The organism is Pseudomonas sp. Seg1 (assembly GCF_018326005.1).
In the GTDB taxonomy this organism is placed as follows: Bacteria; Pseudomonadota; Gammaproteobacteria; order Pseudomonadales; family Pseudomonadaceae; genus Aquipseudomonas.
Genome location: NZ_AP021903.1, coordinates 2,820,037 through 2,877,707, shown reverse-complemented (window position 1 = coordinate 2,877,707; position 57,671 = coordinate 2,820,037). Strand labels below are relative to the sequence as shown.

Genomic DNA, 57,671 nt, shown 5'->3' with positions numbered 1-57,671 from the left:
CGCGTTCGGCGCCGATATCGAACTGTTCGCGCTGATCTGGCTTGCCCCGGGTGATTTCGGAAGCGGCGCGGTTGTAACCACGAAAGTGCGCAGAGTTGATCATGCCGACGGCGGTTTTTTCACTGTCGGGCAAGGCGAAGAATTGCCGGGCGTGGTCCTGCACTTGCTTGAGCAAGCCGCTGTCGATGCCGTGGCCGGTCAGGTAAAAAAAACCGACGTCGCGAGCGGCGTGGCGCAGGTTTTCCAGAAGTTCATAACGCTGTTGCGCTGTGCCTTCGAACTGCGAAAGGTCGAGCGTCGGTAATGCGGTGATGTCGAGGGTATGCGGCATGATTCACTCCCGTGTGAACCAAACCAGAAGAGCCTTTGATCGATTCAGCGTGCGCCGTCATGGCAATCGGGGGTCTATCGGTTTGATGCTTTGATTCGTTGATGAATCAAAACTAAACGATATATAAAACGCCAGACAAATACCTTTTTTGCATTAGCTTAGGTCGGATTTCTTTTGGTTTTTTGGTGTTTGTCAGCCTTGTGGAGTGTCAGGTAGATCGCTGCCCCCTCACCCCAGCCCTCTCCCCCAAGGGGGCGAGGGGAAAGGGAGCCGATCTCTATTGGTTTCAAAAGTCAGGCTCGACTCGACTGTTCAGGTCGGCGTAGCTCGCAAGGTCAACTCGATCAGTCCCCTCTCTCCCAAGGGGCCGAGGGGGAAAAGGAGCTGATCTTCATCGCTTGCGAAACCGCGGTCGACGCGATGTTGCAGCTTGGTGCACTTCGCTATACCAACCCGGTCAGTCCCCTCTCCCTCGGGAGAGGGCTAGGGTGAGGGGTGCAGGCGGCGCGGTATCAAGCTTGCTGCATGCTCGAGTGGCAAAACGGGCAATTGGACCTGAGTTTGGCGGGATGTGATCGCACACTTTCAAGATCTTCAGACGTGTGCGGCAGAAAACCTGAAACGAAAAGACATACTCACCGGCATATTGTCCTTGTGGCACGTCACCGCTACCCCTTATAAGAGCAACTTTTTCAGCCTCGAAACAAAAGGATACGAAAGCATGAGCGACGCCTGGAACGAAGGGTATTTCACCGACGAAGGCTACACCTACAGCTACAGCCGGGAAATCAATCCTGTCTTCCAGCGCTACTGCTTGTTGTTGCGCGGCTTTGCCACTCTGGAATCCACGCAGGCCTATCACTGCGAGTTGGGCTTTGGCCAAGGCGTTTCGATCAATATCCATGCCGCAGCCAACCCGGGTTCCTGGGTCGGCACCGATTTCACACCCTCACAGGCCGCCCACGCCAGCACCCTCGCCAGCGACTGGAACAGCGACGCGCGACTGTATGACGACAGTTTCGAGCAACTGCTCGCCCGCGATGATCTGCCGCAATTCGACAGCATCAGCCTGCATGGCATCTGGACCTGGGTGAGTCGCGACAACCAGAAACTGATCGTCGAGTTTGCCCGTCGCCATCTCAAACCGGGCGGGATGCTGTACGTCAGCTACAACTGCTTCCCCGGCTGGTCGCCTGCGGCGCCGCTGCGCAATCTGTTCAGCCTGCACGACCGCTTTTCCAAGTCTGCTTCTGCAGGCCCCGATCAACGCATCGATGCCGCCCTGCAATTTTCCGAAGCACTGCTGGCCGCCAACCCCAACTACGCCAGCAGCGTGCCGAACCTCGACGCAAAACTGCAGAGCATCAAAGGGCAGAATCGTCAGTACATCGCCCATGAGTATTTCAATCGCAGCTGGGACTGCATGTATTTCACCGACGTCGTCGATGCCATGGCCCCGGCCAAACTCGACTATGTCACCACCGCCGTGCCGCTGGACTCGGTCGACCCGCTCAACCTCAGGGCCGATGGCATGGACTTCCTGGAAGGGATCGAGCATCCGATCATGCGTGAGCAGGCGCGCGACTATTTCGTCAATCAGAGTTTCCGTCGTGATCTCTACGTGCGCGGCGCTACCCGGCTGTCCGCTGCCGAACAGCGCCAAGGCTTGTTCAACACTCGTTTCATCCTGCTGCAAGCCGCAGAAAGCGTCCCTCAACATGTCCGCGGCCCTGCGGGCGAAGCCTCGCTGCAGAGCGAAATCTACGGCCCGGTACTGCTGGCGCTGGCAGCCAACGACTACGCACCGAAAACCTTGCGCCAGTTGGCTGCTGCGGCATCCGCGCTGCCTTATGACGACGTATTGCAGGCCCTCAACGTTTTGATCGGTATGAGTGCCGTGGCACCGTGCCAAAGCGTGGCGGCGGAAAACCAGGTGCGGGCGCGATGCAACGATCTCAACTTGCTGCTGTGCTCGCGCTCGTTGTTGAGCGACAAGATCCAGGTGCTGGCAAGCCCGGTCACCGGTGGCGGCGTCACCGTCAGCCGCTTCGAGCAACTTTTCCTCATTTCGATCAAGCAAGGTCAAACGCACCCGGCTGAATGGGCGCAACTGGCGTGGGCGATCGTCGGCGAACAAGGCGAAGTCCTCGTCAAAGATGGCAAGCCGCTGATGACCGCCGAAGAAAACATCGCTGAGTTCACTGCGCGTGCTCACGTGTTTGCCGAGAAATCACTGGTGATTCTCAAGGCGTTGGGTATTGCTTGATTCGGTGACAAGACGGGTGACGCTCGCTCGCCGTCACCCGGCTTGTTACCGCGAGCGCCTATTGCCTTCGGCTTTTAGCCACTCAGAGGCGACAAAGCCGTGCCCGCACAGGTCGCAGTAAAAACCGTCGACCAGTTGCTCAAGTGGCGGGGCTTTCAGGTACTCGGGCTTGCACTCATCGACGGCGAGTTGATCGAGGCGTTGATAGCCTGCTTTCTCCTCACCGTTGAAACGTTTTGCGGGGCTGGCTGCACCGATCAGAACGGCTTTAGGCCTCACCTGTTCGGCGGATTTACAGCGAGGACAGGCTTGCATGGTCTTATCGGTCACGACATTTGATTACTCGAAACGACAGCAGCGCCCGCAAATGCGCTATCCATTGCAGCCCGGTCGTAATCCAGCAGCCAGGCATTGTGCCGGTGATAAAGATCACTTAGCAGCGCCTTGTTGGGCCCGACAACATCCATCCCTCGATCGTCGTACGGGAAAACCATGACGCGATCTGTCAGATTGAAGAGGTACACGGCGCAGTGCAGTGTGGGCTCAATCGCGGCAAAATCTCTGGCCAATGCACACCAGAGAAAAGTCTGCAGTTGGGCCGCAGGCACCGTGAAAGCGATGTTGAGCCAATACTCGGGCTGGTTTTCGTCGAACCAATCCTCTGAATCAATCGGCTCATCCCAAAGCGAGCGCGTTGCAGGTATGTCAATGCCCAGTGTTCGTAGCGTTTGCAACGAAGGCCGATGGGCGAACCGGTTGCTCCCGGAGTGAGTGCGCAAACAGACAACGAGTTCGGAGTGACCGGTGAACACATCGCCACAGACGGCCTCTGCCTTGCGCAGGGCCATTAGAAACCTTTCAATCATCCCGCCCGATTCAGCGAGTTCGAAACGCAATCCCTGCGCAACGGAATAAAACAACGGTCGCGCAAAGGCCTTGCCTGAAAAAATTCGCTCTATTTCATGCTGCAGATTCAATGGGGCTCTTCCTGATCGCTCATGCACCGGGGCCTGACTGACCCGTTTCTGCCGTAACCCTGTATCGGCGCCTCCCCAACCAACTCAAGCCGCTCTGGAAAACCACATTGCTCGTCCCCAGTCATTTGCACTTGGCCAACACCACCTGACACGTACCCGGCGTGCCCCCGGAGCGCCCGGCATACCGCATGCAGTTGGCCATGGATTTTTGCCGGGCCATGTTCAAGCTGGAACCCCAGGCGAGACCACCCTCCCCGACCGTCGGCAGCGCTTTTGCGTAGCAACTGTCGCCGACGCCCGAGGGTGGATAGTGTTTGCGGTTTGAACAGCCAGAGGTCAGCGTCAGGCTGACGGCGATCAGGGTAGGCAGGAGCCATAGCGAGCGTCGGCCTGGTCGTGTTCCGATCATCGCAGTTCTCCGGTCAAAGCAAGAGGGTTGTGACGTACTGAGTCTAGCCGGTATGAGCGGCGCTCACCCTGCTACCGTTGGTCGAAAACCCCTCCACACCTGTCAGATCTGACAGGTGCGCATTCCGCCAATCCCACGTTCAATCACTCTGTCGCCCCACCATCGACCGGAGCCCGCCACCATGACCACGCCCCAACATCCGCTAGCCCTCAAACCGCTGTACTTTCCTGCGCTGGTCACCCTGAATCCTGCCGAGCATTACAGCGGTGGCATTCCCATCCGGGCGGTGGAGGACGATCTGCAAGGCATCATTCCCGCCTGGTTCAACATGAGCATTGGCGACAAGGCCGAGGTGTTCTGGGGCAATGCCAATTCGGCAATCTGGAGCAAGACCCTCGATCTCGATATCGAGCTCAACAAGGACCTGTCGTTCACCATTCCCAAGGCCCACGTGCTCGACGGCGAGGCCAAGCCAGTGTTCTACCGGATCACCTACAAGAACCAGACGTCGGAAGATTCCAAACCCGAACTGATCCTGCTGGTCAAGCTCACGCGGCCCGGCGAATACGATGACATCGCTGGCGATGACGGCCACTCCGATCTGAAATTTTCCCTCGACCATGACGAGGTCGATGAAACCCTGCCGGCCAAAGGCGTGACGATGCGCATCGTGCCTTACCGCAACCTCACCCGCTACGATCGCATCCTCGCCCGCTGGGGCAGTCAGCAGGTCACTCACGTCGTCACGCCGGAACAGGCCCTGGACCCGGTCCGCCATCCGATCGACGTGGTGTTCAGTCGCGCCGTGATCGAGACGGCGGGTGATGGCCCGGAAGTGGCGGTGGCTTATCAGGTCGTCGATCGCTGCGGTAACTATCCGGACGAACGTGCGCCGTGGTCGGCCATTCGCAAAGTGCTGGTGAATCTGGGCGGCAATCGACTGAAGGAGCCCTTGGTGCTGGTCAAAGGCCAGCCGACCAACAGCATCAATCTCGACCAGCTCGGCGATGACGATGTGGTGGTTCTGGTCAATACCCCGGAGGCTGATTTCAAGGTCGGTGACAAGGTGTTCCTGACCTGGACAGGCACCCCGGCGCAAGGCTCGCAGATCATCGTCGGGCCACTTGAATTGCCGGTCGCGGTCGTATCGTTTCCTCTGAAATTTCCCATTCCCAATGCATCGGTCAGGGCCATCGCCAAGGGCAGCGCCTCGGTCGGCTACATCTGTCAGCGCAGCGGTGCAGCCGACCGCCCTTCGAAAAACGCCAGCGTCCCGGTGATTGGTGACATCAGCCAATTGCGCGCTCCCACTGTGGACGAAGCTCCGGGAGGCACCTTGCCGCCGGAGACGCCTTTGGCGACGGTGAACATCCCCTGGTATCCCGGTCGCAACAGCAGCGACCTGATCAATCTGATCTGGCAAGCCCAGGCGCCGGGTGGTAGCACGGTCTATTACGAAGACCCACGTCCGGTCGGCGACATCGCGGAAAACCAGCCCGTCCAACGCAACGTGAGCAATGCCGAAATCCGGCGCTTCAACGGCCTGAACGTCAAGGTCTTTTACGTGGTCACCAACAGCGAAACGGCGCTGCTGAGCGTGCGCGAATCGCTGGTATTTCCGATGCAGGTCGGCGTGCCCTTGCCGACGTTTGACCGACCGGAAGTCGAGGGCGCAGACAATGACGTGCTCGATCCGGACAAAGTGCCGCCGCTCGGCGCCACGCTGGTGGTGCCGTACCTGGGCACCCGCGACAAGGACCGCGTGACCTGGCGCGGCTCGGCCAGCGGCGGCAGCACCAGCGACCACGTCGACCTGATCACCGCCACTGCCGGCAAACCTGTGCGCATCACCGTGGCCAAGCAATACGTGACGGCCAACCTCAACGGCAGGGTGGTCGCCGATTACAGCATTCAGCGGGCGGGAGTGACGCTGGGGAATTCGCATGAGTTGACGTTGCGTATTGGCGCGGCGCTGGATCTGGACGCGCCGAAGATCAAAGAGGCCAATGGCAGCACCAGCCTCAACCCGTTCGCGGCCAAGGACAGCCTGACCGCCATCGTCGACTACACCGGTATGGCGATTGGTGACGACATCATCGTTACCTGGACTGGCACGACGCCGAACGGCTCGGACACCTCCGCGAAAAAAACCGTGACCACGCTGGGACCACAATCGATCACGCTGAAAAACGCGGTCGTGGCCTTCAACCTGGGCAAAGCGGTGACGGTGAGTTACACCGTGACGCGCGGTGGTGCGCCTGTGCCTTCAAAGGTTTTGCCGCTGACGGTGCTGACGATCCCGCATGAACATGCTCAACTGCCCAAGGCAACCATCGATGGCGCGTCCAACGATGATCTCGATGTGACCACCCTGGCCAATGCGTCCACACGCGTGGCTGCCTGGCCTTTGATTGCTGCGAATCAGAAAATCTGGCTGCGCTACAGCGGCACCAAAGCCGATGGATCGGAGTACAAAAAGACGACTTATGAGGGGGAAACGCTACGCGGTAATGGCGTGATCGTAGGGCCTTACCCGGCGACACCAGTGGCCGAGTTGCGCGGTCTCAAGGACAACTCGACACTGGAAATCGAATTCAAGGTGACCTTCGACGGCAGCACCGATGAAGCCAAAGCCGTGACCTTCCCGTCGCGCGTTTACAACGTCAAAGCCGTGCAGGATGTGAAACCGGTGATCAGCACGGTGCAAGACTCCAAGGGTGAAGACATTCCGAATTACGGCGGCACGGTCGATCCCAAGATCAAACTGACCGGCACCGCAGCACCGCTTCAGGAAGTCGAAGTGTTCGACATTGGGACTTCAAAAGGTAAATACACCGCCAATGACGCTGGCATCTGGACCTGCGAAACCACGCTGACCGGCATTGGTTCTCGCACGCTCACTGCCAAGGCGCTGTACGGTACGGGGCAGGTATCGCTAGGCAGAGTCGTCACACTTTCCAATGCCATCAAACCAAGCATCACCTCGGTGAAAGACTCCAAAGGCGTGGAGATCCCCGATAAAGGCACCACGCCCGATACCACCGTCACATTGACCGGCGGCGGCACACCGCGCCTGAAAGTCCAGATCTTTGACGGTGTGACGTCCAAAGGCATCGCGGAGGTGGGTGCCAGTAATGGCAGATGGGAACTTGAGGTGACCGGCCTGAGCTTGGCGGAGCACAGCTTTACCGCCAAGGCGCTGTACGGTTCAGGCCTTGAATCAGACATCAGAGAATTGCAGGTGGTGGCGCAAGTCACACCCAGCATCGACAACGTCACCGATTCCAAAGGCCCGGTCTGGCAAGGAGGCATTACCTTCGACCGCTCCGTTACCGTCACTGGCAAGGCCAGCCCCAACCAGAAAGTCCGCTTGCGCGATGGCACCAATACACTGCATGAACCCACTGCCAATGCCTCCGGCGTTTGGACCCAAGTCGTCAGTGCGTTGACCGTCAGGGCTTACAGCCTCACCGCACTCGCCTTATATGGCGATGGCCCGGTGTCGGCTCCGCCGCGCACGTTCACCGTCGCCCAAGCAGTGACGCCAACCATCACCAACATCACCGACTCCAAAGGCACGGTCGCACCCGGTGGCATTACCTTTGACCGTACCGTCACCGTTACCGGCACGGCCAGCTCCAACCAGAAAGTCCGTTTGCTCGATGGCACCAATTCACTGCATGAACCCACTGCCAACGGCTCCGGCGTATGGACCCAGGTCGTCAGCGGGTTGGCCGTCAAGGCTTACAGCCTCACCGCGCTCGCCTTGTATGGCGATGGCCCGGAGTCGACTCCGCCACGTACTTTCACCGTCGCCCAAGCAGTGACGCCCACCATCACCAACGTCACCGACTCCAAAGGCCCGGTCGTGCAAGGAGGCATTACCTTCGACCGCAATGTCACCGTCACCGGCACGGCCAGCCCCAACCAGAAAGTCCGCTTGCGCGATGGCAACACCACTTTGCATGAACCCACCGCCAACGGCTCCGGCGTATGGACCCAGGTCGTCAGTGCGTTGGCCGTCAAGGCTTACAGCCTCACCGCGCTCGCCTTGTATGGCGATGGCCCGGAGTCGACTCCGCCACGTACTTTCACCGTCGCCCAAGCAGTGACACCCACCATCACCAACGTCACCGACTCCAAAGGCCCGGTCGTGCAAGGAGGCATTACCTTCGACCGCAATGTCACCGTCACCGGCACGGCCAGCCCCAACCAGAAAGTCCGCTTGCGCGATGGCAACAACACTCTGCATGAACCCACCGCCAACGGCTCCGGCGTATGGACCCAGGTCGTCAGTGAGTTGACCGTCAAGGCTTACAGCCTCACCGCGCTCGCCTTGTATGGCGATGGCCCGGAGTCGACTCCGCCACGTACTTTCACCGTCGCCCAAGCAGTGACACCAACCATCACCAACGTCACCGATTCCAAAGGCCTGGTCTTGCAAGGAGGCACTACCTTCGACCGCTCCGTTTCCGTCACTGGCAAGGCCAGCCCCAACCAGAAAGTCCGCTTGCGCGATGGCACCAATACACTGCATGAACCCACTGCCAACAGCTCCGGCGTATGGACCCAGGTCGTCAGTGCATTGACCGTCAGGGCTTACAGCCTCACCGCACTCGCCTTGTATGGCGATGGCCCGGTGTCGACTCCGCCACGTACTTTCACCGTCGCCCAAGCAGTGACGCCAACCATCACCAACATCACCGACTCCAAAGGCACGGTCGCACCCGGTGGCATTACCTTTGACCGTACCGTCACCGTCACCGGCACTGCCAGCCCCAACCAGAAAGTCCGCTTGCTCGATGGCAGCACCGCACTGCACGAACCCACCGCCAATGGCTCCGGCGTATGGACCCATGTCGTTACCGGCCTGAGCGCCGCGACACACAGTTTCAAAGCCAAGGCCTTGTATGGCGCGGGTGCGGAATCGGCCGTCAGGTCACTGACCGTTACCGCCGCCACTGCCCCCACGCTGACGTCGGTCAAGGGCAGCCCGAGCGGGGTTGAAATTCCTAACGGCGGCTTGACCATCGAAACGGCCGTGACCCTGAGCGGGGTCGCAGCAAAAGGTCAGAAAGTCGAAATCTTCGATGGCTCGACCACCAAGGGTCAAGCCACTGCCAATGCAACATCCGGCATCTGGACCTTGACCGTCACCGGCCTGAACGTTGCAGCGCACAGTTTCAAAGCCAAAGCCTTGTATGGCGCGGGTGCGGAATCGGCCGTCAGGACACTGACCGTTACCGCCGCCACTGCACCCACGCTGACGTCGGTCAAAGGCAGTCCAAGCGGGATTGAAATTCCCAACGGCGGCTTGACCATTGAAACCGCCGTGACCCTGAGCGGGGTCGCAGCAAAAGGTCAGAAAGTCGAAATCTTCGATGGCTCGACCACCAAGGGTCAAGCCACTGCCAATGCAACATCCGGCATCTGGACCTTGACCGTCACCGGCCTGAACGTTGCAGCGCACAGTTTCAAAGCCAAAGCCTTGTATGGCGCGGGTGCGGAATCGGCCGTCAGGACACTGACCGTTACCGCCGCCACTGCACCCACGCTGACGTCGGTCAAAGGCAGTCCAAGCGGGATTGAAATTCCTAACGGCGGCTTGACCATCGAAACGGCCGTGACCCTGAGCGGGGTCGCAGCAAAAGGTCAGAAAGTCGAAATCTTCGATGGCTCGACCACCAAGGGTCAAGCCACTGCCGATGCAACATCCGGCATCTGGACCTTGACCGTCACCGGCCTGAACGTTGCGGCGCACAGTTTCAAAGCCAAGGCTTTGTATGGTTCAGGTGCGGAATCGGCCGTCAGGACACTGACTGTCACCGCCGCCACTGCACCCACGCTGACGTCGGTCAAAGGCAGCCCGAGCGGGATTGAAATTCCCAATGGCGGCTTGACCATCGAAACCGCCGTGACCCTGAGCGGCGTCGCCGCCAAAGGTCAGAAAGTCGAAATCTTCGATGGCTCGACCACCAAGGGTCAAGCCACTGCCGATGCAACATCCGGCATCTGGACCTTGACCGTCACCGGCCTGAACGTTGCAGCGCACAGTTTCAAAGCCAAAGCCTTGTATGGCGCGGGTGCGGAATCGGCCGTCAGGACACTGACTGTCACCGCCGCCACTGCACCCACGCTGACGTCGGTCAAAGGCAGTCCAAGCGGGATTGAAATCCCCAATGGCGGCTTGACCATTGAAACCGCCGTGACCCTGAGCGGGGTCGCCGCCAAAGGTCAGAAAGTCGAAATCTTCGATGGCTCGACCACCAAGGGTCAAGCCACTGCCGATGCAACATCCGGCATCTGGACCTTCACCGTCACCGGCCTGAACGTTGCAGCGCACAGTTTCAAAGCCAAAGCCTTGTATGGCGCGGGTGCGGAATCGGCCGTCAGGTCACTGACCGTTACCGCCGCCACTGCCCCGACACTGACCTCGGTCAAAGGCAGCCCGAGCGGCGCTGAAATTCCCAACGCCGGTTTGACCATCGAAACGGCCGTGACCCTGAGCGGCGCCGCCGCCAAGGGTCAGAAAATCAACGTGTTCGACGGCGAAACATTCAAGGGCCAAGTCACCGCCAATGCATCGACCGGTGCCTGGACCTTGGCCGTCACTGGCTTGAACGTGGCCGCGCACAGTTTCAAAGCCAAGGCTTTGTATGGCGCGGGTGCGGAATCCGCCGCCAGAACGCTGACCGTTACCGCCGCCACTGCACCGACACTGACCTCGGTCAAAGGCAGCCCGAGCGGCGCTGAAATTCCCAACGCCGGTTTGACCATCGAAACGGCCGTGACCCTGAGCGGCGCCGCCGCCAAGGGTCAGAAAATCAACGTGTTCGACGGCGAAACATTCAAGGGCCAAGTCACCGCCAATGCATCGACCGGTGCCTGGACCTTGGCCGTCACTGGCTTGAACGTGGCCGCGCACAGTTTCAAAGCCAAGGCTTTGTATGGCGCGGGTGCGGAATCCGCCGCCAGAACGCTGACCGTTACCGCCGCCACTGCACCGACACTGACGTCGGTCAAAGGCAGCCCGAGCGGCGCTGAAATTCCCAACGCCGGTTTGACCATCGAAACGGCCGTGACCCTGAGCGGCGCCGCCGCCAAGGGTCAGAAAATCAACGTGTTCGACGGCGAAACATTCAAGGGCCAAGTCACCGCCAATGCATCGACCGGTGCCTGGACCTTGGCCGTCACTGGCTTGAACGTGGCCGCGCACAGTTTCAAAGCCAAGGCTTTGTATGGCGCGGGTGCGGAATCCGCCGCCAGAACGCTGACCGTTACCGCCGCCACTGCACCGACACTGACGTCGGTCAAAGGCAGCCCGAGCGGCGCTGAAATTCCCAACGCCGGTTTGACCATCGAAACGGCCGTGACCCTGAGCGGCGCCGCCGCCAAGGGTCAGAAAATCAACGTGTTCGACGGCGAAACATTCAAGGGCCAAGTCACCGCCAATGCATCGACCGGTGCCTGGACCTTGGCCGTCACTGGCTTGAACGTGGCCGCGCACAGTTTCAAAGCCAAGGCTTTGTATGGCGCGGGTGCGGAATCCGCCGCCAGAACGCTGACCGTTACCGCCGCCACTGCACCGACACTGACGTCGGTCAAAGGCAGCCCGAGCGGCGCTGAAATTCCCAACGCCGGTTTGACCATCGAAACGGCCGTGACCCTGAGCGGCGCCGCCGCCAAGGGTCAGAAAATCAACGTGTTCGACGGCGAAACATTCAAGGGCCAAGTCACCGCCAATGCATCGACCGGTGCCTGGACCTTGGCCGTCACTGGCTTGACCGTGGCCGCGCACAGTTTCAAAGCCAAGGCTTTGTATGGTTCAGGTGCGGAATCGGCCGTCAGGACACTGACCGTTACCGCCGCCACTGCCCCCACGCTGACGTCGGTCAAGGGCAGCCCGAGCGGGGTTGAAATTCCTAACGGCGGCTCGACCATTGAAACCGCCGTGACCCTGAGCGGGGTCGCAGCAAAAGGTCAGAAAGTCGAAATCTTCGATGGCTCGACCACCAAGGGTCAAACCACTGCCAATGCAACATCCGGTATCTGGACCTTGACCGTCACCGGCCTGAACGTTGCAGCGCACAGTTTCAAAGCCAAAGCCTTGTATGGCGCGGGTGCGGAATCGGCCGTCAGGACACTGACCGTCATTGTTCTACTTAATGATTTTACGGATTTTACTAATTCACAATGGAATGGATGGACAAACATCCATAAATCTTGGGGCGCACAAACTACAGAGGCAGGAAATTCATATTGGCGTAATAATGGTGGCCAGCTCTATCTTGCTGAACACGTAGGCTTAAAAAAGCTATTCAAGTTCAAAAAAGGAAAAACGTATGAGATTAGTTTCGCTTGGAAAAGCGGTACTCCGATGCTTCCTTACGTCCCTATGAACCTGCGTATGTTTGCAGACGATGTGATGATTCAAGACTTTAGAACTAAAAGCCCGACAGACTGGATAGCTTTTTCGGCCCGCTACACATACAACCCAGTTGTAGAAGCAGATGTTTTAATAAGAATCACAAACTGGCATTCATATTCAGGTTACTGCACAGTGCCAGTAAACCTGGATAACTTAAGAGTTAGAGAACTTTAAGCCACGGAAAACAGGCGACTTATGCTCTTTCCACTTAACTAATGATGATTCAAGTAGGAACCAAAACAGAAAAAATGGGGTGGATGGTCACATCCCCCCACATTTCACCGAATTAGCAAATAGATCAAAAAAACCAGCGTTCACAGTTTTACGACAACTATCAGGGTCAGCTTAGTAGATGGCCAAGCTACGTCTATTGACGTTTGGGGAAGACATCTGGAATCGAAGCAATGCTGGCTTGGTGTTTTCGATTGAAACGGTTTGCGATCTTTCGCTTTTAAACGCCAATGTTTAAATTACACGCAAAGACACGTAATCAGGCTACACGACCTTGCGTAATTGCCTACAGCTACGCCAGAATCCGCCGGCTTGTGCGCCTTGGGGACGGGTTCTATTGTGGTGCGGTCGCTGACGAATCAGCGATCGGGTTTAGCAGCCCGGGTTATCTCTAGACGCATAAAGTCCGTTGTCGTTATGGCGGCTTTGCGTGGGGCACTTCGGTGCGCCGGGTTCTAGAGTCCTGGTCTGCTAACCCGCGTACAGCCGCCACCTCCTTCGTTAGCAGCGAACGGTGGCAGCTTCATTACTCTAGAGGCTTCACCGATGATAAAACCAACGCCAAACCCGCCCGAAACCGACCCCACCTCACCCTACGAATCCCTCGATTCGAAAAAGCTCAACGAAGCCGCCGACCGCGCTCTCGATCACTACCTCTGCCCGCCCGGGTCCACGCCACCTCCACGCAAAATCCGTGGGATGTACGCCGTGACTGCGGACAACAAAAACGAAGAACTGCTGACTGATGCCAGTGAAACGCTCGCTTCGGCTAAAACCATTGCCCAGGACGTTGCCAGTCTGTTGCCCCCGTCGCAGCGTCGGGCGCTGCTGGGCATTGCGCAACTGATCATGCTCGGGGAGCTGGCAGTGAATCGGGTGCTGGATAATCAGCAGATGCCGGACTGACACCAGTTCCCTCGCCACAATGATTGTGTAAGAGCTGCCGGAGGCTGCGATCTTTTGATTTTTTGTTTTTAAAAACACGATCAAAAGATCGCAGCCTTCGGCAGCACCTACAGGGATGTAGCCTGACGATACTGCCGAGGTGTAAACCCGGTCGAGGCCTTGAACTGGCGGGTGAAGGCGCTGTGGTCGGTGTAGCCGCATTGCAGCGCAACGTCGGTGATCGGCAGGTCTGTATGCAGCAGTCGGTGGGCGTGTTCCAGGCGTACTTTCTGGATCATTTGCCGGGGCGTCAGGTGGAACACACGTTTGCAGTAACGCTCCAGTTGCGCGACGGAAATACCGGCGATGCGCGTCAGTTCGCCCAGCGTGACGCGGCGGTTGAAATGGTTGCGAATGTGTTCGTCGACCGCCGCCAGTCGCTGGAAGGCCGGATGGGTTTCGCTGGCTGACTGCACATCCACGGAGATACCAGCCAAACCGATGATCTGCCCGTCGCGGTTGTACAGCGGTTGTTTGTGGGTCAGGCACCAACCGGGTTCGCGACTGCCATAAAGATGCAGTTCGAGCTGATCCTCCAGCACAAACCCCTCCTCCAGCACTTTGCGATCCTGCTCGGTGTAGCCCGGCCCCAGTTGCGCCGGGAACACCTGCGCGCTGGTTTTGCCGAGCAGCGGGCGCAAGTCTTTCAAGCCGCAACGCTGCACCAGTGTGCGGTTGGCCAGGACATACCGGGCCTGCACATCCTTGATGAAAATCACCGCGTTGGGGATCACATCGAGCATCGGCAACAGCAGCGCAGCGCTGGCCACCAGCTCTTCAAGGGTCTGCGGACGGTTGCCGTCGCCACCCTGGCAAAGAATCGAAAACGCGTTGTGCATCAAGGATTCTCTCCCCTGTTCGTGGATAGCCCATGCGCCGTTCGCGTGCAGATTGCAGCAACACCACGACCCTGTCGAGCGCCGCAATCCGTCAGCGCAATTGTGCTGAATTCGTCATTGATCCCACCGCAAAACATCAATCGCCACGCTGCCGATGAGTTCAAAGTCTGGCCGTCCGAGTGACACAACTGCCTATCCAATAACTCACAAGAAGGCGATGCCATGTCAGGCCAAGGCAAGTTCAAAAAACAGCTTTCACTGATCGATCTCACGTTTATCGGGCTCGGGGCGATCTTCGGCTCCGGCTGGTTGTTCGCGGCCAGTCACGTGTCCGCCATCGCCGGGCCGGCGGGGATATTTTCCTGGTTGCTGGGCGGTTTCGCCGTGTTGCTACTGGGCATCGTTTACTGCGAACTGGGCGCCGCCCTACCGCGTGCCGGCGGCGTGGTGCGCTACCCGGTTTACTCCCACGGGCCGTTGCTCGGTTACCTGATGGGCTTCATCACCCTGATCGCGTTTTCCAGTCTGGTGGCGATCGAAGTGGTTGCCTCGCGCCAATACGCCGCGGCGTGGTTTCCCGGGCTGACCAAGACCGGCACCGGTGATCCGACACTGCTCGGCTGGCTGGTGCAGTTCGGCCTGCTCTGCCTGTTCTTCGTGCTCAACTACCGCAGCGTGAAGACCTTCGCCAAAGCCAATAATCTGGTGAGCATTTTCAAGTTCATCGTGCCGTTGCTGGTGATCGGTGTGCTGTTCACGTTCTTCAAACCGGAAAACTTCCACGTCCAGGGCTTCGCGCCGTTCGGCTTGTCGGGTGTGGAGATGGCGGTCTCGGCGGGCGGGATCATCTTCGCGTATCTGGGCCTTACGCCGATCATCTCGGTGGCCAGCGAAGTGAAGAATCCACAGCGCACGATTCCCATCGCGCTGATCCTCTCGGTGCTGCTCTCGACCCTGATTTATGTGCTGCTGCAAATGGCTTTTCTCGGTGGCATCCCGACCGAAATGCTCGCCAACGGCTGGGCCGGTGTGAGCAAGGAATTTGCCCTGCCGTATCGCGACATCGCGCTGGCGCTCGGTGTGGGTTGGTTGGCGTATCTGGTGGTCGCCGACGCGGTGATTTCACCGAGCGGCTGCGGCAACATCTACATGAACGCCACGCCTCGGGTGATCTACGGCTGGGCGCAGACCGGCACATTCTTCAAGGTGTTCACCCACATCGATGAGAAGTCCGGCATCCCGCGTCCGGCGCTGTGGCTGACGTTTGCGCTGTCGGTGTTCTGGACCCTGCCCTTCCCGTCGTGGGAAGCGTTGATCAACGTGGTTTCCGCCGCACTGGTGTTGAGCTACGCCGTGGCGCCAGTGTCGGTGGCTGCGTTGCGCCGTAATGCGCCGGACATGCCGCGGCCGTTCCGGGTCAAGTGCATGGGCGTGCTCGGACCGGTGTCGTTCATCATCGCTGCACTGATCGTCTACTGGTCGGGCTGGAGCACCGTGTCGTGGCTGCTCGGCCTGCAAATCCTGATGTTTGTCGTCTACCTGCTGTGCGGTCGTTTTGTACCGACTGCGCACCTGAATCTGGCTCGCCAAGTGCGCTCCTCGGCCTGGCTGATCGCCTTCTACGCGGTGACGATCGTGCTGTCGAAACTCGGCACCTTCGGCGGCCTCGGCATCCTCGCCCACCCGTTCGACACCCTCGTCGTCGCTGCTTGTGCGACGGGCATCTATTACTGGGGCGCCGCGACCGGCGTACCGGCACATCTGCTGCACCTTGAGGATGACGATGAAGAAAGCGAAGTCGCCGCCCCCGCCTCCACCGTGAACGCGCGCCCTGCCGGCGCTTACTGAAATCTTCAAACGAGAGACGTCCATGAAACGAGTACACGTCATCGATTCCCATACCGGCGGCGAACCCACACGTCTGGTGATGAAGGGTTTTCCCGAACTGCCCGGCAGCACCATGGCTGAAAAGCGCGATGCTCTGCGCGATCAGCATGATGCATGGCGTCGCGCCTGCCTGCTGGAACCACGCGGCAACGACGTGCTGGTCGGCGCGCTGTACTGCGAACCGGTGTCGGCTGACGCCACGTGCGGGGTGATTTTTTTCAACAACGCCGGTTACCTCGGCATGTGCGGCCACGGCACCATCGGCCTGATCAATTCGTTACAGCACTTGGGCCAGATCGCCCCAGGCGTGCACAAGATCGACACACCGGTCGGCCCGGTCAGCGCGACGCTGCATGAAGACAGCACCGTGACGCTGGGCAACGTGGCGTCTTATCGCTACCGCAAACAGGTGCCGGTGGACGTGCCAGGATTCGGCCGGGTGTTCGGCGATATCGCTTATGGCGGCAACTGGTTTTTCCTTGTGTCCGAGCATGGCCAGACCCTGACGATGGACAACGTCGAGCACCTCACGGCGTACACCTGGGCGATGCTCAAGGCCCTCGAAGATCAAGGCATATGCGGTGAGGACGGTGCGGTCATCGACCACATCGAACTGTTCGCTGACGACACCAACGCCGACAGCCGCAACTTCGTCATGTGCCCCGGCAAAGCCTACGACCGCTCGCCATGTGGCACCGGCACCAGCGCCAAACTCGCCTGCCTTGCGGCCGACGACAAGCTGCAGCCCGGCGCGCGCTGGGTACAGGCAAGCATCACCGGTAGCCAGTTCGAAGGCCGCTTCGAATGGGAAGGTGAACGCATCCGCCCCTACATCACTGGCCGCGCCTTCATGACCGCCGACAGCACATTGCTGATCGATGAAACAGATCCGTTCGCGTGGGGCATCTGAGCTGCCGCGCCGACTTTCCACCCTTATTTGAACGATGTGCCAAGGAGTTAAAACAATGAGCGACAACATCTTCACCGGCTGCATGCCAGCCCTGATGACCCCGTGCACCGCCCAGCGCAAACCGGACTTCGACGCGCTGGTTGCCAAGGGGCGCGAGCTGATCGATATCGGCATGAGCGCCGTGGTGTATTGCGGGTCCATGGGCGACTGGCCGTTGCTCACCGAAGCCGAGCGTCAGGAAGGCGTGGCGCAGCTGGTGGCGGCGGGGATTGCGACGATTGTCGGGACCGGTGCGGTGAACACCCGCGAAGCGGTTTCCCATGCGACCCACGCGGCGAAAGTCGGCGCGCAGGGTTTGATGGTTATTCCCCGCGTGCTGTCCCGTGGTGCTTCGGCCGCCGCGCAAAAAGCCCACTTCGCCGCGATTCTGCAGGCCGCGCCCGAGTTACCTGCGGTGATCTACAACAGCCCTTACTACGGCTTCGCCACCCGCGCCGATCTGTTTTTCGAGCTGCGCCGCGAGTACCCGAACCTGATCGGCTTCAAGGAGTTTGGTGGCGGCGCCGACCTGCGTTACGCCGCCGAAAACATCACCTCCAAGGATGACGACGTAACCCTGATGGTCGGCGTCGACACGCAAGTGGTGCACGGCTTCGTCAACTGCAACGCCACCGGTGCGATCACCGGGATCGGTAACGCCCTGCCCCGCGAAGTGCTGCAACTGGTGGCCCTGAGCAAGCAAGCGGCCAAGGGCGATGCCAAGGCACGACGTCAGGCGCGGGAACTGGAATCGGCGCTGGCGGTGCTGTCGTCGTTCGACGAAGGCTGCGATCTGGTGCTGTATTACAAGCACCTGATGGTGCTCAACGGGGACAAGGAATACACCCTGCATTTCAATGAAACCGATGCGTTGAGCGACTCACAACGCCGCTATGCAGAGAACCAGTACGCGCTGTTCCGTCACTGGTACGAGAACTGGTCGGCGGAGCAGAACTTCGCCTGATCCCTCGCTGCGTTTTCGTGCCCGCCGACTGTAGCGGCGGGCAATCTTTTCTCATCAGGAATAAACCATGACTCTGACGGGCCACATGCTGATCGGACAGCACACTGTTGCGGGCAATCGCGAAGCCGTTCGGGGGATCAACCCGGCCACGGGGATGACGCTGGAGCCTGCCTATGCCGGCGGTTCGGCCGAACATGTCGAGCGGGCCTGCGCGCTGGCCTGGGCAGCGCTGGACCGCTATCGCGAAACGACGCTGGATGCCCGATCTGAATTTCTGCAACGCATTGCCGTGGAAATCGAAGCCCTTGGCGATGAGCTGATTGACCGTGCCATGGCCGAAACCGGCCTGCCGAGCGCCCGTTTGCTTGGCGAACGTGGCCGCACGTGTCAGCAACTGCGACTGTTTGCCCGCACAATACGGGCCGGTGAATGGCTGGATGTGCGCGTTGATACAGCGCAACCGCAGCGGCAGCCGATGCCGCGCTCGGACCTGCGTCAACGCCAAGTGCCGTTGGGGCCGGTGGCGGTGTTTGGCGCGAGCAATTTCCCCTTGGCGTTCTCGGTGGCGGGTGGCGACACGGCGTCGGCGCTGGCGGCCGGGTGCCCGGTGATCGTCAAGGCCCATGGCGCGCATCCCGGCACCAGTGAACTGGTCGGCCGCGCAGTGGCGCGAGCGGTGCAAGCCTGCGGTCTGCCGGAGGGGGTGTTTTCGTTGTTGTACGGTTCCGGTCGCGAAGTGGGTATCGCGCTGGTCACCGATCCACGCATCAAAGCCGTGGGTTTTACCGGTTCGCGCAGCGGTGGTCTGGCACTGGTTCAAGCCGCACAGGCAAGACCCGAGCCGATTCCGGTGTATGCGGAAATGAGTTCGATCAATCCGGTGTTGCTGTTTCCCGCGGCATTACGCAATCGCGTGCAAGCATTGGCGCAGGGCTTCGTCACTTCACTGACTGTGGGTGCCGGGCAGTTCTGTACCAATCCTGGTCTGGTGATTGCGCATAAGGGGCCCGCGCTGGACAAATTTGTCGCCGCCACTGCCGAACGGCTCCAACAAAGCCCCGCGCAGACGATGCTGACGCCAGGCATCTTCAATGCCTATGAGGCTGGCGTGAATGCCTTGGCCGAGAACCCCCATGCGCAAATTTCGGCTGTGGGTCAGATGAGCACGCAACCCAATCAGTGCCAGGCCCACCTGTTCGTCACCCAAGCCAGCGATTTTCTCGCCGATCAGAACCTCCAGGCCGAAGTTTTTGGCGCGGCGTCGTTGATTGTGCAATGCAGCGATGACGAGGAGATGCGTCAAGTGATCGAACATCTGGAAGGCCAACTGACTGCCACATTGCACCTGGACGACGAAGACCTCGAGCAGGCCCGCGCGCTGCTGCCAGCGCTGGAGCGCAAGGCCGGTCGGTTGCTGGTCAACGGTTGGCCCACCGGTGTCGAAGTGTCTGATGCGATGGTACATGGCGGGCCGTTCCCGGCCACATCCGACGCGCGGTCGACATCTGTTGGCACAGCAGCGATCCACCGATTCTTGCGTCCGGTGTGCTATCAGGATTTCCCCGACAGCTTGTTGCCCTCGGCACTGAAACAGGCCAATCCCCTGCAATTGCGTCGCCTGCTCGATGGGCAAAGGGAAGCGCATGACCAGCCCGAATAACGTCTCGCACGACATCGCCGTGGTCGGCGCCGGCATCATCGGCGTCGCCTGCGCACTGCGTCTTGCCCGCCAAGGCCAGCGTGTGGTGGTCATCGATCAACAGGAACCGGGGCACGGCGCATCGTTCGGCAACGCCGGGCATCTGGCGACCGAGCAGGTGTTTCCGATTGCCGACCTGTCGATTCTCAAGCGCTTGCCGGCAATGCTGATGGACCCGATGGGCCCGCTGCGCCTGGACTGGAGATACATGCCCCGCGCCCTGCCCTGGTTTACGCGGCTGTTGCTGAACCTGCGGGCGGAGCCCTTTCAGAAAACCGTGGCGGGTTTGCGGGCGCTGAATGAAAGCAGTCTGGATGCCTGGCATCGTTTGCTGGGGGATATTCAACGTCCTGACCTGCTCAAGGTCGATGGATCGTTGCTGGTCTTCGAGCGCCCGGAATCGCGGCAGGCCATCGATGCGCTCCAGGTTCGCTTGCGCCAGCAGCAAGTGCCGGTCGATTTCTGGCCGGCTGGCGCGGTACGGGAATCCGCAGCGCAATTCAGCGATCAGATTCAGGGCGGTTTGTTCTTTCCGCGCACCGGCCACTTTCTCGATCCATATCGCGTGGTCTGCGAGTTGGTCGAAGCAGCCAAGGCCAGCGGCGTGAGTTTTGTGAGGCAACAGGTTCAGGGCGGTTATGTGCGGGAGCACGGTGTTTCGCTGATCACCGGAACCGGTGGTTTGACCGCGAGCCGCGTCTTGATCGCCTGCGGAGCGCACTCGGCAAAACTCACCACCGCACTCACCGGCGAGAAAGTCCCGTTGGACACCGAGCGCGGTTATCACTTGATGTTGCCGCAGGAACACAACCGCCTGCCCTTCCCGGTCACCTCGCTGGAGCGCAAGTTCATCATGACGCCGATGTCTGAAGGCTTGCGCCTGGCGGGCACGGTCGAGTTCGCCGGGCTGGAGCGGCCACCGAGCATGGAACGCGCGTGGCAGTTGCATCGGTTGACTCAGGGGTTGTTCCGCAAGGATCTGAGCGCTGAGGCGGCGACGCCATGGATGGGGTTTCGGCCATCGCTACCGGATTCGTTGCCGGTGATTGATCAAGCGTGCGGGGGCAAGGTGTTGCTTGCGTTTGGGCATCAGCATCTGGGGCTGACGCAAGCGGCGGTGACGGCGGAGATGGTTGCGCGGATGGTGTTGCCGGAGGTAGAAAAACGAATGGGGGATTTGCCGGCAAGCGACCCTTACGCGCTTGACCGTTTCTAAGCAAAATCGTGGGAGCGGGCTTGCCCGCGAAAGCGTCGGGCCAGCCAACATCGTTGTTGAATGACCCACCGCCATCGCTGGCAAGCCAGCTCCCACAGGTTCTCGCGGTGAACTTGGGCGAAGGGTACAGCCACAATCACTGTGGGAGCGGGCTTGCCCGCGAAAGCGTCGGGCCAGCCAACATCGTTGTTGAATGACCCTCCGCCATCGCTGGCAAGCTAGTTCCCACAGGTTCTCGCGGTGAACTTGGGCGAAGGGTACAGCCACAATCACTGTGGGAGCGGGCTTGCCCGCGAAAGCGTCGGGCCAGACAACATCGTTGTTGAATGACCCTCCGCCATCGCTGGCAAGCCAGCTCCCACAGGTTCTCGCGGTGAACTTGGGCGAAGGGTACAGCCACAATCACTGTGGGAGCGGGCTTGCCCGCGAAAGCGTCGGGCCAGCCAACATCGTTGTTGAATGACCCACCGCCATCGCTGGCAAGCCAGCTCCCACAGGTTCTCGCGGTGAACTTGGGCGAAGGGTACAGCCACAATCACTGTGGGAGCGGGCTTGCCCACGAAAGCGTCGGGCCAGACAACATCGTTGTTGAATGACCCTCCGCCATCGCTGGCAAGCCAGCTCCCACAGGTTTTTGCGGTGAACTTGGGCGAAGGGTACAGCCACAATCACTGTGGGAGCGGGCTTGCCCGCGAAAGCGTCGGGCCAGACAACATCGTTGTTGAATGACCCTCCGCCATCGCTGGCAAGCCAGCTCCCACAGGTTCTCGCGGTGAACTTGGGCGAAGGGTACAGCCACAATCACTGTGGGAGCGGGCTTGCCCGCGAAAGCGTCGGGCCAGCCAACATCGTTGTTGAATGACCCACCGCCATCGCTGGCAAGCCAGCTCCCGCAGGTTTTTGCTGAACTTTGGCTAAGGGGACAACCACAATGAGACGGCGTCAGATCTCAAATGGCGTCGTAAAACGCCTCCACCAACACCCGACTCCCGACAAAGAAACTGTCCGCCACCAACCGCAACGGCTGCAGATCCAGATCACTGGCCTTGTCGCCAATCAACTGCTGAAAATGCCGATACACCGCCGCGTACTCGCCCTCTTCCGAAACCGTCTGGCGCGCACCATCGATACTTAACAGCGCCCCACCGTTATCCAGTCGCAACACACCTTCGGCGCAGCGAATTTCGATGCTCCAGAGTTCGTCATGACCATGGTCGAAGTCGAATTCGGCGCGCACGTCGAGGTGGCGCGCATCAGACATTTTGATCGAAGCGGCAATCGGTGACTGGCAGTTTTCGGGTACGCGCAGTTCGGCGGACTCGACAAACAACGGCAGCGCCAGCAGGTGCGTGACAATCGACAAGGCGTTGATGCCCGGATCGAAAACGCCCAGACCACCCGGTTGCCAGATCCAGGTCTGGCCGGGATGCCACTTGCGCACGTCTTCCTTCCAGTCGATGTGCACACTTTGCAGGGTGCGGGTGGCGAGCCAGTCGCGGGCGGCGGCAATGCCGGGCGCATAGCGCGAGTGCCAGGCGAACAACGCACTGACGCCGTGCTGCTCGGCCAGACTGACCAATGCCATTGCCTCACCCAACGTTGCACAGGGCGGCTTTTCCACCAGCACATGTTTGCCGGCGGCCAGCGCTTCCTGCACCAACGCAAATCGTCCTTGCGGCGGCGTGCAGAAGGCGATCGCGTCGACCTGCGGGCCGTTTGCGAGCAATTCGCTCAGCGACTGGAAATTCTCGACACCGGCGCAGGGCTTGCCTTGCGTGGCGACAGACAGCAACTGGAATGCGGGATTGGCGAGAATCGCCGGGACATGTTGATCCTGGGCAATCTTGCCGTAGCCCACCAGACCGAGACGGATCGGTTGCATCAATGGCTCCTGTTTTTGTTTTAGTCAGCGAACCGGCAGATTACCTGCAAACACTTCGATCGTCTGTCTGCACAACGTCACAAGGCCTCGCAGGATCAGGCAAGCATTGCACAGGAATGCACTACTTCAATGCCGGGCAAAAAGGCAAAGATGTGCGTTCGATAACCCCATTGAGGACGCTCCCATGCTCGTACAAGCCTACGGTGCCCACGCTGGCGACAAACCCCTTGAGGCGATGCAGATCAAGCGCCGCGCGCCGGCCGCCCATGACGTGCAGATCGATATCGCCTTCTGTGGCATCTGCCATTCGGACTTGCATCAGGTGCGCGCCGAATGGGCCGGCACGCAATTCCCCTGCGTACCGGGCCATGAAATTGTCGGGCGCGTCTCGGCGATTGGCGCACATGTCGCGGATTTCAAAGTGGGTGATCTGGTCGGTGTCGGTTGCATTGTCGACAGCTGCAAACACTGCGATGACTGCGAAACCGGGTTGGAAAACTACTGCGACGGCATGATCGGCACCTACAACTTCCCGACGCCGGACGCCCCCGGCTGGACGCTCGGCGGCTACTCGCAAAACATCGTCGTGCATGAACGCTACGTGCTGCGCATCCGCCATCCCGACGCGCAACTGGCAGCCGTCGCGCCACTGCTCTGCGCCGGGATCACCACCTACTCGCCACTGCGTCAGTGGCATGCCGGGCCGGGCAAGAAAGTCGGCGTGGTCGGCATCGGTGGCCTCGGTCACATGGGGATCAAACTGGCCCATGCCATGGGCGCGCATGTCGTGGCGTTCACCACTTCCGAATCGAAACGCGAGGCGGCAAAACAACTGGGCGCCGATGAGGTCGTCGTGTCACGCAATGTCGAAGAGATGGCGGCGCATGCCAAGAGTTTTGACTTCATTCTCAACACCGTCGCAGCGCCACACGATCTCGATGCGTTTCTGGTGCTGCTCAAGCGCGATGGTGCGTTGACACTGGTGGGGGCGCCCGCCTCGCCGCATCCCTCGCCGAACGTGTTCAACCTGATCATGAAACGCCGCACCATTGCCGGCTCGATGATCGGCGGGATCCCGGAAACCCAGGAGATGCTGGATTTCTGTGCCGAACACGGCATCGTCTCCGACATCGAACTGATCCGTGCTGATCAGATCAATGAATCCTACGAGCGCATGCTCAAGGGCGACGTGAAATATCGCTTCGTGATCGACAACGCAACGTTGGCCGACTGAAGGTTCGCGCCGTGATCCTTGTCGCCGGAATTTGACAGGCACCGCGTTGCTCGACAAAGTCGCACCCCTTTTGCGGTCATTGCTGCCGCAATCTTGCAATGAACAGGGGTTGCCGTTGAACGAACAGACTTTGTCCATGCGCCTGGAGCGCGTGGCAGCGCATGTGCCGACCGGCGCAAGGCTGGCCGATATCGGCTCGGATCACGGCTATCTGCCGGTGGTGCTGATGCGTCGCGGGGTGATTGCAGCGGCCGTGGCGGGTGAGGTGGCGTTGACGCCCTTTCATTCGGCCCAACGCACGGTGCGCGACAACGAGCTGCAGCAACGCATCACCGTGCGTCTGGCCAATGGTCTGGCGGCGATCGAGCCTGGTGACAGGATCACCGCCATCAGTATCTGCGGCATGGGCGGCGAGACGATCCGCGACATCCTCGACGGCGGCAAATCGCGTTTGAGCGGCGAAGAACGTCTGATTCTGCAACCCAACGGCGGTGAGCAGCCACTGCGCCAATGGCTGATGGACAATGGCTACCGCATCTTCCACGAGGAACTGTTGCAGGAAAACCGTTTCGACTACGAAATCATCGTCGCTGAACGTGCAGAGTCAGTGGTCTACACCGATCAAGAGCTGTACTTCGGCCCGTTGCAAATGCAGGTGCGCAGTCCGCAGTTCCTGACCAAGTGGCAACGCCGGCTGCATGAAAAGCAGAAGACACTGGCCCAGTTCGCCCGGGCGCAGCAGGCTTTGCCCGAAGCAAAGGTGCAAGACGTTGCCCGGCAAGTTCAATGGATCGCCGAGATGTTGGCTTGTGCCGGATAGAGGCAGGCACTGCTCAGAGCGTTCGCGCCAAAGTCGATATCAAGCGATTGAATGCACTCGGGCTCTTCCCTGTTTCTGAGCACCCTTCATGGCTTGCAGACTGAAATATTCAAAAGTATGCGTGACCTTTTTTTGGCGGCAGCGTGGCGAAGCGGTCACTGTTCTGAAAGTCGCATTCAATTGCGGAAATAAAAAAAGTTGTCGAACGCATACATTACTGACTGCAACGTCTGGACCTAGGCGATTTTTATGAGATTGCCGTTAAGGACAATCACGTCTACGTGGTCTTCATGACTGAAGTTCTCTACGAGGTCTTGAAGATGTACATGCTCCACGCCTTCAACTGCCATTTCATCGGCGGCGCGGATTAGAAAAGCGCCAAGCGCCCTGATGGTTTCGGGGTCAGCAAGGATCGAAATATCATCGAGGCGGATGCTGTTCTCACTGCCAACGGCGGTTCCGTGTACGGTGAACGTGTTGAATTTCTTCATCGTTGATAAGGCTCAAAAGGAGTTTTTATTGGCGAAGCATTCCAGACTCATAATCCAGCCATCCCTTTGCTTCTTTCTCGGCCAATACACTCAGCACATCGTCAAGGGAAACGTCGGCAGGAACGTTGATGGAGAAGAACTTTTTGCTCATACCTTCCCATGCGCAGCCTCTAGCAACCAGATCTTCCAAAACACTGGAAATCCATGGCTCACCCGCCTCGAAAAAAATGATACGAAGGGTACTGTTGCCGGTATTTTTTATGACTTTCTCAAATTGGTACTCAGCGTTCACCACGGGGCTTACCGAAATCTCGTCATCAAGACAAACTTCCCGTGTGTAAAACGGAATGTTCTTCACGATAAATGAGCCCGAGTCCAATCTCTCAGCCCACAGGCTCTCGCTTGAAACCGGTGGATAGTCATCTTCGACCAATAACTTGAAAAATACCTTCTCCATTTACATCCTTATGTTCAATGTAACAGGCAGGGTATGGAAGCCAACGACGAGCACTCCAGTACGCGAGATGGCTCTATCGGGTAGTGCTGCAGACACGCGTCTTCATAGGCGATATTTTCGCCATCAGCAATTGACGACAGATAACTGTCGATCGTGGAAAAATCACAGCTTGCGGGAATATCCACAGCAAACAACGATAGACCGCGAGTTGATAAACAGAACGCACCATATTCTTGCAACCGGGTGATTATCTTTGCTTTCTCGCCCGGATTACTCGCGAAAACCCTGATTGTCGAGTGCCCGCCTTGACTCACCACACGGGCAGCTATCCGCTCCTCGCCATCCAGTTGTACCTGCACACGATCACCTTTACTGACGCCATGAACGTAATAAGGTGTGTTGTCTATTTCGTAAACGTCCTTCCCTCGGTAGATGCCCCATACCGATTCAACCGAAAAGGGAGGGTAATCATCTTCGTCAGGCGTTAACTTGAAAATAATCTTGTGAAAAATATCAGTCATATCCGTGCTCAAAGGGAAGCTTTCACTGGCGTCAAGACGCTCGACATTTCAGTCCGAAGAGGATTCAACTCCCACCATCCAAACGTCTTCGTAACCTTCTCTGTCGATAATGAACCTGGAACCTGCGGGCAGAAAAAGATACTTCAGCACTTGCGGTAATTCATCGACCAAATGGCTGGTGTGCAGCGTTTGATAGAAGCCGCTGGCTGGCGAGTGCTCACCGCAGTGAATGAACCAACTGACCGTGCCACCCTCAGGCAATTGGACTCTCGATCCGTAAATCGGCGACTTGTGGAGAGTATTCAATGCAATGGCAACCACCTCCTCGGGAGGGTGTGGCGTCAGCCCATACCTGGCACACACCTGCTGTTGCGATGCGTCAGGAATTGCACAATCAGCTTTTTGCATCATTAGGTCCCTATTTCAAATTGGCTTGACAGCCGACCAGAGCACGCCTTCCAACGGTATGAACTCAACGCCTTTAAGCCCCGCCGCCCGTGCTTTGAAAGCGCTGGAACAAATCAACGTATTACTACCGGAAATCATTCCTTTGAACTTGAACAAGTCTTGCTTGAATACCTCAGGCAACACTAACTTTTTGAATCTGAAAATCAATCCATCTTCTTCAACAAATGTCGAGCCCAACCCTGTATCAGAGCGGGCATCAAGCTCTTCAAAAAGGACCGCATTGTAGCTTTTGACGGATACAGGCTCTCCCTTGGTTGATACCACATCGATTACCACGCGATCCGCGATTGCGACATCAAGCTCCGCGCAAACTGACAAAAAATCGTCACTGACTATATAAAAACGCGAAACACTGCGGATATCGAAATCATAGAACCGATCCTTCGATATCAGCACCATTCCTTCCGGATACGGGGTATGAAATGTGTAGTTTATTTTCTCCGCATACCAAGGAAAGAAGCCAAATTGCACGCTTTCCGCATCGGGATAGAACTTATCGTATAAATTCGCGTTCAATAAGCCACGCGGACAGCCAGACTCTTCCTTTTGAGAGAGCACGTAGTATTCCATATCGCCCCGTATCCATCCTGAACTGACTATTAAAAAGATATCACCAGAAACCTTCTTAAATTCGCCTTATCCCAGACCATAGAACCTCGTCCAATGGGGTAAACCCAATGCCTTTAAAGCTTTCTGCCAACTCCCTGAACGCCTGAGAACAGACCAGACTATCGCTACCGGAAATCAGTCTGCGGTACTTGAACAGATCCAGACCCCACTCAGGTGGAAGTACCAGCTTTTTGAACCTGACCGGCCGGCCGTTTTCTTCGACAAATGTTGATGCCGGATCGCAGTTCGTTCGAACGTCCAGCTCATCAAACAACACGGCATTATAATTTTTTTCTGAAATACGCTTCCCAGCCTCTGACAGCACTTCAATCCTGACGCTGTCGATAATATTGACGTTCGTCTTGCGACAGACCGCCAGAAACGCATCACTGACCACGTAGAAAAAACGCGAAATACTTCTGATATCAAAATCGTAGTATTCATCCCTGGAAATAAGAACCATCCCCTGCGGAAAAGGCGTGCGCGGGCCGGCCTTTGCCCTTTCTGCATACCATGGAAAAAAACCGAATTTCACATCTTTTGTGTCTGGATAAAATTTGTCAAAAAGGTCGCCATGCAAAATCCCGACGGGACAGCCAACGTCCTCCAATTGCGAAAGCACGTAATAACTCATTAAAGCCTCCAATCAACCTGGTCAGAATTCGTCCAGGACATCATGACCTCGAAATTCTGGTTGATTGCCCTGCAAACACCGCTCCAAGCAAATCGGCGAGATCACCTGTAATTTCAGCTTGAGATGGTGGTTTGGATCAAGACCCGATGTATTTGTAATACACCACTAACTCCCCCTCTCGTTGTGAAATCTCAAGATGGAGAATCGCCTCGCCGGGAGCACCATTAGCCCAAAGAATGCATTCCATGCCCAACGTCTTGCTATTGGTTTCATAAGCATCGATGAAAGGTCGGTCTCGCCCGTTTGTATCGAAGGCTGTCTCTTCAGGGGCTATGGATACTGTTGTGCCGGGACCAAAATACTCATCGATTGACGCGCAGATTTCATCCGCCACAGCGTCCGATATTGCGAAATCCCGCTTGAGCGCTGCAGTATCACGCCGATCAATAGCGTCAACAAACGACTTAGCCTTCACATGAGCCTGTGCAGGAGTGGGCAACAGCCACCAGTACAACAGCGTCTCGTCACTATCGTCGTCAAGGTTTTTATAGATGTTGGCGTAATACCACTGAATCCCGGTTTGCTCACGGAACCTGTCAAAAAAACCGTTGATTCTCTCCATGCCATTTTTCGCAGGAACAGCCAGCGACAAACTTCCCTCGCAGACGCCATCCAGTGTTCCATCCAACTCGCGGACAACATCATCTTCAAGCGCAGTGATCGCGTCCGGGGAAATGTAATCGGCGTAGATTTGAATACAGAAATTACCGCCTCGCTTCAGCACCTCGGCAGGTGCATTTCTATCCTTGATCGAGACGATATCCCCCCTCGCCAGGTTTTGCGCCAGGCCAGGTGAAGAGAGTAATTCGTAGGTGTGCTGATCAATCTGACGCGCGAGCAGTTCCTCACGGACAGCGCCACCATCATCGGCCATGTAAACCTGGATCAGCACAGGTGATTGCTTGTCGTCCATAAGGGGTGACACCGCTCCTTGTTCCATAAATGACATCCCTCTCTATCCCGGCGCCAAGGTTACACGATGCGACCTCTGCATCCACCTTGACGTTTGCAAGGCTCCTTGGTCGCCGTAAGTTCTGGGGTGAACAAGAACATCATCGAGCTTGCAGATTGTCTTCAACCCACTGGGCAAGAACGGGCCGGTCAATGCTTCGCGCGGCATCCGCCAGATAGACGGCCTCGTCCGCACCCACGGTCAATCCATGGGCTAGAAGTATCTGCAGACCTCCAATGGCCTGCGGCTCTTCGCCCATATGGAAAACGGCTTGTCGCGCAGGGGTCAGACCGTTGTCTGCCACTGAATCAACACTTGCGCCAGAGTCAATCAATCTACCTGCACGCTCTATCGGGCCGAGTTTCAAAAGCGCCGACAACGGCGTAACGCCGGCGTCATCAGTGACGTCGATCAAGTTGTGGGTTTTGTACCAGTCGAGTACCCATGCGAAGACAGAATCATCACTTTCCAGCGCCGAGCGATGCAGCAGGCTGCCACCGCTGAGACTGTTTTTCTGAAAAAAATCCACGCCATTTTCCGCAAGAAAATCGAGTGTTTCCACGTTTTCAGCGACGTAGAACAACACCGGGATGTCGCTGTACGACTCGCGGTTTTTTATGTGCGGAAGCAAACGTTGCATTGCACTGCTATCTCCGCCAGCCAGCGCGTCGCCGGCTTCATAAAGATCCACTAGCTGTTCTTCATCGATCATCGATTGCTCCGTAAGACCGCGATGTTATGGCAGCGCCCCTCGTCTAGGCAGACTTAACTTAACCCGTCCCCGTCGTTTTATCGCCGAATAGGATCCGAAGGCCGACCCTGTGCGTTGGGCACTTGATACACCACATCACAAATGATGTACCTGAAACCCCATTTATCAACCTCCTGCAACTTCCTAAAGTTCTCTCCAACAGCAGCCCATCAATCCGACAGGCTGACCACTGGAGATACTCAAATGCCTTTCATCAGCGTACGCATCACCCGTGACGGCGTCACTCGGGAGCAGAAAGCCCAGGTGATCAAGGAGATCACGGAAACGATGGAACGGGTGCTCCACAAGGATCCCAAACTGACGCATATCGTCATCGAGGAAGTCGACACGGATAACTGGGGTTACGCCGGCATGACGACCACGGAGTACCGCAAACAGTTGTCGGACGCCTCATCATGAGTCGCGTGGTGAAAATCGATGTTGTCTCGGATGTCGTCTGCCCATGGTGCGCGCTCGGCGTTACCGCACTTGAGCAAGCGATCGAAAGTCTGGCGGGTGAAGTCGAGGTTGAACTGACCTACAAGCCGTTCGAACTTAATCCGGAGATGCCGGCGGCTGGCGAACACGCTATCGAGCACATGATGCGCAAGTACGGTCGCAGCGCTGAGCAAGTGGCGCAACGCAACGCGATGATCATTCAACGCGGTGAGGAGATTGGCTTTCACTTCGACCTGGAAAAGCGCAGTCATTTTTACAACACGTTCGATGCCCATCGCTTGCTGTTTTGGGCCTCGACACAAGGGCGCCAGCGCGCACTGAAAAAGCTCTTGTTGCGGGCTTACTTCACCGATGGAAAAAACCCGGATGACCGCCAGACGCTGGTGAATCTGGCCAAGGACGCGGGGCTCGACAGTGAGCGTGCAGAAGCCGTACTGGCCTCTGCAGAGTTCAGTCGTGAAGTCCGCGAACTCGAAGCGTTCTATCAGCAGCGCGGCATCCAGTCGGTACCGGCGATGGTTATCAATGACCGACACATCCTGTCCGGATCGCAATCGGTCGCTGATTACCGGCAAGCATTACGTCAGGCGGCGCAGGTTGGCGCTCACGTCTGACCGTTGAAAATCCGTTCACTCAACTCATTTCGATTACATGAGGATTCATCATGAGCACGTCCAACAAAGTGGTAGTGGTTACCGGCGCCTCTCAAGGTATTGGCGCAGGTCTGGTCAAAGGCTTTCGTGAGCGCGGCTATCAAGTGGTCGCGACCTCCCGTTCAATCCAGCCTTCTACCGACCCGGACATTCTGACCGTGGCTGGCGACATCGCTGATCCTGCGACTGCCGAGCGCGTCATCCGCGAAGCCGTCGCCCGCTTCGGTCGGATCGACACGCTGGTCAACAACGCGGGGATCTTTGTCGCGAAGCCATTCACCGAGTACAGCCAGGCAGATTACGCCCAGGTTGTGGCCACCAACATGAGCGGCTTCTTCCACATCTCGCAACTGGCGATTACCGAGATGGAGAAGCACAGCAGCGGCCACATCGTCAGCGTGACCACCAGCCTGGTGGATCATGCCATCGACGGCGTACCTTCGGTGCTGGCCTCGCTGACCAAGGGCGGCATCAACGCGGCAACCAAATCGCTGGCCATCGAGTACGCCAAGCGCGGCATTCGGGTCAACGCCGTGTCGCCGGGCATCATCAAGACGCCGATGCATGGTGTGGAGACTCACGCAGCGCTCGGCAGCCTGCACCCGGTTGGCCATATGGGTGAGATTGACGACATCGTGCAGGCGATCCTCTATCTGGACAGCGCGAATTTCGTCACCGGTGAGATTCTGCACGTCGATGGCGGTCAGAGCGCGGGGCATTGATTCCCTGTTGTCCCTGCAACTAGAAAACGGCGCCGTCGGTGTATACCGGCGGCGCCGTTTCATGTAGTAAACACCGGGATGAAATGTCTGTTGAGACTCGGTGCCCTCCCTTATGAAACGCCACTTTGATGACTTGCAATTGGGCAGTATCGAACTGTTTTGCCTCGCCGCCGAGGCCGGTAGCTTCACCGCCGCCGCACAGCTGGCCGGGGTGACACCGGCGGCGGTGAGCCGATCGATTCTGCGGCTGGAGCAACGCCTGGGTTCGCGGCTTTTCGCCAGAACCACACGCAGCATTCGGTTGACCGAGGCTGGCCGAAATTTTTTCGTCCAGTGCAGCCAGGCCCTGACCCAACTGGTCGAGGCGCAACAAGAAGTCATGGGCGCGCAGACGACCGCGTCGGGACGTTTGCGCATCAGTCTGCCGACCACTTACGGGCATCACCGCATTCTGCCGCTGCTGCCAGCCTTTCGAGCGCTTTACCCCGAAGTCACGGTGGATATTCACTTGGGTAATCGCAATATCGATTTCGTCGCGGAGGGCTACGATCTGGCGATCCGCGTCCGCGCTCAGCCGGACTCGACCCTGATTGCCCGCCTGCTGGAAGACGCGAAACTGGTGGTGGTGGCGTCGCCCGACTATCTGCACAAAGCGGGCGTGCCGCAGACCCTGGAAGATCTGGCGCAGCACGAGTGCATTCAGTTCGAACTGCCCAGCAGCGGGCGGCGGATTTCCTGGCTGTTTCAGGAAAATGGCAAGGATCGTGAGGTGTTTTCCGACGGTGGTTACTCCTGCTCAGACGATGTGCTCGGCGGCGTAACGCTGGCAAAGCATGGCGCGGGAGTGTTCCAGACCTACAAATTCATTGTTGAACAGGAACTGGCGGACGGTCGGCTCGTCGAGGTGCTTCAGCCCTACAGCGGTCGCTCAAGGCCTTACACCTTGCTCTACCCGCACGGTCGCTATGTGCCGCAACACGTGCGCGCCTTCGTCGATTTCCTCCTGCAATACCGCGATCAATGGGCGGCGCTTTAGCGGCAAACACAGCCGACACGACAGACCGATTGCACTGGCTCTGGCCACGCAGGTAGTATTGAGAGAGATTCTCACTAACATCTGGAAAGCTCACCAGTGCACTCTCTTCCGTCCAGCAAGCTGGGATTCTTTTTCAGCGATCATCATCGTTGGCTGCTGCAACACATCAATCGGCAGGTGCGTAACCACGCGGATGCCGAGGACACTGCCGCCGATACCTTTTGCCAGTTGTTGGTGGCGCGAGTGGACCCCGACAGCATCGAGCAGCCACGGGCCTATCTATCGACCATCGCGCGCCGGTTGATCTTCGACCGTCACCGCCGACGCAAGCTTGAGCTGGCTTACCTTGAGCGCCTCTCGGCGCTGCCAGAAGCATTGGCGCCCTCCCCTGAAGAGCAACTGCAATTGATCGAAGCGCTGGTGGCCATCGACCGCGCCCTCGATGGCTTGCCGTTGATCGTCAAGGCGACGTTCCTCTACAGCCAGCTGGACGGGCTGAGCTACGTGGCAATTGCGCAGAAGCTGGGGCTGTCGGAGCGCACGGTGAGCCGTTACATGAAACAGGCCTTGCGCCAGTGCTACCTGTGCGACATGGCGCCATGAGCAAAACACGCCTGGACCCGATCAGCGAGCAAGCCATCGACTGGATGGTCAGGCTTCGCGCCGGCACGCCGGATGCTGCTCTGCAACAGCGTTTCAACGCCTGGCTGGCGATGGACCGTGCACACAGCCAGGCCTGGGACAATTTGCAGGAACGCTTGGGCGGATCGTTCAACACGGTGCGCACGCTGGATCGACGCCTGCCCGGCCAGGCGAGTGAGGCGCGTCAGGTTCTGTTGCAGCCACAGGCCTCGCGCCGCGATGCCTTGCGCATGATCGCCGGCCTCGGTCTGCTCGGTGGCAGTCTGTTGCTTGGCAGCAAAACCCGCCTGGGTGAAACGCTTCTGGCTGATCTGCACACCGGGCGCGGCCAACGACAGACGTTCAATCTGGCCGATGGCAGCCGCCTCAGCCTGAACGCTGACAGCGCGGTGGATCTGCGCTTCGATGAGCAGAAACGGCTGGTCATTCTGCGCCACGGCGAACTGGTGATTGATGTTGCGCCCGACCCGCGTCGCCCGCTGATCGTACGCACTGCCGAAGGTGAAATGCGTGCACTGGGCACTCGTTTTCTGGTCATTCAGGAACAGGACGCCAGTCGCCTTGTGGTGCTGCAGCATTCCGTACGAGCCCGTTTGTTCGATGGCACCACGCAAGTCGTCAAGGAAGGCCAGGCAGCGCTGCTCTCCTCGCGCAGCATCACACTGGCCAGCGGCGATGAGCGTCGACGCGCCGACTGGCTGAGCGGGCGTTTGAATGTGCTGGACGAGTCGCTGGAGCAAGTGGTCGAAGCGCTGCGTCCCTACCACCGTGGTTTCGTGCGCGTGGCACCCGAGGTTCGCGGTCTGCGCGTGCAAGGCGTGTTCCCGCTGGACGATCCCGAGCGCACCCTCGGCGCCCTGGCCGAAACCCTGCCTATTCGCGTGAATCGTTACAGTCCCTGGCTGACATTGATCAGCAAACAGTGAGGGACGAAAAGTTTTTTTGAAAATCGTTCTTGTTTGTGTCCGGTTTTCATTTCTCATCCCTCCTATCTCCTGACACTTCAAAACAAACAGGAGAATGTTGTGCTCAACACGTGGCCCCGTACCCTTCCCGTCGCCGTTGCCCTGGCAACTCTGGCGAGTTCAGCGCTGGCGCAAGACCTGAGTTTCAACCTGCCGGCCGGCCCTCTCGCCAGCACGCTCAATGCGATTGCCGGGCAGAGCGGGCAAATCATTTCGCTGGAGCCGGCCCTTGTGCAGGGCAAACGCGCGCCAGCGGTGATTGGCCAGATGCCGGCTGAACAAGCGCTGCAAAAGGCGCTGGCGGGCAGCGGTTTGCAGCTACGCGTGACCGGGCAAGGCAACTTCAGCGTCGAGCCCGTCACCGACAGCAGCGCAGCGCTGCAACTGGGTGCCACCAACATCGTCGAACGCAGCTACGGCGCCACCACCGAGGGCTCGGGCTCCTACGCAGCAAAGGCCGTGACCATCGGCAAAGGCACGCACACCCTCAAGGAAATTCCGCAGTCGGTCACCGTGATGACCCGCAAGCAAATGGACGATCAAGGCCTTACCGATCTCAAGGACGCGGCCAACAAGACCACCGGCCTGGTCGGCGTTCAGGGCGTGGGCAAAGGCATGATTCTCACCTCGCGCGGTTTTCAGATCGACGACTGGCAGTACGACGGCGTGCCGATCACGCGTAACTCCTACGCCCTGGGCAACTGGGCGACCCAAGACCTGATTTTCTTTGATCGTCTGGAGATTCTCCGTGGCGCATCCGGCCTGCTGCAAGGCGCCGGCAGCCCCGGCGGCGCGGTCAACCTGGTGCGCAAACGCGGCCAGAATGCCCCGACCGTGACCATCACCGGCAAGGCCGGCTCCTGGGATCACTACGGTCTGCAACTGGATGCCGGTGGGCCGCTGAACTCGACGGGCACGGTGCGCGGGCGCTTCGTCGCCGATGAAGACCAGAGTCAGTCGTTCGTCGATTACGAATGGAGCAAGACTCACTCGCTGTACGGTGCACTGGACTTCGACCTGAGCGACGACACCACATGGGGCGTGGCGGTCAGTAACTCCGACGGCGAGTCACGACCAATGATTCGCGGCCTGCCACGCTACTCCGACGGCAAGCCGCTGAATGTGCCGCGCTCAACCTACGGTGGCGCTCGATGGAACCATTTGGACATCAACGTCACCACGCTTTATACCGATCTGGAACACCGCTTCAACGATGATTGGGCGTTCAAGGTCGGCGCCGTGCGCATGAGTGAAACCAACAAAGGCAAAAGCCAGCGTCTGCAAACCAGCGGCGACGGGATCAGGCCCGATGGCAGCGGTATTCAATACGCCGACTTCGTCACGGATTTCGACGCGACCAAACTCGGCCTGGACATGAACCTCAGCGGCCACTTCGAAGCCCTATCGATGGAGCACGAAGTGATGCTTGGCGGTAACTACGCCAAGTACACGTCCGACGATAAATTCGCCCGAACCTTCAACAACAACACCACCGACACGATCTTCGACATCGACCACGACCGTCCCGAAATCAGCTACGAAGGCTTGCTCAATACGCCGGGTGGCCGCGCCACGCCGAGCAAATACGACATCCGCCAAAAAGGTCTGTATGGCAGCTGGCGCGTCAAACCGATCGAGCCACTGACTTTGGTACTCGGTTCGCGGGTGAGCTGGTATGACTACAACTACCAGTCTGCGACCCAAGTGGCTTTCAGCGACGTCGTTACGCCCCTTCCGGACAGCACCGCGAAGGAAACCGGTGTGGTCACGCCCTACGCCGGCATCATCTACGACCTGAGCCGCGAATGGGCGGTGTATGCCAGCTACACCGACGTGTTCGAGCCGCAAACCAACCGCGACGCCAGTGGCCAGACGCTCAAACCGGTGGTTGGCAGCAACTATGAGGTCGGGCTCAAGGGTGAATTGCTGGACGGCCGGGTCAACACCTCCCTGGCGCTGTTTCGCTATGACCAGGAAAACCGTGCCGTCAACGATCTCGCATCGGGGATGATCTGCGACGGTTGGTATTGCTCCAACGCCGCCGGCAAAGTCCGCAGTCAAGGCATCGAAGCCGAGATCAGCGGCGAAGTCCTGAACAATCTGCAACTGTTCGCCGGTTACACCTACAACACCACCAAATACCTCGATGACCCGGACAATGAAGGCAAAGTCTTCAGCACCTGGACGCCGAAACACATGCTGCGAGTTTGGGGCGACTACCAGTTCAGCGGCGATTGGGAGCGGGTCAGTACCGGTCTGGGTTTCACCACCCAAAGCCACACGCTGGGTTATGAACACACCTATGACGTCGCCGGTTACACCGTGTGGAGCGCCCGTCTCGGCTACCAGTTGAGCAAGGAAATCGACCTGGCGGTGAACGCCAACAACCTGTTCGACAAGCGCTACTACACCGCTGCCTACAACCAGCTCAACGGCAACAACAACTTCGGCGACCCGCGCAACGTGATGTTCAGCGTGAAGTACACACCGGAGTTCTGAGTCATCGGTTAAGGGTCGATCCGCCGGACACTCGCTGCAGGCGGATCAACCTGAACATCAAACAGCCAAAAGTTGCCGGGTGGTCGCCATCGACGTATCCAACGATTGCCCGGTACGTTGCAGCTTGTTCAGCAGACTCGCCCCCAGCCAGAGCTGATACAGGGTTTCCGCCAAGTGCCGGGCATCTGCGGCCGGCAGGCTTTTTTCCGCCTGGCCCTGCTCGATGCACAGGGTGATGCGCGCCACCACTTGTTCGGCACCATCACGCAACGTGAGGCGCATCGACTCGGACAGGTCGGCGACTTCGGCACTGAGCTTCACCACCAGACACTCATCACCATGCCCTTCGAGGGTGCAGCGATCCTGCCAGCCCTGCCAGTAATCCATCAGCCGTTCATAAGCGTTCAGCCCTGGCAATGTCAGGCGCCGCTCCATGTCCGCGAGATAACCGACAAAGTAATCCGCGAGCAGGGCCTGGCCGTAGAGCTCCTTGGATTTGAAGTAGTGATAGAACGAGCCCTTGGGCACGCCGGCGGTTTGCAGGATTTCATTGAGGCCGACACTGGTGAAGCCCTTCTCGGCCATCATCCGGTGGCCGGTGTCGAGCAAATGTTGGCGGGTATCGTCGTAGGTCGCTTTCATGGGGCACAAAATACCAGGCAATAGACCAGTCGTTTATTTCAGAGGAACGGAAGTTTGCCACACCTGTCACTGAAAAAGCTTCGGCTAAAAAATTACTAGACGACTGGTCTAATTGGAAACTATGCTGCGCTCCGACATGCAATCTTCCGGTGTCGTCGCTGTGCAAATCCGTTGTGCAGCGACGCCACTCGATCAACCCCAGGGTGCTCTATGAAAATCTTGATGGTTCTGACTTCGCACGATCAACTCGGCAACACCGGCAAGAAAACCGGCTTCTGGCTGGAAGAATTCGCCGCCCCCTACTACGCCTTCAAGGACGCCGGTGCCGACGTCACCCTGGTCTCGCCAGCCGGCGGCCAGCCACCGCTCGATCCGAAAAGTGATGAGCCCGACGCGCAGACCGCCGAGACCGACCGCTTCCGCCAAGACCCGGCAGCCCAACAGGCATTGGCCAATACCGGGCGTCTGGCCGAGGTGAGCGCAGATGATTTCGATGCCGTGTTCTATCCAGGTGGCCACGGCCCGCTGTGGGATCTGGCCGAAGACGCGCAATCGATCGCCCTGATCGAAGCCTTCGACCGCAGCAACAAGCCACACGGTTTCGTCTGCCATGCGCCGGGCGTGCTGCGTCACGTTGTGAATGCTCAAGGAAATCCGTTGATCCAGCACCGCGAAGTCACCGGTTTCACCAACTCGGAAGAGGCGGCTGTCGGCTTGACGGACGTTGTGCCGTTCCTGATCGAAGACGAGTTTCAGCGCCTCGGCGGACGCTACTCCAAAGTCGCTGACTGGCAGGTGCATGTAGTCGCCGATGGCCAACTGGTCACCGGCCAGAACCCGGCCAGTTCCGCCGCTGTGGCCGAGAAACTGTTGAAGATGCTCGGCTGACGCCTGCCCCGTAAAAGCCATCCGAACGCCGTGCGCGTGCCGCACGGCGTTTTTTTTCATCCGCTCAATAGACGACTGGTCTAATAAGTCCCTCCACAAGGTTCCCCATGAACAACAGCCTTTACTTCACTCCCGCCAAGCTAGGCCTGCACACCCTGAAAAACCGTATTGTCCTGCCACCACTCACCCGCCAGCGCAGCACCCAACCGGGGAACATCGCCAATGAACTGATGGCCGAGTATTACCAGCAGCGCGCCGGCGCCGGTTTACTGGTGACCGAGGGCACGCAGATCGAACCGCGTGGCCAGGGTTACGCCTGGACACCCGGCATTTACACACCGGAGCAAATTGCCGGATGGCGCAAAGTCACCGACGCCGTGCATGCGGTCGACGGCGTCATCTTTGCCCAACTCTGGCACGTCGGCCGCGTGTCCCACAGCGCCTTGCAACCGGGTGGCGCAGCGCCGGTTTCGGCATCTGCCGTCGCCACCGATCGGGTCAGCGTGTTCATCGAAACCGCGCCCGGCAAAGGCGAGCTGGTGCCGCCATCGGCACCGCGAGCGCTGAGCACCGACGAGGTTCAGGAACTGGTCCAGCTCTATATTCAGGCCGCGCGCAATGCGATGGACGCCGGCTTCGACGGCATCGAACTGCACTGCGCCAACGGCTACCTGGTCAACCAGTTCATCTCCGCCCACAGCAATCTGCGCACCGATCTGTACGGTGGTTCGTTACAAAACCGCCTGCGTTTTCTCCGCGAAGTAGTCGCGGGTGTGGCGGAGTGCATCGGCAAGGAAAAAGTCGGCGTGCGTTTCGCCCCGCTTTTCACCACCACCGATGAAGCGCGGACGTATCTGGGTATGGTCGAGGAAGACCCACACACCACCTATATCGAAGCGATCAAAATCCTCGAAGCGGTCGGCATTGCTTATCTGTCTATCGCCGAAGCCGATTGGGACGATGCGCCCGCCATGCCGCAAACCTTCCGCCAAGCAGTACGCGAAACCTTCAGCGGCGCGATCATCTACGCCGGGCGCTACAACGCCGAATCCGGGGCGCGATTACTCGACTCCGGCCTCGCCGACTTGGTGGCCTTCGGTCGACCGTTCATGGCCAACCCGGATCTGCCCGCGCGAATCGCCAACGACTGGCCGCTGAATGCCCTCAACCCGGCCACGGTTTACGGCGGCAACGCCGAAGGTTACGTCGACTACCCGACGTATCCCGGCTGATCAAAAAAACCTATACAAAAACACAATTCCGTACAACTATCTGAACAAAGGTTCCTAAACCACTGGCTTCTCCTTTGCCTCTCATCAAGCTGAATCCGTTCGAATGAAAGCAACCCACCGGCTGTGCCTGGTCCTCGGTGACCAGTTATCTTTCGATCTCGCCTCGTTGCAGGGGCTGGATCGCGAACGCGATACCGTTCTGCTGGTCGAGGTGATGGAGGAAGCCAGCCACGTGCCTCATCACCCGCAAAAAATCGTGCTGGTGTTCAGCGCCATGCGGCACTTTGCCGAAACGTTGCGCAGCCAGGGTTTTCGGGTGCAGTACGCCCGCCTCGACGACCCTGAAAATACCGGCGCCGTGCCAAGCGAGTTGCAGCGCTGGCATGCGCTTTTACGGCCAGACGAAGTGCACCTGAGCGAAACCGGCGACTGGCGTCTGGAGCAATCGCTGCGCGAGTGTGGTCTGGCGATCCATTGGCACAGTGACAGCCGCTTTCTCTGCTCACGCGGCGAGTTCGCAGATTGGGCTGCCGGCAAAAAACAGCTGCGCATGGAGTTCTTCTACCGCGAGATGCGGCGCAAGAGTCGCCTGTTGCTCAACGGCGACGGCAGCCCGGTGGGCGGCGCATGGAATTTCGATGCCGACAACCGCAAGTCACTGCCCAAAGGCGTCAAGCCGCCCTACCCGCTCAACTTCTGCGCAGACTCCATCACCGTTGAAGTGATCGCGCTGGTGAAAGAGCGTTTCGCCAGCCACTACGGTTCCGTGGAGGATTTCAATTACCCGGTGACACACGCCGATGCCCAAGCCCTCTGGGAATACTTCGTGGATTTCGGTCTGGCCGGTTTCGGCGATTACCAGGACGCCATGGCCAGCGACGAACCGTTTCTGTTCCATGCACGGATCAGTGCTGCGCTGAACATCGGGCTGCTCGATCTGCGCCAGTTGTGCAGTGACGTAGAGGCCGCCTATTGGTCGGGCAGCGTCGCCCTGAATGCCGCCGAAGGCTTCATTCGGCAATTGATCGGCTGGCGGGAATACGTGCGGGGTGTGTATTGGCTGAAGATGCCCGACTACGCCGAAGGCAATGCATTCGGTAACCAAAGACCCTTGCCGGAGTTCTACTGGACCGGCGACACGCAGATGAACTGCATGCGCCAGGCGATCGGTCAAAGCCTGAAACACGCCTATGCCCACCACATTCAGCGACTGATGGTCACCGGCAACTTCGCTTTGCTGACCGGCATCGCGCCGAAGCAGATCTGCGAGTGGTATCTGGCCATTTACATGGACGCCTTCGACTGGGTCGAGCTGCCGAACACGTTGGGCATGGTTATGCATGCCGACGCCGGTTATCTCGGTTCCAAGCCCTACTGCGCCAGCGGTCAGTACATCAAGCGGATGTCCGATTACTGTCGCGATTGCGTCTACAAGGTCAGCGAAAGCACCACGGATAACGCCTGCCCGTTCAATGCGCTGTACTGGCATTTCCTCATGCGCCACGGCGATGTGCTGCGCAGCAATCAACGCATGGGCATGCTCTACAAAAACCTCGACCGCATGCCCGCGGACAAGCAACAGGCCCTTTGGCAACGGGGCCAGGGGCTGCTCGACAGGCTGGATAACGGGCAGTCGTTTTGAGATCAGGCTGCGCCGCGCTTCACGGCTGCAACTTAAGCATGAGGCGCCGTGTCAATGAGTGACCCGTAGTGTTCGTTTGCCACAAAAATCAATAAGGCATGAGTGGTGGAAACCCTGAAAGATCTTACTCGTGAGGCGCTTGAAGCTGAGGTTCTGCGCCTGCGCCAGGCGCTCGAAAGTGCCGTATTGCCTTCGCCAGACGCCTGTGTTCCGCACGATCTGGCTACGCAACTCTCCGCCAGCCGAGCGGCGCTGGCCAGCAGCGAGGCACGCCAGCGAGCGATCTTCGAGTGCGCGATCGATTTCGCCATGGTCGTTACCGACCCGCAGGGCACCATCACCGAATGGAACTCAGGCGCCGTCAATGTCATGGGCTGGACGGCCGAGGAAATGCTCGGCCACAGCGCCGAGCGCTTTTTCACCCCGGCGGATCGTGCCGCTGGCCGTATAGCGCTGGAAATGCAGCGCGCGCTGCTGGAGGGACGCGCCTCCGATGAACGTTGGCACCTGCGCAAGGATGGCCAATTGTTCTGGGCGTCAGGCGAACTGATGCCGCTGTACGCTAACGATCAAACACATCTGGGTTTCGTGAAAATCCTGCGTGACCGCACCGGTGAACATCTGGCCGGCCGTGCGCTCTTCGACACTCAAGAGCGCTATCGCCTGGCGGTCAAAGCGACTCGCGATGCGGTCTGGGACTGGGATTTGCAAAGCGGACAGATTGTCTGGAACGAAGCGCTGCAACAGGCTTACGGATTCCCGCCGGCCGCCATTGACCCGAGCATCGATTGGCGCTTCGCGCAGATCCACCCACAGGATCGCGATAGCGTCAGGACCTCGATCCGCTCAACGATTGACGGAAAAGGTTCGACCTGGAGCGCCGAGTATCGCTTCCGCTGCGAGGACGGTTCCTACGCCGAGGTGCTCGACCGCGGCCACGTGATCCGCAACGCCGACGGCCAGGCCGAACGCATGATCGGCGCAATGCTCGACCTGACCCGCTCGCGCAGTGCCGAAACCGCACTGCGCCTGAGCGAGGAACGCTTTAGCACCATTCTGGAAACCATCGAAGCGGCCTTCGCCATCGTCAAAGTCAAATTCGACGCCGACGACCGCCCGGTGGATTACTTCTTCGTCGAGGCCAACCCGGCATTTGAGCGTCAGTGCGGCGTCAACCTGCGCGGCAAATGGGTGACCGAGTTTGCGCCAAATCTGGAGAAGTTCTGGTTCGAGACTTACGGGCACGTTGCCAAGACCGGTGAACCGGCGAACTTCGAGAACTACGCCAACACCTTCGAGCGCTGGTTCGACGTGCGGGCGGTGCGCGTCGGTGACCCGGCAGATCGTCAGATTGCTATCTTTTTCAGCGACGTCACCGCACGCCGCGACGCCGAAGAGCGACTGCGGATCAGCGAAGCCGTCGCCCGGGAAAACGTCGAGCGTGTGCAACTTGCCCTCGCCGCCGGCGCCATTATCGGTACTTGGCACTGGGACCTGCCGAGTAATCGCTTCGCCGTGGACGAAGGCTTTGCCCGGGTGTTCAACCTCGACCCGGCGCTGGGTCGCGAAGGCCTGAGCCTGGAACAAGTGGTGATGACCGTACACCCCGATGATCAGGCTGGACTCACCGGCGCGATCACGGCGGCAATTGCCCGTGGCGGCGCCTACTCGCATCAGTACCGAGTGCGCGGCGCCGATGGGAAATACAACTGGATCGAAGCCAACGGCCGCGTCGAATGCGCCGACGACGGTACCCCGTTGCGCTTCCCCGGCGTACTTATCGATGTCGAAGACCGGCGCAATGTCGAGGCCGAACGTGACCGTGCCAACGCAGCCTTGCGCGCGCTCAACGACACCCTCGAACAACGTGTGTTGGCGCGCACCGCCGATCTCATGCAAGCCGAAGAAAAACTGCGACAGTCGCAGAAGATGGAAGCGGTCGGCCAGTTGACCGGCGGCCTCGCCCATGACTTCAACAACCTGCTGGCCGGCATTTCGGCCGCGCTGGAGCTGGTGGAAAAACGCATCGCGCAGGGTCGCCTGAAGGACGTCGACAAGTACATGGCCACTGCTCAAGGCGCGACCCGCCGTGCGGCCGCCCTGACCCATCGACTTCTGGCCTTCTCCCGACGGCAGACGCTCGATCCGCGTCCGACCGACGTCAACACACTGATTGTCGGGATGACCGAGTTGATCCAGCGCACCGTCGGCCCGAGCATTCGCTTGCAGACGCTGGCGGCACCCGATCTGTGGCCGGCGCTGGTTGACGCCAGTCAGCTGGAAAACGCCCTGCTCAATCTGTGCATCAACGCCCGCGACGCGATGCCAGATGGCGGGCGCATCACCGTTGAAACGTCCAATCGATCCATTGCGCTCGAATCTGCCCGAACCCTCGATATGCCTGAAGGCGAGTACCTGTGCCTCTGCGTCACCGACACTGGCACCGGCATGAGCGCCGAAGTCATCGCCAAGGCTTTCGACCCGTTTTTCACCACCAAACCGCTCGGCCAGGGCACCGGCCTGGGGCTGTCGATGATCTACGGGTTCACCAAGCAATCCGGCGGTCAAGTGCGCGTGCACTCGCAAGTCGGGCAAGGCACGACGATGTGCATTTACTTGCCGCGTTATCGCGGTGAGGCGCAGCAAAACCAAGACGCCACCCACAGCACCACTACGCCGGTGGCCAAGGCCGGTGAGACCATATTGATCGTCGACGACGAGCCGACAGTGCGCATGCTGCTCAAGGATGTGTTCAGCGAGCTCGGCTACACCGTGCTGGAAGCCGCGGACAGTGTCGAAGGCCTTGAAACGTTGCGATCGCGCGTACACATCGACCTGCTCATCACCGATGTCGGTTTGCCCGGTGGCATGAACGGCCGGCAAATGGCCGAAGCGGGCCGGGAAATCCGTCCGAAACTGAAAACCCTGTTCATCACCGGTTACGCCGAAAATGCCGTGATCGGCAGCGGCCAACTCGGACCGGGGATGCAAGTCCTGACCAAGCCATTTGCCGTCGACACCCTGGTGGCACGGGTCAGCCATCTGCTGTCTGCCAATTTCGAGTGAGGCTGCTGTGAGCAATCAACTGGATCGCCGCAATAACCTGTCACTGGACAGCCTCAATTTTTTCCTCGCCGACGTGCGCGACGGGCTCGGGCCGTACCTGGCGATTTACCTGTTGGCGGTGCATCACTGGGACCCGGCCAGTATCGGCGTGGTCATGACCCTTGCCGGCATCGCCGCGCTGATCACCCAGACACCGGCCGGCGCACTGGTCGACAGCAGCCGCAGCAAACGCGCGCTGATAGCCCTCGCGGCACTGCTGGTGACCGGCAGTTGCCTGGTGCTGCCCTTCGTCACGTCCTTCACTCTGGTGGCGTTGACTCAAGCCTTGAGCGCAGCGGCGGCCTCAATCTTCGCCCCGGCCATTTCCGCGATCACCCTGGGCATGACCGGCCCGCGAGCGTTCACCCGGCGCACCGGGCGCAATGAAACCTTCAACCATGCCGGCAACGCCTGCGCGGCCTTGCTCGCCGGACTGTTTGCCTATCTGTTCGGCCCCGTTGCGGTGTTTTACTTGATGGCAGCCATGGCACTCGCCAGCGTGATCGCCATCCACTTCGTCAGCGCAGATGCCATCGACCACGACCTGGCCCGCGGCCTCGACCCCACTGCGGACAAGCATCAACCCTCCGGTTTGTCTGTGCTGCTCAGCAACCGGCCACTTTTGTTGTTTGCCATTTGCTGCGCACTGTTTCACCTGGCCAATGCTGCGATGCTGCCGCTGGTGAGCCAGAAACTCGCGCAAACCAATCTGCAAATGGCCACGCCACTGACGTCCGCGTGCATCGTCGCGGCGCAACTGGTCATGGTTCCGGCTGCGCTGCTGGTCGGTGCCAAAGCCGATGAGTGGGGACGCAAACCCCTGCTGCTGGCGGGTTTTCTGATCCTGCCTCTGCGCGGCGTGCTCTACACGTTATCTGACGATCCCTATTGGCTGGTCGCGGTGCAAATGCTCGATGGCGTCGGCGCGGGTCTGTTCGGCGCGTTGTTCCCGATCATGGTGAAAGACCTCACACAAGGCACCGGTCATTTCAATATCAGCCTGGGCGCACTGACCACCGTGTTTGGTCTCGGTGCGGCACTGAGTAACGGGCTGGCCGGGTTTGTCGTGCAAGGCGCCGGTTATAGCGCTGCGTTTCTGACGTTGGCGGGGATTGCGGCGGTGGCCGTTGTGTTGCTTTGGGTGGGGGTTCCGGAGACGTTGCGTGGGGCGCCGAACTTGCGGGGAAAAGACGTTATGCGAGCCGCTGAATAACCCTTGTGGGAGCAAGCCCCCTCCCACAGGTTTGCGCGTCGTTCAGGGATTTTGCAGGAGTTGTCGAGTGAAACGAGGCTGCGATCCTTTGATCTTCGCAAAAGATCAAAAGATCGCAGCGTGCCGCATCTACAGGTATCTCCACCCACTTATTTTTGCTGAGCCGTCAGCGCCGAGTAGCTGTTCATCAGATTGCGGTAGTTAGGAATCCGCTGCGACAGCAGATTACCCAGCCCTTCAATGTCGTTGCGCCAGTCGCGGTGCAGCTCACACGCCACCGAGAACCAGTTCATCATCTGTGCGCCAGCCTGGGTCATGCGACTCCATGCAGCCTGTTGCACGGTGGTGTTGAAGGTGCCGGAGGCATCGGTCACCACGAACACATCAAAGCCTTCGGCCAGCGCCGACAATGTCGGGAACGCGACGCAGACGTCCGTCACCACACCGGCGATGATGATCTGCTTGCGACCGGTGGCTTTGATCGCCTTGACGAAGTCTTCGTTGTCCCAGGCGTTGATCTGGCCAGGGCGAGCGACGTATGGCGCGTCCGGGAACATCTCTTTCAGTTCCGGCACCAGCGGGCCATTCGGGCCTTGTTCGAAACTGGTGGTGAGGATGGTCGGCAGGTCGAAGAACTTCGCCAGATCGGCCAGCGCCAGCACGTTGTTTTTGAACTCGTTCGGCGAGAAGTCCTGCACCAGCGAAATCAGACCGGTCTGGTGATCGACCAGCAGCACTACGGCGTCGTCTTTGTTGAGGCGGTTGTAGGTTGGAGTGTTCATCTGTGCATTCCTTTTCAGTTGTGTGAGTTCTTGTTGCGTTCAAGATGGGCACAGATTACTGACACACTGAAACGGGATAAATCAGCTGAAAAGCGTTTCACCGTCAACTCAGAAAGGACAATCACTCAGACGTCACGGTGTTTCCGACGCAGGACTTCGCAAGAGGGAGAAGCCATGCGGTTATTAACAAATAACCCCTTCATTCAGCCGTCACTCAAACGTTGTACTAGGATAGGATCCAATTCCTGCAGCAATTGTGCGTTCAAGGAGATCGTAGACGACGCTGCCGGGACGTTTGTAAACCCGCAAATTCATGGATGACGTATATGAATTCATACCTGTTCCCCCACATCGGCAAAGTCATTGCGAGTACCGGCAGCCGGCATTTCCCGCGCATGCTGCATGACCTCATCCGCACCCAACTGGCGGTCGATGCCACGCACATTCGCCAGATGCGCGTCGAACCCGTGGGGCGCACCGCGAGCCGCAGTGAATCCGAACCGATGAAAGATCCGGCTCTGCTGGCCGAAACGGTATTCTCCGAACACAGTACTGCGACGCCCGACGCTGTGTCGCCGCCTGAGTCTTCGGCGTGCGCAGACGCCTCGCAATTGCATCTGACCCGCCGTAAGGACGGTTACCGTTATGTGATTTCGGTGTACCGCAACGGTCAGTCCCAGCGCTTTTCCGCGCAGGAACGCAGCCTATTGCAAGACATTTCCCCAGTCCTGTTGCCGATGGTGGAAAAACACATCAACGCACTGCAGCCTGCCAGCATTGACGCCGCGCGCCCCTGCGAGGCCGCCGAAGGCTCGGGGCTGGAAACCCTGCGAGGGCGTTTTACCGAGCGCTTGCAGCAATTGGGGCTGAGCCTGTCGAATCGCGAAACCGAAGTGTGTGTCGGCCTGCTCGCCGGCCGCACCGCGCCGGAACTGGCCGAACAGTTGCAGTTGAAGGTCAACACGGTGGAAAGCTATCTCAAACGTGCAGCCATCAAGCTCGGTATCAGCGGCCGTCATTCGCTGATGCGCTGGATGTATTCGCCAATGGAAACCTCCGCTTCAAGCGCTGCCTGACAATCCCGTTTATTGCGTACGACTTCAGATCCATCCCCCTCACCCAGCCCTCTCCCCCAAGGCGCGAGGGGGAAAGGGAGCCGATCTTCGCGGCTTGCAAACCCGAGTTCGACTCGATGGTTCAAGTCAGTGAAGCTCGCAAGTACGACTCGGTCAGTCCCCTCTCCCCCGGGAGAGGGTTAGGGTGAGGGCAGTTTTCAATCCCGGGCCAACGCCTCGATCGGATCAAGTCGCGAGGCATTTCTTGCCGGCACGAAGCCAAATACGATGCCGATCAGCGTCGAGCAGACCACCGCCGTCAGCACCGATGCCAGCGAGAAAACCATTTCCCACTCTTTGATAAACACCGAAAACAGGTGGCCGATGGCGTAGGACAGCGTAATCCCGATCGCCCCGCCCAAAAGACAAACCATCACCGCCTCTACCAGAAACTGCTGGCGAATGTCCGATTGCCGGGCACCGACCGCCATGCGAATGCCGATCTCGCGCGTCCGCTCGGTCACCGACACCAGCATGATGTTCATCACCCCGATCCCCCCCACCACCAACGAAATCACCGCGATCAACGACAGCAGCAACGCCAGCGAGCGGCTGGTTTTCTGCACTGTCTGCAAGACGCTGTCGAGGTTGTTGGTGAAGAAATCCTTGATGCCATGGCGTTGCAGCAACAACTGCGTGACATGTTCTTCGACCACTTTGCTTGGCTGACCGTCCTTCATGCGCACGCTGATGCTGTCCAGATAACGTTGGCCCAACACCCGCCCGGCGGCGGTTTCATAAGGCACCCAGACGTTGAGGGTCTTGCCCGAAGCGAAGAGATTTTTGTTCTCCGCCGCCACACCGATCACCGTGCACGGCAGATTGCCGATCAGGATCACCTGCCCCAACGGGTCGACGCCGCCACCGAACAAGCGCTGACGCGTGTTGTGATCGATCACCACCACTTGCGCCTGGCGCCGCGCATCGCTTTCGCTGAACGGGATGCCCTCGGCCATTTTGATGCCGCGTACCTGGAAGTACTGGTGACTGACGCCATTGACCTGTGCGTCCAGATCGATATTGCGATAGCGCAGCAACAGACTGCGGCCGATCATCGGCGTGGCACTGTCGACGTAATACAACTGATTCAGCGCCGTGACGTCGGCGGGCAACAGGGTTTCGATGGCGGCTGCGCGCTTGTCGCCGTAGCTGCTGCCGGGATAAATATCGATGGTATTGCTGCCGATGGCCGCGATGTCCTTGAGCACGTAGCGCTTGGCGCCCTCACCCACCGCCGAGATCGACACCACCGACGTGATGCCGATGACGATACCGAGCATGGTCAGCAACGTGCGCATGCGGTGCGAGATCAGCGCGACCCAGGCCATGCTGAACGCCTCTTTGAACAGGCCGAGGCTGGCGACCAGACGCCGTGAGGCGGTGGCCTTGGGGGCCACCGCGTCTTCGTCCGGCAGTTGCGTGGTGTCACGCACGTTGCTGCGGTCACTGAGGATTGCACCGTCACTGACCTCGATGATGCGCTCGGCGTTGGCCGCGACTTTCGGGTCGTGGGTCACCAGAATCACCGTGTGTCCGGCCGCGTGCAGTTCCAGCAGGATGCGCATCACTTCTTTGCCGCTGGCGGTGTCGAGCGCGCCGGTCGGTTCATCGGCGAGAATCACTTCGCCGCCGTTCATCAAGGCGCGGGCGATACTCACCCGCTGTTGCTGCCCGCCCGACAGTTGGCTCGGCCGGTGGCTCAAGTGCTCCTGCAAGCCCAATCGCGCCAATAATTCTCGGGCTCGGGCATGGCGTTGCAGCTGTGGAATACCCGCGTAGATCGCTGGCATTTCGACGTTGTGCATGGCGCTCAGGTGCGGCAGCAAATGGTAACGCTGGAAGATGAAACCGAAGTAATCGCGGCGCAGTTCCGCCAGCGCCTGATTATCCAGATCGCGGGTTTCCTGGCCGTTGATCTTGTAGCTGCCGGCAGTGGCGTAATCGAGGCAACCGAGCAGGTTCATCAACGTTGATTTACCCGAGCCCGAGGCGCCGATGATCGCCACCATTTCCCCGGCATTGATCGTCAGGTTGATATTTTTCAGCGCGAGAAATTCGCGGTCACCGGCGGTGAAACTGCGGGTGATGCCCGTGAGTTGGAGCAGCGGTTGCGTCATGTTCAAGCCCCCGCCACGTTGGTCACTGGATCACCAATCACCACACGATCACCCTCGGCCAGCCCCTCATTGACCTGCACCTTGACGTTGTTGTTGATCCCTGTCTGCACGTTGCGCGACTGCGCATGGCCCTTGGCGTCCAGCACCCGCACCGGAAAACTGCCATCGGCATTGCGCGGGCCAAGCGCCGCCACCGGTACGGTCAGCACTGACTTGGCGGTGTCGAGGACGATGCGCACTTGCGCGGTCATCGAAATGCGCAGGCGGTGATCAGGGTTGGGCACTTCGAACAGCGCGTTATAGAACACCGCCGAGTTTTGCTTGGGCGTACCGGCGGGCGGCGTTTCCAGAAAGTTCTGCGGCGCCGGTTCCGTGCCGCGCAGCTTGCCGTAATAGCGCTTGTCCTCGCCGAGAATGGTGAAGTACACCTCCTGCCCCGGGGCGATGTGAATCACATCGGCCTCGGAGACTTGGGCCTTGACCGTCATGGTGTCCAGGTCCGCCAGTTTCAGCAGGATCGGCGCCAACTGGTTAGCGATCACGGTCTGCCCTTCCTGGGTGACGATACCGACCACGTCGCCATCAATTGGCGCGACGATCCGCGTGTACGCCAGGTTGACCTTGGCGGTATCGATCTGGATGTGCGCACTCTTGATCTGCGCGTCCAGCGACAACAGATTGGCCTGCTGCACTTCGTAATCCGATTGGGCGGTTTCGAAATCCTGGCGAGAGATCGAGGCATCTTCCTGCAGGTTTTTATAGCGTTCGTAAATTGCTTTGGTCTGCTTGAGCTGGGCCTGTGTGGCACGCTTTTGCGCTTGCAGGTTTTCCTCATCGACCTGGGCCTGACGCAGGGTGTTCTGCAACACCAGAGGATCGATTTCCGCCAGCCACTGGCCCTTTTTCACTTTGTCGCCGACCTTGACCTTGAGCGACTTCAACTGGCCGGAGACTTGCGCACCGACGTCCACTTGCTTGATGCCTTCGAGCAACCCGGTGGCCAGCACCGCGTTTTCGATATCACTGCGTTCGACCGTGGCGGTCAGGTACTGCGGTGCCTCGGCCGGCGCCTGCACCGTGTAGAACACCAATCCGGCCACCGCGGCCAACGCCAATCCCATACCGACTTTGCGCAACTTCGACTTTTCCATAAATGACCACAAGTCCGTTCAGGAGTGGGCCCGGCCAGCGGCCGGGCTCGGGTAGAGAAACAACATCAGGACAGCGTTTCGTTGACCGGCACTGACAGGCCGTCATGCCACCACGCCGCGAGACTGAAGACGTTGGGCGCCTTGAGAATCGTGAAGTGATTGCCGGGCCCGTACCACACCGCCAGATCGTTGACCTGACGCTGCCAGCCTTCCAGGATCGCGGCCTGCTCGCGCTGATTGCCCCAGGCGTCCAGCGTCGGGTCGTCGACCAGCACCAGCCTGACCGGCCCGTGGTAGGCGAGTGTCGGTTGATAGACCGTGCGCAACGCCGTGGCGAAGGTCCGCACCGGGCCGTGCATGGCGTCTGCCGCAGCCTTTTCCGAAAGCACCCCGGCGCTCACCATGCCGGCATGCAGAAGACGCATCTGCGTCGTGTCATCGGCATTGGCAAAGGTCAGCGGGTCAATCCCCAGGGACTTGCCGCTGGACAATTGCAGCGTTTCGATCAGACGCTCCAGCGCAGCCGTCGCCGTATACGGTTTACCAGCCGTGCCGTCGCCGCCGGGCGCCTCACTGTCGATCAACGTCAGCGACGCCACTGCACGCCCGGCAGCCTGCAACTGCGCCGCCATGGCGTGCGCCACCCAACCGCCGAACGAGTGGCCGATCAGGTGCACGGGCCCCTGCGGATAAACCTGCTCGATCGCCTGCAAATAAAACGCGGCAGCCGCCTCCACCTGACTGTGCGGCACACTGCTGCCATCCAGACCTCGCGGTTGCAGGCCGATGATCGGCCATTCCGGACCGAGCGCTTCGGTCAGGTGAATGAACCCGGTCACGCTGTCCCCCGCCCCCGGCACACAAAAGATCGGCGCATGCCCGACGTGCCCGGTCTGAATGGTCAGCAGTGGCTGATACAGCGCAGGTTCCGGCGCCACGGCAGCCTCCAGCGCCTGACTGATGGCTTGTCCGAGGGCCTGAATGTGCGGGTTTTTCATCATCGTGCGGTGATCGCCAGGGATATCGATACAGCGCAGCATTGCGCTGGCAAAACGTTCCTCCCATCCGCGCGTCGGACTCGGCACCGATTGCCCGTCCATCAATTCCTGCGCGCGGAACAGATGGATTGTCTGGCTGGCCGGGCTGACCCGGTAATGCGCCAATGCCAGTCGATGCGCGGCTTCGCGCTCAAAGTAGTGTCTGGCATCGGCGGTGCTGACGGTCGCCAGTTCCGGATCAGTCAGTTGCTGCGCCAGGCAACGCTGGAACAGCTCATTGAAATCCAGTTGCCCGACTTCAGCCTCCAGCGCCTGCACACGCGCCAGCGCGGTTTGCCCCTCTGCACCAAGCATCATCGAACGACCCCGGCAATGGCCCAGCAACTGGCGCTTGTCCAGCCCTTCACCGCTCCACATTGCCTTGTTCTGAGCCAGTGGGTTGGGCGCGTAGCTGTCGAGCATGCCGATGAACGCAACCGGCTCATCAAGGCCAAGCAATTGCTGGGCAACTTCAAGGGCCAACACCCCGCCGAATGACCATCCCGCCAGACGATATGGCCCGTGCGGCTGTACCGAACGGATGATTCCGACCAGACGCCGGGCCATGCACTCGATCGTGCGCAGTTGCGGCTCGCCGAGTGGCACACCGGGCAAACCGTAAATCGGGAATTCTCCGCCGATGTGCATGGCCAGTGCCGGAAAATACACCTCGCGACCGCTGAACTCGTGCATCAGAAACAGCGGCGTACCGTGATCCCCGGCGCGCACCACGACCAGTCCTTCGGGCTGTCCGGCAACGTCGCGGCGCTGATTCAGCAGCGTAGCGGCGGACTCGACGCTCGGGTGCTGGAACAACTGCGCCAGCGACACTGGCAAGCCTGCTCGCTGCATCAGATTGACCAGACGCACCGCCAACAGCGAGTGCCCGCCCAACTCGAAGAAGTTGTCGTGACGCCCGACCTGCTCAACGCCAAGCACTTGCGCCCAGATTCGCGCCAATGCCGTTTCGACTTCGCCTTGCGGCGCCACGTACGGACGGTTGATGAGCGCATCCACCCCCGGTTCAGGCAGCGCCTTGCGATCAACCTTGTCATTGGGCGTCAGCGGCAGAGCGTCGAGCAGCACGTAAGCCCCGGGCACCATGTACTCCGGCAATCGCTCCAGCATATGGGCGCGCAACACTTCCAGATCTGGCGCGGCAACGCCGGCACGTACGGTGTACCAGGCGACCAGGCGCTCGTCGCGCACCATGACCACCGCTTGGTGGACCGCCGGGTGCTCGATCAACCGAGCTTCGATTTCACCCGGTTCCAGACGCAAGCCACGCAACTTGACCTGGAAATCGTTGCGGCCGAGGAATTCCAGCTCACCGTCGTTGTTGTAGCGCACCAGATCGCCGGTGCGGTACAGCCGATCACCCGGCACAAACGGGCTGTCGATGAAGCGCTCGGCCTGCATCTCGGGCAGTCCGTGATAGCCGCGCGCCACGCCCACGCCACCGATGTGCAACTGACCACTGACGCCCAGCGGCACTGGCTGATCGTGGGCATCGAGGACGTACAGGCGAGTGTTGCTCAGTGCCTTGCCGATCGGCACCACGCTGTCCGGCAACCGGCTGCCCGGTTCCAGCGTCCAGCCGCTGCTGTCGACGGTGGTTTCGGTCGGCCCGTAGACGTTGTGCAAACGCACCCACGGCAGGCGCTGACGCACCTGACGGGCCAGCGCCGCGCTGAGTTCGCCGCCACCATTGAGCACGTCGGTGAGGCTGGTGCACTGGTCGACATCGTCCTGCTCGATGAAATGCTGGAGCAACGCCGGAACGAACTTGACCACGCTGACCTGATGCTCGCGAATCGCCTGCACTACATAAGCCGAGTCGCGGTTGCCGTCAGGTCGTGCCAGCACCAGACGCAGGCCGGAACACAGTGGCCAGAAGATCTCCCACACCGAGCTGTCGAAGCTGAACGGTGCTTTTTGCAGCAGCGCACCGTGCTCGGTGGGCGGACTGATCTGTGAGCCCCAGTGCACCATGTTGCAGGCGCTGCGGTGCTCGATCATCACGCCTTTGGGTAGGCCGGTGGAGCCGGAGGTGTAGATCATGTAGGCAAGGCTGGACGCACTCAGGCCTGGCACCTTCGGATCGTGTTCGGCCTGGTGCTGCCAGGTGCTGCGATCAAGGTCGATCAGCGCGACCGCAGACGTTGCCAACAACGAGCGGGTAGCCGATTGCACCAGCACCGCTACCGGTGCGCTGTCCTTGAGCATGTAGGCCAGACGCTCCGCCGGATAACCCGGATCCAGCGGCACATACGCCCCGCCCGCCTTGAGAATGGCGAGCAGACCGACCACCAGATCCGGCCCGCGCTCGACGCAAATCGCCACGCGCGTGTCCGGCTGCACACCGATTTCGCGCAGATGATGAGCCAGTCGGTTGGCGCGCGCATTGAGCGCTTGATAAGTCAGGGAGCCTTGCTCGGATTGCACGGCAACGGCGCCCGGTTTACGCCGAACCTGGGCTTCGAACAACGCCTGAAGCGGCTGCTCCAGCGGACACTCGGCCTCGGTTGCGTTGTACTCGACCAGCAATCGCTGAAGCTCCTCCGGCGCCGGCAACGGCAGGTGCTCCAGTACCGCTTGATCATCGCTGACCAGCGCCGCCAGCAGTCGCTGGAAGTACCCGACAAAACGCTGGATAGTCGCCTCGTCGAACAGCGCCGTGGCGTAGTTCAGCGCACCGCGAATCCCGCCCGGATAGTCGCCGAGGGTCAACGACAGGTCGAATTTGACAAAATGGTTTGGGCTGGCGACACCTTCGAGCGTCATGTCGCCGAGGGTCAGGCTTGGGCCGTCGTTGTTGTTCCAGCTCAACAGGGTCTGGAACAACGCGCTGTGGGACAGGCTGCGGACCGGTCTGGTGATTTCCACCACTTGTTCGAACGGCAAATCCTGATGCGCCTGGGCTTGCAGCGTCTGCGCCTTGACCCGCGCCAGCAACGCCTCACCGCTCAGCTCGCCGGACGTGTCGATGCGTAGTGCCAGGGTGTTGACGAACATGCCGATCAAACCTTCGATCTCGGCGCGGGTACGGTTGGCCACCGGCGAGCCGATCACCACGTCGGACTGGCCGGACAAGCGCGCGAGCAATATCGCCCATGTGCTCATGATCACCATGTATGGCGTGACGGCGCGTCGCTGGCACAGCGCCTTGAGGCCGGCGCTGGTCTGCTCGTCCAGCTGTACTTCGACACTGCCGCCGCTGTAATCCTGCTGCGCCGGACGCGGACGGTCGGTCGGCAGGCTTAACAAAGCCGGAGCGCCGGCGAGGTTCTTTTGCCAGTAATCACACTGACGCTGCAACACTTCACCGCTGAGCCAGCGGCGCTGCCACACCGCGTAGTCGGTGTATTGCAGAGCCAGCGGTGGCAGCGGATCGGCTTCACCACGGCTGAAGGCCTGATACAGCGCCATCAGCTCGCGAGTCAGCACGCCCATCGACCAGCCGTCGGAGATGATGTGGTGCATGGTCAGCAACAGCACGTGGTGATCGTCGGCCAGACGCACCAGCCGGCCGCGCACCAGTGGATCATGTTCCAGGTTGAACGGCGCGCACGCTTCGGCTTCGCTCAGTTGCTGCAACGCCTCGTCGGCTTGCGGATGCTCACGCAAATCTGCGACTTGCAGCAACAGACCGGTGTCGACCGGCAGGATCAGCACTTGTGCCTGATCGTTGTGCGGGGTGAAGCGGCTGCGCAGGGTTTCATGGCGGGCGACGATTCGTGCCAGCGCCCGTTGCAAGGCGTCTTCATCGAGGCGCCCGCGCAAACGCAGACCCACCGGTATGTTGTACGCCGAGTTGCCGTCGCCCATCTGGGCGAGGAACCACAGGCGTTGCTGGGCAAACGACAGCGGCAGCGCTTGATCACGCGGTGCCGGCACAATATCCGGCAGCGTGCTGCGGCCGGCACGACTGAGGACTTCGGCGACGGCGGCCAGTTGCGGGTTGGCGAACAGATCGGCCAACGCCAGTTCCACACCCATTTGCTGACGCACCTGGGACAACATGCGCATCGCCAGCAGTGAATGACCGCCGAGTTCGAAAAAGTTGTCGTGCCGGCCGACCTGCCCGACCTGCAACACCTCGGACCAGACGGCGGCGAGGCTTGCTTCCAGTGGATTGGCCGGGGCCTCGTAGATTCGACTGAGCATCGCCTCCTGCGTCGGTGCCGGCAGCGCCTTGCGGTCGACCTTGCCATTGTTGTTCAGCGGCAATACGTCGAGCCGCACCCACGCCGTCGGCACCATGTATTCCGGCAGGCGCGCCTGCAACTGCGCGTGCAGATCGGCACTGTCCAGCGCCTCGTCGTGAGCGGTGTAGTACGCCACCAGACGCGTGGTTTCCTGGCCATCGCGGCGCGCCAGCACCACCGCTTCCTTGATGCCCGGGCAGTTCAGCAGGCGGTTTTCGATTTCGCCCAGCTCGATGCGGAAACCACGGATTTTCACCTGATCGTCATTGCGCCCGAGGCAATCGAGTTGCCCCGGCGCTATCCAGCGCGCGAGGTCGCCGGTGCGATACAACAGTGCGCCGGGCGTGTCGCTGAAAGGATCACGGAGGAATTTTTCCGCAGTCAGCTCCGGCCGGTTCAAGTAACCCAGCGCCACACCCTGCCCGCCAATGCACAGCTCGCCGGTCACGCCCATCGGCACGGGTTGCTGATGAGCGTCGAGGACATACACCTGAGTGTTGGCGATCGGCCCGCCAATCGGCACGCTTTCGGCATTTTCGGCCACTTCATCGACTTCGAAGCTCGTGGCGAAAGTGGTGGTTTCGGTCGGGCCGTAGCAATTCAAGATGCGCAACGCTGGCGCCTCGGCCAGCATTCGGCGGAACGCGGTCGGATCGCCGCGCTCACCGCCGCACAACAGAATGCGCAGACCTTTGAGCGCCTGCGGGATCAGTTGCACGTATTGGTTGAACAGCGCGGTGGTGAGGAACAGGATCGTCGCCCCGGAGCTGCTCAGTTCTCGGCCGAAAGCATTCGGATCAAGCAAGGTTTGATGATCGATGACCACCACTCGCCCACCGTTGAGCAACGGCCCCCAGATGTCCATGGTGCTGGCATCGAACGCCGGGTTCGAGGCGAACACAACGCGGTCCTGCGGATTGAAATCGGCATAACCGTTGTTGATCACCAAGCGGCCGATGCCACGGTGCGGCACCATCACGCCTTTCGGCGTACCGGTGGAGCCGGAGGTGTACATGATGTACGCCAGCGATTCGGATGACTGCAACAGGTTCGGGTTATGCGTCGGCTGCCCGCTGAGCTTCAGCCTGTCCAGGTCGATACGCGACGCCGGGTAGTCGATGACTTCGCTGCTCAGCGTCAGCAATGCCACCGCCCGACAATCCTCGACCATGAACGCCTGACGCTCGCTCGGCGCGTTGATGTCCAGCGGCACGTAGGCTGCCGCGCATTTGGCAATCGCCAGTTGCGCGACCAGCAATTCCAGCGAGCGTGGCAACAGGATCGCCACATGATCGCCCGGTTGCACGCCTTGGCCGATCAGATGATGGGCCAGGCGATTGGCCTGCGCGTTCAGTTCAAAGTAGCTCAGCGAGTGCGCACCATGCACCGCTGCGACAGCTTTCGGATGCGCCGCGACCTGCTGCTGGAAAATCCCGTGCACGGTCAGCGTCTGCGGATATTCACGCGCCGTGGCGTTGAAATCCGTCAACAGGCGTTGACGCTCATCCGGCGCCAGCAGTGGCACGTGTTCCAGTACGGTGTG

At 59.6% G+C, this 57,671-nt stretch carries 41 protein-coding genes and 1 pseudogene (2 of these 42 only partly in view); 23 read left to right on the top strand and 19 right to left on the bottom strand.

Annotation, left to right across the window (positions count from 1 at the left end; genetic code table 11):
* Nucleotides 1-331, bottom strand: the 5' end (the start) of a protein-coding gene (locus KI231_RS12695; protein WP_213028451.1) for an isopenicillin N synthase family dioxygenase. It extends 713 nt beyond the left edge of the window; only the first 331 of its 1,044 coding nucleotides appear in the window; the start codon lies at nucleotides 329-331; the stop codon falls past the left edge of the window.
* A gap of 721 nt (nucleotides 332-1,052) precedes the next feature.
* On the opposite strand from KI231_RS12695, the gene KI231_RS12690 reads away from it, so the two are divergent.
* On the top strand, nucleotides 1,053-2,597 hold the full coding sequence (locus tag KI231_RS12690; protein WP_103306959.1) for a methyltransferase regulatory domain-containing protein: 1,545 nt from the start codon (nucleotides 1,053-1,055) through the stop codon (nucleotides 2,595-2,597).
* Nucleotides 2,598-2,642: 45 nt separating this feature from the next.
* Here KI231_RS12690 and KI231_RS12685 read toward each other — a convergent pair whose 3' ends face one another.
* The 3 genes from KI231_RS12685 to KI231_RS12675 form a co-directional block, all read right to left on the bottom strand.
* Nucleotides 2,643-2,912, bottom strand: coding sequence for a hypothetical protein (locus KI231_RS12685; protein ID WP_213028450.1), 270 nt, complete (start codon nucleotides 2,910-2,912; stop codon nucleotides 2,643-2,645).
* Between the two features lie 11 nt (nucleotides 2,913-2,923).
* Nucleotides 2,924-3,574 carry a DUF3885 domain-containing protein gene (locus KI231_RS12680; RefSeq protein WP_213028449.1) on the bottom strand — a complete coding sequence of 217 codons (651 nt, stop codon included), beginning with the start codon at nucleotides 3,572-3,574 and terminating at the stop codon, nucleotides 2,924-2,926.
* 121 nt (nucleotides 3,575-3,695) lie between these two features.
* Nucleotides 3,696-3,983: a hypothetical protein gene (locus KI231_RS12675; protein ID WP_213028448.1), complete on the bottom strand. Its 288-nt coding sequence runs from the start codon at nucleotides 3,981-3,983 to the stop codon at nucleotides 3,696-3,698.
* Between the two features lie 181 nt (nucleotides 3,984-4,164).
* Between KI231_RS12675 and KI231_RS12670 the strand changes: the two genes are divergently transcribed.
* Together KI231_RS12670 and KI231_RS12665 are read left to right on the top strand one after the other, a co-directional pair.
* On the top strand, nucleotides 4,165-12,585 hold the full coding sequence (locus tag KI231_RS12670; protein WP_213028447.1) for a beta strand repeat-containing protein: 8,421 nt from the start codon (nucleotides 4,165-4,167) through the stop codon (nucleotides 12,583-12,585).
* Nucleotides 12,586-13,188: 603 nt separating this feature from the next.
* The gene (locus tag KI231_RS12665) at nucleotides 13,189-13,548 is read left to right on the top strand and encodes a DUF6124 family protein (RefSeq protein WP_213028446.1); all 360 of its coding nucleotides are present in this window, start codon (nucleotides 13,189-13,191) and stop codon (nucleotides 13,546-13,548) included.
* A gap of 107 nt (nucleotides 13,549-13,655) precedes the next feature.
* Here the strand turns inward: KI231_RS12665 and KI231_RS12660 are convergent, their stop codons facing one another.
* Entirely contained in the window at nucleotides 13,656-14,426 is a 771-nt protein-coding gene (locus KI231_RS12660) for an AraC family transcriptional regulator (protein ID WP_213028445.1), read from the bottom strand.
* 222 nt (nucleotides 14,427-14,648) lie between these two features.
* Between KI231_RS12660 and KI231_RS12655 the strand changes: the two genes are divergently transcribed.
* From KI231_RS12655 to KI231_RS12635, 5 genes are all read left to right on the top strand, one after another.
* Complete coding sequence (locus KI231_RS12655) at nucleotides 14,649-16,274, top strand: APC family permease (protein WP_213028444.1); 1,626 nt, start codon at nucleotides 14,649-14,651, stop codon at nucleotides 16,272-16,274.
* Between the two features lie 22 nt (nucleotides 16,275-16,296).
* Nucleotides 16,297-17,223: a 4-hydroxyproline epimerase gene (locus tag KI231_RS12650; RefSeq protein ID WP_213028443.1), complete on the top strand. Its 927-nt coding sequence runs from the start codon at nucleotides 16,297-16,299 to the stop codon at nucleotides 17,221-17,223.
* Nucleotides 17,224-17,278: 55 nt separating this feature from the next.
* Nucleotides 17,279-18,226 (top strand): dihydrodipicolinate synthase family protein, encoded by a 948-nt coding sequence (locus KI231_RS12645; protein WP_213028442.1) that lies wholly within the window; start codon nucleotides 17,279-17,281, stop codon nucleotides 18,224-18,226.
* A gap of 67 nt (nucleotides 18,227-18,293) precedes the next feature.
* Entirely contained in the window at nucleotides 18,294-19,886 is a 1,593-nt protein-coding gene (locus tag KI231_RS12640) for an aldehyde dehydrogenase (NADP(+)) (protein WP_213028441.1), read from the top strand.
* Entirely contained in the window at nucleotides 19,870-21,141 is a 1,272-nt protein-coding gene (locus tag KI231_RS12635; protein WP_213028440.1) for an NAD(P)/FAD-dependent oxidoreductase, read from the top strand. Before KI231_RS12640 ends, KI231_RS12635 begins: the two co-directional genes overlap by 17 nt.
* A 949-nt stretch (nucleotides 21,142-22,090) precedes the next feature.
* Here the strand turns inward: KI231_RS12635 and KI231_RS12630 are convergent.
* Nucleotides 22,091-23,023: a Gfo/Idh/MocA family protein gene (locus KI231_RS12630; RefSeq protein WP_213028439.1), complete on the bottom strand. Its 933-nt coding sequence runs from the start codon at nucleotides 23,021-23,023 to the stop codon at nucleotides 22,091-22,093.
* A 184-nt stretch (nucleotides 23,024-23,207) separates the two neighbouring features.
* On the opposite strand from KI231_RS12630, the gene KI231_RS12625 reads away from it, so the two are divergent.
* Nucleotides 23,208-24,257: an NAD(P)-dependent alcohol dehydrogenase gene (locus KI231_RS12625; RefSeq protein WP_213028438.1), complete on the top strand. Its 1,050-nt coding sequence runs from the start codon at nucleotides 23,208-23,210 to the stop codon at nucleotides 24,255-24,257.
* A 115-nt stretch (nucleotides 24,258-24,372) separates the two neighbouring features.
* Nucleotides 24,373-25,077: a tRNA (adenine(22)-N(1))-methyltransferase gene (locus tag KI231_RS12620; RefSeq protein ID WP_283246371.1), complete on the top strand. Its 705-nt coding sequence runs from the start codon at nucleotides 24,373-24,375 to the stop codon at nucleotides 25,075-25,077.
* A gap of 236 nt (nucleotides 25,078-25,313) precedes the next feature.
* On the opposite strand, the gene KI231_RS12615 is transcribed toward KI231_RS12620, so the two are convergent.
* The 8 genes and pseudogenes from KI231_RS12615 to KI231_RS12575 all read right to left on the bottom strand — a co-directional run bounded on the left by KI231_RS12615 (nucleotide 25,314) and on the right by KI231_RS12575 (nucleotide 29,981).
* Entirely contained in the window at nucleotides 25,314-25,568 is a 255-nt protein-coding gene (locus KI231_RS12615; RefSeq protein WP_213028437.1) for an Imm32 family immunity protein, read from the bottom strand.
* Between the two features lie 25 nt (nucleotides 25,569-25,593).
* Complete coding sequence (locus KI231_RS12610; protein WP_103303561.1) at nucleotides 25,594-26,025, bottom strand: DUF4265 domain-containing protein; 432 nt, start codon at nucleotides 26,023-26,025, stop codon at nucleotides 25,594-25,596.
* A 14-nt stretch (nucleotides 26,026-26,039) separates the two neighbouring features.
* On the bottom strand, nucleotides 26,040-26,546 hold the full coding sequence (locus tag KI231_RS12605; protein WP_213028436.1) for a DUF4265 domain-containing protein: 507 nt from the start codon (nucleotides 26,544-26,546) through the stop codon (nucleotides 26,040-26,042).
* A gap of 48 nt (nucleotides 26,547-26,594) precedes the next feature.
* Nucleotides 26,595-26,954, bottom strand: coding sequence for an immunity protein Imm33 domain-containing protein (locus tag KI231_RS12600; protein WP_103303559.1), 360 nt, complete (start codon nucleotides 26,952-26,954; stop codon nucleotides 26,595-26,597).
* Between the two features lie 15 nt (nucleotides 26,955-26,969).
* Complete coding sequence (locus KI231_RS12595; RefSeq protein ID WP_213028435.1) at nucleotides 26,970-27,584, bottom strand: Imm43 family immunity protein; 615 nt, start codon at nucleotides 27,582-27,584, stop codon at nucleotides 26,970-26,972.
* Nucleotides 27,585-27,639: 55 nt separating this feature from the next.
* The gene (locus KI231_RS12590; RefSeq protein ID WP_213028434.1) at nucleotides 27,640-28,257 is read right to left on the bottom strand and encodes a hypothetical protein; all 618 of its coding nucleotides are present in this window, start codon (nucleotides 28,255-28,257) and stop codon (nucleotides 27,640-27,642) included.
* A gap of 499 nt (nucleotides 28,258-28,756) precedes the next feature.
* Nucleotides 28,757-29,230, bottom strand: a pseudogene (locus KI231_RS12580) (DUF4265 domain-containing protein); the annotation flags it as partial.
* 139 nt (nucleotides 29,231-29,369) lie between these two features.
* Entirely contained in the window at nucleotides 29,370-29,981 is a 612-nt protein-coding gene (locus tag KI231_RS12575) for an ankyrin repeat domain-containing protein (protein WP_103303555.1), read from the bottom strand.
* Nucleotides 29,982-30,224: 243 nt separating this feature from the next.
* On the opposite strand from KI231_RS12575, the gene KI231_RS12570 reads away from it, so the two are divergent.
* The 7 genes from KI231_RS12570 to KI231_RS12540 all read left to right on the top strand — a co-directional run bounded on the left by KI231_RS12570 (nucleotide 30,225) and on the right by KI231_RS12540 (nucleotide 36,996).
* A complete protein-coding gene (locus tag KI231_RS12570; protein ID WP_103303554.1) occupies nucleotides 30,225-30,440 on the top strand; it encodes a tautomerase family protein in 216 nt (71 codons plus the stop codon).
* Entirely contained in the window at nucleotides 30,437-31,093 is a 657-nt protein-coding gene (locus KI231_RS12565; RefSeq protein ID WP_213028433.1) for a DsbA family oxidoreductase, read from the top strand. Before KI231_RS12570 ends, KI231_RS12565 begins: the two co-directional genes overlap by 4 nt.
* Before the next feature lie 50 nt (nucleotides 31,094-31,143).
* On the top strand, nucleotides 31,144-31,854 hold the full coding sequence (locus tag KI231_RS12560; RefSeq protein WP_103303552.1) for an SDR family NAD(P)-dependent oxidoreductase: 711 nt from the start codon (nucleotides 31,144-31,146) through the stop codon (nucleotides 31,852-31,854).
* Between the two features lie 112 nt (nucleotides 31,855-31,966).
* Nucleotides 31,967-32,890: a LysR family transcriptional regulator gene (locus KI231_RS12555; RefSeq protein WP_213028432.1), complete on the top strand. Its 924-nt coding sequence runs from the start codon at nucleotides 31,967-31,969 to the stop codon at nucleotides 32,888-32,890.
* Nucleotides 32,891-32,986: 96 nt separating this feature from the next.
* A complete protein-coding gene (locus KI231_RS12550) occupies nucleotides 32,987-33,493 on the top strand; it encodes a sigma-70 family RNA polymerase sigma factor (RefSeq protein WP_103303550.1) in 507 nt (168 codons plus the stop codon).
* On the top strand, nucleotides 33,490-34,458 hold the full coding sequence (locus KI231_RS12545) for a FecR family protein (protein ID WP_213028431.1): 969 nt from the start codon (nucleotides 33,490-33,492) through the stop codon (nucleotides 34,456-34,458). Before KI231_RS12550 ends, KI231_RS12545 begins: the two co-directional genes overlap by 4 nt.
* Before the next feature lie 99 nt (nucleotides 34,459-34,557).
* Nucleotides 34,558-36,996 (top strand): TonB-dependent siderophore receptor, encoded by a 2,439-nt coding sequence (locus tag KI231_RS12540; protein ID WP_213028430.1) that lies wholly within the window; start codon nucleotides 34,558-34,560, stop codon nucleotides 36,994-36,996.
* Between the two features lie 57 nt (nucleotides 36,997-37,053).
* On the opposite strand, the gene curR is transcribed toward KI231_RS12540, so the two are convergent.
* Nucleotides 37,054-37,638: a TetR family transcriptional repressor CurR gene (gene curR / locus KI231_RS12535; RefSeq protein ID WP_103303547.1), complete on the bottom strand. Its 585-nt coding sequence runs from the start codon at nucleotides 37,636-37,638 to the stop codon at nucleotides 37,054-37,056.
* Nucleotides 37,639-37,848: 210 nt separating this feature from the next.
* On the opposite strand from curR, the gene KI231_RS12530 reads away from it, so the two are divergent.
* The 5 genes from KI231_RS12530 (at nucleotide 37,849) to KI231_RS12510 (ending at nucleotide 45,718) form a co-directional block, all read left to right on the top strand.
* On the top strand, nucleotides 37,849-38,526 hold the full coding sequence (locus tag KI231_RS12530; protein WP_213028429.1) for a type 1 glutamine amidotransferase domain-containing protein: 678 nt from the start codon (nucleotides 37,849-37,851) through the stop codon (nucleotides 38,524-38,526).
* A 107-nt stretch (nucleotides 38,527-38,633) separates the two neighbouring features.
* Entirely contained in the window at nucleotides 38,634-39,758 is a 1,125-nt protein-coding gene (locus KI231_RS12525; protein ID WP_213028428.1) for an alkene reductase, read from the top strand.
* Nucleotides 39,759-39,861: 103 nt separating this feature from the next.
* The gene (locus KI231_RS12520; RefSeq protein ID WP_213028427.1) at nucleotides 39,862-41,400 is read left to right on the top strand and encodes a cryptochrome/photolyase family protein; all 1,539 of its coding nucleotides are present in this window, start codon (nucleotides 39,862-39,864) and stop codon (nucleotides 41,398-41,400) included.
* A 153-nt stretch (nucleotides 41,401-41,553) separates the two neighbouring features.
* Nucleotides 41,554-44,466, top strand: a complete 2,913-nt coding sequence (locus tag KI231_RS12515; protein ID WP_213028775.1) for a PAS domain-containing hybrid sensor histidine kinase/response regulator — start codon at nucleotides 41,554-41,556, stop codon at nucleotides 44,464-44,466.
* Nucleotides 44,467-44,473: 7 nt separating this feature from the next.
* Entirely contained in the window at nucleotides 44,474-45,718 is a 1,245-nt protein-coding gene (locus KI231_RS12510) for an MFS transporter (RefSeq protein ID WP_213028426.1), read from the top strand.
* Nucleotides 45,719-45,867: 149 nt separating this feature from the next.
* On the opposite strand, the gene ycaC is transcribed toward KI231_RS12510, so the two are convergent.
* Entirely contained in the window at nucleotides 45,868-46,500 is a 633-nt protein-coding gene (gene ycaC, locus KI231_RS12505; protein WP_213028425.1) for an isochorismate family cysteine hydrolase YcaC, read from the bottom strand.
* A 326-nt stretch (nucleotides 46,501-46,826) separates the two neighbouring features.
* Here ycaC and KI231_RS12500 point away from each other — a divergent pair, with 326 nt between their 5' ends.
* Nucleotides 46,827-47,576 carry a helix-turn-helix transcriptional regulator gene (locus KI231_RS12500; protein ID WP_103303539.1) on the top strand — a complete coding sequence of 250 codons (750 nt, stop codon included), beginning with the start codon at nucleotides 46,827-46,829 and terminating at the stop codon, nucleotides 47,574-47,576.
* 197 nt (nucleotides 47,577-47,773) lie between these two features.
* Here KI231_RS12500 and KI231_RS12495 read toward each other — a convergent pair whose 3' ends face one another.
* The 3 genes from KI231_RS12495 to KI231_RS12485 all read right to left on the bottom strand — a co-directional run.
* Nucleotides 47,774-49,732 carry a MacB family efflux pump subunit gene (locus KI231_RS12495; RefSeq protein WP_213028424.1) on the bottom strand — a complete coding sequence of 653 codons (1,959 nt, stop codon included), beginning with the start codon at nucleotides 49,730-49,732 and terminating at the stop codon, nucleotides 47,774-47,776.
* Between the two features lie 2 nt (nucleotides 49,733-49,734).
* Complete coding sequence (gene macA / locus KI231_RS12490) at nucleotides 49,735-50,883, bottom strand: macrolide transporter subunit MacA (protein WP_103303537.1); 1,149 nt, start codon at nucleotides 50,881-50,883, stop codon at nucleotides 49,735-49,737.
* 65 nt (nucleotides 50,884-50,948) lie between these two features.
* Nucleotides 50,949-57,671, bottom strand: partial view of a non-ribosomal peptide synthase/polyketide synthase gene (locus tag KI231_RS12485; protein WP_213028423.1) — the end only. It continues 11,127 nt past the right edge of the window; 6,723 of the gene's 17,850 nt are visible here — the last part of the coding sequence; its start codon lies off the right edge, out of view; it ends in the stop codon at nucleotides 50,949-50,951.

Excerpts from the sequence above, each read along its gene's own strand:
- KI231_RS12525 (WP_213028428.1), top strand. The coding sequence starts at position 38,634 with ATGAACAACAGCCTTTACTTCACTCCCGCCAAGCTAGGCCTGCACACC.
- KI231_RS12545 (WP_213028431.1), top strand. The coding sequence starts at position 33,490 with ATGAGCAAAACACGCCTGGACCCGATCAGCGAGCAAGCCATCGACTGG.
- KI231_RS12595 (WP_213028435.1), bottom strand. The coding sequence starts at position 27,584 with ATGGAATACTACGTGCTCTCTCAAAAGGAAGAGTCTGGCTGTCCGCGT.
- KI231_RS12565 (WP_213028433.1), top strand. The coding sequence starts at position 30,437 with ATGAGTCGCGTGGTGAAAATCGATGTTGTCTCGGATGTCGTCTGCCCA.
- KI231_RS12500 (WP_103303539.1), top strand. The coding sequence starts at position 46,827 with ATGAATTCATACCTGTTCCCCCACATCGGCAAAGTCATTGCGAGTACC.
- KI231_RS12575 (WP_103303555.1), bottom strand. The coding sequence starts at position 29,981 with ATGATCGATGAAGAACAGCTAGTGGATCTTTATGAAGCCGGCGACGCG.
- KI231_RS12615 (WP_213028437.1), bottom strand. The coding sequence starts at position 25,568 with ATGAAGAAATTCAACACGTTCACCGTACACGGAACCGCCGTTGGCAGT.
- KI231_RS12650 (WP_213028443.1), top strand. The coding sequence starts at position 16,297 with ATGAAACGAGTACACGTCATCGATTCCCATACCGGCGGCGAACCCACA.
- KI231_RS12530 (WP_213028429.1), top strand. The coding sequence starts at position 37,849 with ATGAAAATCTTGATGGTTCTGACTTCGCACGATCAACTCGGCAACACC.
- KI231_RS12630 (WP_213028439.1), bottom strand. The coding sequence starts at position 23,023 with ATGCAACCGATCCGTCTCGGTCTGGTGGGCTACGGCAAGATTGCCCAG.
- KI231_RS12665 (WP_213028446.1), top strand. The coding sequence starts at position 13,189 with ATGATAAAACCAACGCCAAACCCGCCCGAAACCGACCCCACCTCACCC.
- KI231_RS12555 (WP_213028432.1), top strand. The coding sequence starts at position 31,967 with ATGAAACGCCACTTTGATGACTTGCAATTGGGCAGTATCGAACTGTTT.
- KI231_RS12685 (WP_213028450.1), bottom strand. The coding sequence starts at position 2,912 with ATGCAAGCCTGTCCTCGCTGTAAATCCGCCGAACAGGTGAGGCCTAAA.
- KI231_RS12640 (WP_213028441.1), top strand. The coding sequence starts at position 18,294 with ATGACTCTGACGGGCCACATGCTGATCGGACAGCACACTGTTGCGGGC.
- KI231_RS12645 (WP_213028442.1), top strand. The coding sequence starts at position 17,279 with ATGAGCGACAACATCTTCACCGGCTGCATGCCAGCCCTGATGACCCCG.
- KI231_RS12655 (WP_213028444.1), top strand. The coding sequence starts at position 14,649 with ATGTCAGGCCAAGGCAAGTTCAAAAAACAGCTTTCACTGATCGATCTC.
- KI231_RS12560 (WP_103303552.1), top strand. The coding sequence starts at position 31,144 with ATGAGCACGTCCAACAAAGTGGTAGTGGTTACCGGCGCCTCTCAAGGT.
- KI231_RS12605 (WP_213028436.1), bottom strand. The coding sequence starts at position 26,546 with ATGACTGATATTTTTCACAAGATTATTTTCAAGTTAACGCCTGACGAA.
- KI231_RS12670 (WP_213028447.1), top strand. The coding sequence starts at position 4,165 with ATGACCACGCCCCAACATCCGCTAGCCCTCAAACCGCTGTACTTTCCT.
- KI231_RS12690 (WP_103306959.1), top strand. The coding sequence starts at position 1,053 with ATGAGCGACGCCTGGAACGAAGGGTATTTCACCGACGAAGGCTACACC.
- KI231_RS12635 (WP_213028440.1), top strand. The coding sequence starts at position 19,870 with ATGACCAGCCCGAATAACGTCTCGCACGACATCGCCGTGGTCGGCGCC.
- macA (WP_103303537.1), bottom strand. The coding sequence starts at position 50,883 with ATGGAAAAGTCGAAGTTGCGCAAAGTCGGTATGGGATTGGCGTTGGCC.
- KI231_RS12570 (WP_103303554.1), top strand. The coding sequence starts at position 30,225 with ATGCCTTTCATCAGCGTACGCATCACCCGTGACGGCGTCACTCGGGAG.
- KI231_RS12495 (WP_213028424.1), bottom strand. The coding sequence starts at position 49,732 with ATGACGCAACCGCTGCTCCAACTCACGGGCATCACCCGCAGTTTCACC.
- KI231_RS12625 (WP_213028438.1), top strand. The coding sequence starts at position 23,208 with ATGCTCGTACAAGCCTACGGTGCCCACGCTGGCGACAAACCCCTTGAG.
- KI231_RS12610 (WP_103303561.1), bottom strand. The coding sequence starts at position 26,025 with ATGGAGAAGGTATTTTTCAAGTTATTGGTCGAAGATGACTATCCACCG.
- KI231_RS12600 (WP_103303559.1), bottom strand. The coding sequence starts at position 26,954 with ATGCAAAAAGCTGATTGTGCAATTCCTGACGCATCGCAACAGCAGGTG.
- curR (WP_103303547.1), bottom strand. The coding sequence starts at position 37,638 with ATGAAAGCGACCTACGACGATACCCGCCAACATTTGCTCGACACCGGC.
- KI231_RS12660 (WP_213028445.1), bottom strand. The coding sequence starts at position 14,426 with ATGCACAACGCGTTTTCGATTCTTTGCCAGGGTGGCGACGGCAACCGT.
- KI231_RS12590 (WP_213028434.1), bottom strand. The coding sequence starts at position 28,257 with ATGAGTTATTACGTGCTTTCGCAATTGGAGGACGTTGGCTGTCCCGTC.
- KI231_RS12520 (WP_213028427.1), top strand. The coding sequence starts at position 39,862 with ATGAAAGCAACCCACCGGCTGTGCCTGGTCCTCGGTGACCAGTTATCT.
- ycaC (WP_213028425.1), bottom strand. The coding sequence starts at position 46,500 with ATGAACACTCCAACCTACAACCGCCTCAACAAAGACGACGCCGTAGTG.
- KI231_RS12675 (WP_213028448.1), bottom strand. The coding sequence starts at position 3,983 with ATGATCGGAACACGACCAGGCCGACGCTCGCTATGGCTCCTGCCTACC.